The sequence below is a fragment of the Salinifilum aidingensis genome (assembly GCF_054782015.1).
This window is the reverse complement of record NZ_BAAGTH010000007.1, coordinates 1-57,244: the sequence shown is the minus strand read 5'-3', so window position 1 is coordinate 57,244 and position 57,244 is coordinate 1. Positions and strand designations below refer to the sequence as shown.

Annotated in this window: 51 protein-coding genes (1 of these 51 cut by a window edge); 23 read left to right on the top strand and 28 right to left on the bottom strand. The window is 71.6% G+C overall.

Going from position 1 to position 57,244, the window contains the following annotated elements; all coding sequences use genetic code 11:
* Both ACYVJE_RS11185 and ACYVJE_RS11180 read right to left on the bottom strand, forming a co-directional pair.
* Positions 1–8, bottom strand: the beginning of a protein-coding gene (locus ACYVJE_RS11185; RefSeq protein ID WP_459158986.1) for a polyadenylate-specific 3'-exoribonuclease AS. The gene continues 502 nt to the left of window position 1, outside the view; only the first 8 of its 510 coding nucleotides appear in the window; it begins with the start codon at positions 6–8; its stop codon lies beyond the left edge, outside the window.
* A 295-nt stretch (positions 9–303) separates the two neighbouring features.
* Entirely contained in the window at positions 304–1,032 is a 729-nt protein-coding gene (locus ACYVJE_RS11180) for a lysophospholipid acyltransferase family protein (protein ID WP_461144393.1), read from the bottom strand.
* A gap of 160 nt (positions 1,033–1,192) precedes the next feature.
* Here ACYVJE_RS11180 and ACYVJE_RS11175 point away from each other — a divergent pair, with 160 nt between their 5' ends.
* Together ACYVJE_RS11175 and ACYVJE_RS11170 are read left to right on the top strand one after the other, a co-directional pair.
* Positions 1,193–1,984 (top strand): alpha/beta hydrolase, encoded by a 792-nt coding sequence (locus tag ACYVJE_RS11175; RefSeq protein ID WP_461144392.1) that lies wholly within the window; start codon positions 1,193–1,195, stop codon positions 1,982–1,984.
* Complete coding sequence (locus tag ACYVJE_RS11170) at positions 1,981–2,472, top strand: DUF308 domain-containing protein (RefSeq protein WP_461144391.1); 492 nt, start codon at positions 1,981–1,983, stop codon at positions 2,470–2,472. The genes ACYVJE_RS11175 and ACYVJE_RS11170 overlap by 4 nt, the downstream gene beginning before the upstream one ends.
* Positions 2,473–2,537: 65 nt before the next feature.
* On the opposite strand, the gene ACYVJE_RS11165 is transcribed toward ACYVJE_RS11170, so the two are convergent.
* From ACYVJE_RS11165 to ACYVJE_RS11145, 5 genes are all read right to left on the bottom strand, one after another.
* Entirely contained in the window at positions 2,538–3,512 is a 975-nt protein-coding gene (locus ACYVJE_RS11165) for an ROK family protein (protein ID WP_461144390.1), read from the bottom strand.
* A complete protein-coding gene (locus ACYVJE_RS11160) occupies positions 3,493–4,041 on the bottom strand; it encodes a hypothetical protein (protein ID WP_461144389.1) in 549 nt (182 codons plus the stop codon). The genes ACYVJE_RS11165 and ACYVJE_RS11160 overlap by 20 nt, the downstream gene beginning before the upstream one ends.
* A gap of 4 nt (positions 4,042–4,045) precedes the next feature.
* Positions 4,046–5,275 carry an ArsA family ATPase gene (locus tag ACYVJE_RS11155; protein WP_461144388.1) on the bottom strand — a complete coding sequence of 410 codons (1,230 nt, stop codon included), beginning with the start codon at positions 5,273–5,275 and terminating at the stop codon, positions 4,046–4,048.
* 52 nt (positions 5,276–5,327) lie between these two features.
* Complete coding sequence (locus ACYVJE_RS11150) at positions 5,328–5,768, bottom strand: SRPBCC family protein (RefSeq protein WP_461144387.1); 441 nt, start codon at positions 5,766–5,768, stop codon at positions 5,328–5,330.
* Positions 5,769–5,868: 100 nt separating this feature from the next.
* Positions 5,869–6,657, bottom strand: coding sequence for a metallophosphoesterase family protein (locus ACYVJE_RS11145; protein ID WP_461144386.1), 789 nt, complete (start codon positions 6,655–6,657; stop codon positions 5,869–5,871).
* Positions 6,658–7,014: 357 nt separating this feature from the next.
* Between ACYVJE_RS11145 and ACYVJE_RS11140 the strand changes: the two genes are divergently transcribed.
* Complete coding sequence (locus tag ACYVJE_RS11140) at positions 7,015–8,817, top strand: AMP-dependent synthetase/ligase (protein ID WP_459158977.1); 1,803 nt, start codon at positions 7,015–7,017, stop codon at positions 8,815–8,817.
* A gap of 152 nt (positions 8,818–8,969) precedes the next feature.
* Here ACYVJE_RS11140 and ACYVJE_RS11135 read toward each other — a convergent pair whose 3' ends face one another.
* Positions 8,970–9,941: a C40 family peptidase gene (locus ACYVJE_RS11135; RefSeq protein ID WP_461144385.1), complete on the bottom strand. Its 972-nt coding sequence runs from the start codon at positions 9,939–9,941 to the stop codon at positions 8,970–8,972.
* A gap of 480 nt (positions 9,942–10,421) precedes the next feature.
* Positions 10,422–11,834 (bottom strand): NYN domain-containing protein, encoded by a 1,413-nt coding sequence (locus ACYVJE_RS11130; protein ID WP_461144384.1) that lies wholly within the window; start codon positions 11,832–11,834, stop codon positions 10,422–10,424.
* A 131-nt stretch (positions 11,835–11,965) separates the two neighbouring features.
* Here ACYVJE_RS11130 and ACYVJE_RS11125 point away from each other — a divergent pair, with 131 nt between their 5' ends.
* On the top strand, positions 11,966–13,690 hold the full coding sequence (locus tag ACYVJE_RS11125) for a DEDD exonuclease domain-containing protein (protein ID WP_461144383.1): 1,725 nt from the start codon (positions 11,966–11,968) through the stop codon (positions 13,688–13,690).
* Between the two features lie 22 nt (positions 13,691–13,712).
* Here the strand turns inward: ACYVJE_RS11125 and ACYVJE_RS11120 are convergent, their stop codons facing one another.
* The 5 genes from ACYVJE_RS11120 to ctaE all read right to left on the bottom strand — a co-directional run bounded on the left by ACYVJE_RS11120 (position 13,713) and on the right by ctaE (position 18,581).
* Positions 13,713–14,138, bottom strand: a complete 426-nt coding sequence (locus ACYVJE_RS11120) for a PPOX class F420-dependent oxidoreductase (RefSeq protein WP_461144382.1) — start codon at positions 14,136–14,138, stop codon at positions 13,713–13,715.
* 178 nt (positions 14,139–14,316) lie between these two features.
* On the bottom strand, positions 14,317–15,990 hold the full coding sequence (qcrB, locus tag ACYVJE_RS11115) for a cytochrome bc1 complex cytochrome b subunit (RefSeq protein ID WP_461144381.1): 1,674 nt from the start codon (positions 15,988–15,990) through the stop codon (positions 14,317–14,319).
* Entirely contained in the window at positions 15,987–17,114 is a 1,128-nt protein-coding gene (gene qcrA / locus ACYVJE_RS11110) for a cytochrome bc1 complex Rieske iron-sulfur subunit (RefSeq protein ID WP_461144380.1), read from the bottom strand. Before qcrA ends, qcrB begins: the two co-directional genes overlap by 4 nt.
* Positions 17,111–17,917: a cytochrome bc1 complex diheme cytochrome c subunit gene (gene qcrC / locus ACYVJE_RS11105; protein WP_459158970.1), complete on the bottom strand. Its 807-nt coding sequence runs from the start codon at positions 17,915–17,917 to the stop codon at positions 17,111–17,113. Before qcrC ends, qcrA begins: the two co-directional genes overlap by 4 nt.
* A 52-nt stretch (positions 17,918–17,969) precedes the next feature.
* Entirely contained in the window at positions 17,970–18,581 is a 612-nt protein-coding gene (gene ctaE / locus ACYVJE_RS11100; protein ID WP_459158969.1) for an aa3-type cytochrome oxidase subunit III, read from the bottom strand.
* 373 nt (positions 18,582–18,954) lie between these two features.
* Between ctaE and ACYVJE_RS11095 the strand changes: the two genes are divergently transcribed.
* A complete protein-coding gene (locus ACYVJE_RS11095) occupies positions 18,955–19,359 on the top strand; it encodes a hypothetical protein (protein WP_461144379.1) in 405 nt (134 codons plus the stop codon).
* Between the two features lie 261 nt (positions 19,360–19,620).
* A complete protein-coding gene (gene trpD, locus ACYVJE_RS11090; protein WP_461144498.1) occupies positions 19,621–20,682 on the top strand; it encodes an anthranilate phosphoribosyltransferase in 1,062 nt (353 codons plus the stop codon).
* A 134-nt stretch (positions 20,683–20,816) separates the two neighbouring features.
* Here the strand turns inward: trpD and ACYVJE_RS11085 are convergent, their stop codons facing one another.
* From ACYVJE_RS11085 to ctaC, 3 genes are all read right to left on the bottom strand, one after another.
* Positions 20,817–21,101 (bottom strand): Lrp/AsnC family transcriptional regulator, encoded by a 285-nt coding sequence (locus tag ACYVJE_RS11085; RefSeq protein ID WP_459158966.1) that lies wholly within the window; start codon positions 21,099–21,101, stop codon positions 20,817–20,819.
* A 160-nt stretch (positions 21,102–21,261) separates the two neighbouring features.
* Positions 21,262–21,660: a cytochrome c oxidase subunit 4 gene (locus ACYVJE_RS11080; protein ID WP_459158965.1), complete on the bottom strand. Its 399-nt coding sequence runs from the start codon at positions 21,658–21,660 to the stop codon at positions 21,262–21,264.
* Between the two features lie 51 nt (positions 21,661–21,711).
* The gene (gene ctaC / locus ACYVJE_RS11075; protein ID WP_459158964.1) at positions 21,712–22,632 is read right to left on the bottom strand and encodes an aa3-type cytochrome oxidase subunit II; all 921 of its coding nucleotides are present in this window, start codon (positions 22,630–22,632) and stop codon (positions 21,712–21,714) included.
* A gap of 471 nt (positions 22,633–23,103) precedes the next feature.
* Here ctaC and asnB point away from each other — a divergent pair, with 471 nt between their 5' ends.
* The 4 genes from asnB (at position 23,104) to ACYVJE_RS11055 (ending at position 27,236) form a co-directional block, all read left to right on the top strand.
* Entirely contained in the window at positions 23,104–25,032 is a 1,929-nt protein-coding gene (asnB, locus tag ACYVJE_RS11070; protein WP_459158963.1) for an asparagine synthase (glutamine-hydrolyzing), read from the top strand.
* 145 nt (positions 25,033–25,177) lie between these two features.
* Complete coding sequence (gene mmuM, locus ACYVJE_RS11065) at positions 25,178–26,080, top strand: homocysteine S-methyltransferase (protein WP_461144378.1); 903 nt, start codon at positions 25,178–25,180, stop codon at positions 26,078–26,080.
* A gap of 47 nt (positions 26,081–26,127) precedes the next feature.
* A complete protein-coding gene (locus tag ACYVJE_RS11060) occupies positions 26,128–26,868 on the top strand; it encodes a class I SAM-dependent methyltransferase (RefSeq protein ID WP_461144377.1) in 741 nt (246 codons plus the stop codon).
* A 152-nt stretch (positions 26,869–27,020) separates the two neighbouring features.
* Positions 27,021–27,236 carry an RNA-binding S4 domain-containing protein gene (locus ACYVJE_RS11055; RefSeq protein WP_461144376.1) on the top strand — a complete coding sequence of 72 codons (216 nt, stop codon included), beginning with the start codon at positions 27,021–27,023 and terminating at the stop codon, positions 27,234–27,236.
* A gap of 131 nt (positions 27,237–27,367) precedes the next feature.
* On the opposite strand, the gene ACYVJE_RS11050 is transcribed toward ACYVJE_RS11055, so the two are convergent.
* On the bottom strand, positions 27,368–27,727 hold the full coding sequence (locus ACYVJE_RS11050) for a HesB/IscA family protein (protein ID WP_459158959.1): 360 nt from the start codon (positions 27,725–27,727) through the stop codon (positions 27,368–27,370).
* Between the two features lie 322 nt (positions 27,728–28,049).
* On the opposite strand from ACYVJE_RS11050, the gene ACYVJE_RS11045 reads away from it, so the two are divergent.
* The 4 genes from ACYVJE_RS11045 (at position 28,050) to ACYVJE_RS11030 (ending at position 31,264) form a co-directional block, all read left to right on the top strand.
* Positions 28,050–28,700 carry a DUF3043 domain-containing protein gene (locus ACYVJE_RS11045; RefSeq protein ID WP_461144375.1) on the top strand — a complete coding sequence of 217 codons (651 nt, stop codon included), beginning with the start codon at positions 28,050–28,052 and terminating at the stop codon, positions 28,698–28,700.
* Positions 28,701–28,821: 121 nt separating this feature from the next.
* A complete protein-coding gene (gene cobU, locus ACYVJE_RS11040; RefSeq protein WP_459158957.1) occupies positions 28,822–29,367 on the top strand; it encodes a bifunctional adenosylcobinamide kinase/adenosylcobinamide-phosphate guanylyltransferase in 546 nt (181 codons plus the stop codon).
* Between the two features lie 35 nt (positions 29,368–29,402).
* The gene (gene cobT, locus ACYVJE_RS11035) at positions 29,403–30,518 is read left to right on the top strand and encodes a nicotinate-nucleotide--dimethylbenzimidazole phosphoribosyltransferase (RefSeq protein WP_459158956.1); all 1,116 of its coding nucleotides are present in this window, start codon (positions 29,403–29,405) and stop codon (positions 30,516–30,518) included.
* Positions 30,515–31,264: an adenosylcobinamide-GDP ribazoletransferase gene (locus ACYVJE_RS11030; protein ID WP_461144374.1), complete on the top strand. Its 750-nt coding sequence runs from the start codon at positions 30,515–30,517 to the stop codon at positions 31,262–31,264. The genes cobT and ACYVJE_RS11030 overlap by 4 nt, the downstream gene beginning before the upstream one ends.
* A 590-nt stretch (positions 31,265–31,854) precedes the next feature.
* Here the strand turns inward: ACYVJE_RS11030 and ACYVJE_RS11025 are convergent.
* From ACYVJE_RS11025 to ACYVJE_RS11015, 3 genes are all read right to left on the bottom strand, one after another.
* Positions 31,855–32,958 (bottom strand): branched-chain amino acid aminotransferase, encoded by a 1,104-nt coding sequence (locus ACYVJE_RS11025; protein ID WP_461144373.1) that lies wholly within the window; start codon positions 32,956–32,958, stop codon positions 31,855–31,857.
* A 136-nt stretch (positions 32,959–33,094) separates the two neighbouring features.
* Positions 33,095–33,763, bottom strand: coding sequence for a DUF402 domain-containing protein (locus ACYVJE_RS11020; RefSeq protein ID WP_461144372.1), 669 nt, complete (start codon positions 33,761–33,763; stop codon positions 33,095–33,097).
* Between the two features lie 5 nt (positions 33,764–33,768).
* Positions 33,769–34,941: an amino acid permease gene (locus ACYVJE_RS11015; RefSeq protein ID WP_461144371.1), complete on the bottom strand. Its 1,173-nt coding sequence runs from the start codon at positions 34,939–34,941 to the stop codon at positions 33,769–33,771.
* Positions 34,942–35,310: 369 nt separating this feature from the next.
* On the opposite strand from ACYVJE_RS11015, the gene ACYVJE_RS11010 reads away from it, so the two are divergent.
* A complete protein-coding gene (locus tag ACYVJE_RS11010; protein ID WP_461144370.1) occupies positions 35,311–36,798 on the top strand; it encodes a leucyl aminopeptidase in 1,488 nt (495 codons plus the stop codon).
* Positions 36,799–36,878: 80 nt separating this feature from the next.
* Here the strand turns inward: ACYVJE_RS11010 and ACYVJE_RS11005 are convergent, their stop codons facing one another.
* The gene (locus tag ACYVJE_RS11005) at positions 36,879–37,223 is read right to left on the bottom strand and encodes an oxidoreductase (RefSeq protein WP_459158950.1); all 345 of its coding nucleotides are present in this window, start codon (positions 37,221–37,223) and stop codon (positions 36,879–36,881) included.
* 389 nt (positions 37,224–37,612) lie between these two features.
* Here ACYVJE_RS11005 and lpdA point away from each other — a divergent pair, with 389 nt between their 5' ends.
* From lpdA to lipB, 4 genes are all read left to right on the top strand, one after another.
* On the top strand, positions 37,613–38,983 hold the full coding sequence (gene lpdA / locus ACYVJE_RS11000; protein ID WP_461144369.1) for a dihydrolipoyl dehydrogenase: 1,371 nt from the start codon (positions 37,613–37,615) through the stop codon (positions 38,981–38,983).
* A 54-nt stretch (positions 38,984–39,037) separates the two neighbouring features.
* Positions 39,038–40,879 (top strand): 2-oxoglutarate dehydrogenase, E2 component, dihydrolipoamide succinyltransferase, encoded by a 1,842-nt coding sequence (sucB, locus tag ACYVJE_RS10995; protein WP_461144368.1) that lies wholly within the window; start codon positions 39,038–39,040, stop codon positions 40,877–40,879.
* Between the two features lie 116 nt (positions 40,880–40,995).
* Entirely contained in the window at positions 40,996–41,907 is a 912-nt protein-coding gene (locus ACYVJE_RS10990) for a TIGR01777 family oxidoreductase (protein ID WP_461144367.1), read from the top strand.
* A gap of 58 nt (positions 41,908–41,965) precedes the next feature.
* The gene (gene lipB, locus ACYVJE_RS10985; RefSeq protein WP_461144366.1) at positions 41,966–42,712 is read left to right on the top strand and encodes a lipoyl(octanoyl) transferase LipB; all 747 of its coding nucleotides are present in this window, start codon (positions 41,966–41,968) and stop codon (positions 42,710–42,712) included.
* Positions 42,713–42,886: 174 nt separating this feature from the next.
* On the opposite strand, the gene ACYVJE_RS10980 is transcribed toward lipB, so the two are convergent.
* Positions 42,887–45,724, bottom strand: coding sequence for an FAD-binding and (Fe-S)-binding domain-containing protein (locus tag ACYVJE_RS10980; protein ID WP_461144365.1), 2,838 nt, complete (start codon positions 45,722–45,724; stop codon positions 42,887–42,889).
* A 37-nt stretch (positions 45,725–45,761) separates the two neighbouring features.
* Positions 45,762–46,706 carry an LLM class F420-dependent oxidoreductase gene (locus ACYVJE_RS10975; RefSeq protein WP_461144364.1) on the bottom strand — a complete coding sequence of 315 codons (945 nt, stop codon included), beginning with the start codon at positions 46,704–46,706 and terminating at the stop codon, positions 45,762–45,764.
* A gap of 127 nt (positions 46,707–46,833) precedes the next feature.
* Here ACYVJE_RS10975 and ACYVJE_RS10970 point away from each other — a divergent pair, with 127 nt between their 5' ends.
* From ACYVJE_RS10970 to ACYVJE_RS10960, 3 genes are all read left to right on the top strand, one after another.
* Positions 46,834–47,763 carry an oxidoreductase gene (locus tag ACYVJE_RS10970; protein WP_461144363.1) on the top strand — a complete coding sequence of 310 codons (930 nt, stop codon included), beginning with the start codon at positions 46,834–46,836 and terminating at the stop codon, positions 47,761–47,763.
* A 50-nt stretch (positions 47,764–47,813) separates the two neighbouring features.
* The gene (gene lipA / locus ACYVJE_RS10965) at positions 47,814–48,812 is read left to right on the top strand and encodes a lipoyl synthase (protein ID WP_459158942.1); all 999 of its coding nucleotides are present in this window, start codon (positions 47,814–47,816) and stop codon (positions 48,810–48,812) included.
* 189 nt (positions 48,813–49,001) lie between these two features.
* The gene (locus ACYVJE_RS10960) at positions 49,002–49,721 is read left to right on the top strand and encodes a DUF4191 domain-containing protein (RefSeq protein ID WP_461144362.1); all 720 of its coding nucleotides are present in this window, start codon (positions 49,002–49,004) and stop codon (positions 49,719–49,721) included.
* Between the two features lie 135 nt (positions 49,722–49,856).
* On the opposite strand, the gene ACYVJE_RS10955 is transcribed toward ACYVJE_RS10960, so the two are convergent.
* Positions 49,857–50,327, bottom strand: a complete 471-nt coding sequence (locus tag ACYVJE_RS10955) for an RDD family protein (RefSeq protein ID WP_459158940.1) — start codon at positions 50,325–50,327, stop codon at positions 49,857–49,859.
* A 361-nt stretch (positions 50,328–50,688) separates the two neighbouring features.
* Here ACYVJE_RS10955 and glnA point away from each other — a divergent pair, with 361 nt between their 5' ends.
* Positions 50,689–52,113, top strand: a complete 1,425-nt coding sequence (glnA, locus tag ACYVJE_RS10950; RefSeq protein WP_459158939.1) for a type I glutamate--ammonia ligase — start codon at positions 50,689–50,691, stop codon at positions 52,111–52,113.
* Positions 52,114–52,186: 73 nt separating this feature from the next.
* Here the strand turns inward: glnA and ACYVJE_RS10945 are convergent, their stop codons facing one another.
* From ACYVJE_RS10945 to ACYVJE_RS10935, 3 genes are all read right to left on the bottom strand, one after another.
* A complete protein-coding gene (locus ACYVJE_RS10945; RefSeq protein WP_461144361.1) occupies positions 52,187–53,125 on the bottom strand; it encodes an NADP-dependent oxidoreductase in 939 nt (312 codons plus the stop codon).
* Positions 53,126–53,187: 62 nt separating this feature from the next.
* Positions 53,188–56,211, bottom strand: coding sequence for a bifunctional [glutamine synthetase] adenylyltransferase/[glutamine synthetase]-adenylyl-L-tyrosine phosphorylase (locus ACYVJE_RS10940; RefSeq protein WP_461144360.1), 3,024 nt, complete (start codon positions 56,209–56,211; stop codon positions 53,188–53,190).
* Between the two features lie 52 nt (positions 56,212–56,263).
* Positions 56,264–57,013, bottom strand: coding sequence for a type 1 glutamine amidotransferase (locus tag ACYVJE_RS10935; RefSeq protein WP_461144359.1), 750 nt, complete (start codon positions 57,011–57,013; stop codon positions 56,264–56,266).
* Between the last annotated feature and the right edge of the window lie 231 nt (positions 57,014–57,244).

Below are 57,244 nucleotides of genomic sequence, written 5' to 3'. Positions count from 1 at the left end.
CTAGCCAACGCTGATGGCCTGCACTTTCTCTCCGCTCCTCCCGGGAGTCGCCGGTGCGGCAGCACCGCTGCGGTGCCCGTCCCGGTCCTTCATGGTGAACCAGGCGCTCGGCGGACTGCGCAGCGCGTCCCGTCCGGCGCTCCCGCGGGACCCGAACCGCAGCGGCACCGGGGCGCACGCCCGGCCCGCTCCACCGGAGGACCCGACCGCCAGCAGACCCGGGCCACCCGGCGGCCCGGACCACCGGACTCCGGAACAGCAGCAGCCCCGGACAGCAGCCCCCGGAGCGCGGCGGCGTGCCGCTCAGCCGGCCTTGCGCTCCGGTCCGCTCCAGCCGGCGACCTCGCGCCCGCTGGCGGCCATCTCGTCCTTGACCTTGGCGGCGTAGACGTCGACGTAGCGCTGCCCGGACAGCTCCATCAGCGCGTACATGAGCTCATCGGTGATCGCCCGCTCGACGAAGCGGTCGCCGGCCATCCCGGCGTAGCGGGAGAAGTCCAGCGGCTCTCCCACGTGCACCCGCACCTTGCGCGGGTGCCACATCCGCGACCCCGGCGGGTTCACCCGGTCCGTGCCGTCCATGGCGACCGGGACGACCGGCACGCCTGCTTCCAGCGCCATCCGGGCCACACCGGTCTTGCCCTTGTACAACCGGCCGTCCGGGGAGCGCGTGCCCTCCGGGTACACCCCGAGCAGGTACCCCTCGCGCAGCAGCCGCACCCCGGTGTCCAGGGCGGCGCGCGCGGCTGCCCCGCTGGTCCGGTCGATGGGGACCTGGCCGACACCGGCGAAGAAGAACTTCTGCAGCTTGCCCTTCAGACCGCTTCCCGTGAAGTACTCGCGCTTGGCCAGGAACGTCACGCGCCGCGGCATCATCAGCGGCATGAAGAACGAGTCGGCGACCGCGAGGTGGTTGCTGACGAGGATCGCACCCCCCTGGGAGGGCACGTTCTCCGCACCTTCGACCGAAGGGCGGAACACGGTTCTGAGCAACGGGCCCAGCAGGACGTGCTTCATCAACCAGTACAGCACCGTGCTGCCTTTCTAGCGCCGACGTACCCGGATCGTACCCGACGAAGCCCGCTGCACAGGAACGACGACGGGCCTCGGCCCGGAACCGACCGCTCCGCGCGTGACGGGACACGTGCGACCATTGCGGCGTGTCCGGCACGCCCGTGGAGGTGGTGATCCCGTGTCCGAGTCGATCCCCGGCGCGCACACCTTACTTCCCGGAGCCGATCCGTTCACATGGGACGGCGCGCGGGAGATCGGCGTCGTGCTCTGCCACGGCTTCACCAGCACGCCGCAGAGCATGCGGCCGTGGGGCGAGCACCTGCACGCCGCGGGGTACACCGTCACCTGCCCGCTGCTGCCGGGCCACGGCACGCGGTGGCAGGAGCTCAACCGCACGCGCTGGACGGACTGGTACGGCGCCGTGGAGGACGCGCTGCTGCAGTTGCGCACGCGGTGCTCCGCGGTCGCCGTCGCGGGGCAGTCGATGGGCGGTGCCCTCGCCCTCCGGCTGGCCCAGCAGCACCCCGACGTCGCCGGAGTGCTCCTGGTGAACCCGTCGGTGGCCACGTGGCAGCGGGGGAACCTGCTGCTCCCCGTCGTCTCGCGCGTCGTACCGGCGCTGCGGGGGATCAGCGGGGACATCGCGAAACCGGGCGCGCACGAGATCGCCTACGACCGGCTGCCGCTGCGGGCGGCGAACAGCCTGCGCGGCCTGTGGCGGCAGGTGCGCGCGGATCTGCCCACCGTCCACCAGCCGGTGGTCGTGTACCGCTCGACGATCGACCACGTCGTGGAGCCGGCCAACGCCCGGATTGTGCTGAACGGCGTGGGCAGTCAGGATCGCAGCGAAGCCGTGCTGCCGAACAGCCACCACGTCGCCACCCTGGACCACGACGCACCGACGGTGTTCAGCGGTAGCGTCGAATTCCTGCACCGCATCCACCGCGACCGCGCCGAGGAATCCTCATGAGCACGCGCCAGAACGATCCCGACGGACCGGAAGACATCGACGCGGCGTTCGCGGAGATCGTCGCCGGGCTGGAAGACGACCCCCAGTTCGACCGCTGGTCCTCCCCATCGTCCGGGGACGCGAGCGGTGGGGACGCGAGCGGTGCGGAGGACTCCACCGCGGGGTCCGCGGACGCGCCGCCGAGCGCGGAGACCGCGTCTCCCGGTAGCGGGCCGCGCGACTGGACTCCCGCCGAGGACCCGGAGGACGAGCACTTCGTCCCGCCGGAGCCGCCCCCGCTGAAAGCTCCCAGCGGCGGCGCGATCGGCGGGGTCGCCGTCATCGCCTTCGGGGTGCTGATGCTGCTCGTGCCCGGGCTGGCCGGACTGGCCTCGCCGGTCACGATGCCGCTGGGGCTGGTGCTCGTCAGCGCCGGGATCGGCTGGCTGCTGTTCCGGCTGCGCCGCGGCCCCTCCGATCACGACGATGACGACGGCGCGCGGGTGTGAGGGCCACCCGGCTGCAGGCGCGGGGCCCCGCCGGGAACGGTCACCGGGAAGGTCGTGAGGGGAGGTCACGAGCAGGCGCGGGTGGTGGCCGGCTCCCCCAACCGGGACGGCTCCCCCCACCGGGACGACGCGCGGGAGCGGGCGAGCGCGGCGGCGCCGATCAGCGCCGCCCGGTCGCCGCAGCGGGCCACCCGGACGTCCGCCAGCGGCCGGTGCCCCGCACCGGTGACCACGTCGGCGTAGTGCTGGCGGGCGGTCTCCAGGAACAGCGGCGCCGAGTCCGAGACCCCGCCGGTGATCACCACGACCTCGGGGTCGTACACGTCGGCGACGAGGGCGAGCCCCTCGCCGAGCCAGCGCCCCAGCTCGTCCGCGGCGCGGCGCGCGGCCGGGTCGCCCGCCTCCGCCGCGCGCGCGACGGACACTCCGGTGAGCTCCTCCCCGGAGGCACCGCCCGCCGCGGGCACGCCGAGTTCGACCGCGGTGTCCACCAGCGCCGTGCCGCTGCAGTACCGCTCCCAGCAGCCCTGCTTGCCGCACGAGCACGGGCGGCCGTTCGGCACGAGGCGCAGGTGCCCGAACTCCGGGGCCACCCCGTGGGCCCCCCGGAAGAGCTCGCCGTCGACGACCAGCGCGCCGCCGATGCCCGTGCCCAGCGCGATGAGCACGCTCACCCGGGAGTCCGTGGCGGCCCCGAAGCGCTGTTCCGCCACGGCGGCCGCGTTCGCGTCGTGCTCGAGAACCACCGGCAGGCCCAGCCGCTCGTGCAACTCGTCGGCCACCGCCACCTGCCGCCAGGGCAGGTGCGGGGCGAAGCGCACGACGCGCTGGTCCGCGCTCACGAAACCCGCCACGGCGAGCCCCACGGCGGAGACCGGGTGCTCCGCGGCGAGCGCCCCCACCGTCTCCGCGAGGCCGGTGGTGAGCCCCTCGTGGGTGTCCGCGGTGGGCACGCGCCGCGTCGCGTGGATCGCGCCGTCCGCGTCGACGACGCTCGCGCGCAGGCTCGTGCCTCCGATGTCAACGCCGATGGTCAGCAACGGAACTCGTCCCCCCTCCGGGTGCCGAGCCCTCCGCCGCGGTGACCGGCCCGTCGACCCGTCGCACGGTGATCCGCTCGGCCTTGCTCGTGGGTTCCGCACCGGCGGGGTCCGCCCGGTGCGCATCGGCGGCCTCGGCGGTGGCCGCCTCGGTCGCGCTCGTCGCGCCCGCGTGCTCCGGGAACCGGGCGGCCACCGCGGTCCGCAGCGCGCGCAGCGCCTCGACGAGCTGGATCAGCAGCTCCGGGTGCCGCTGCCGCACCAGTCCCGCGAGCGCGCACAGCGGGCACCAGCTGCACTCCCCGGGGCGGTCGTCCCCGCCGTCGCCCCCGCTGTCGCCCTGCGCCTCCCGGGTGCCGGTCCAGGCGCCGAGGTCCTCGAGCAGCGCGCGCAGCTCGGCGGACAGCTGCTCCCCGCCCACGGGGCCGCCGGAATGGGCGCGCCCTCCGGAGGCCGTGTCGTGATCGTGCGGGGACCCGGGATCGTGCGGGGTGCCGTGCGGGTTCCCTGTCTCCGGACCGTGCGTCATGTTCTCACCGCATCCACAGGTTCGGGTCGGGGTGGAAGTCCACGACCAGCCCGTCGTCGCCGGCCACGGCCGCGCCGACCGTGCACCGGCGCAGCACCGAGGGCAGCGCGATCAGGCGGCGCCGCCCGTCGATCGTCACCGCCAGTTCGTCCCCGATCCGCGCGAGCTCCACCTCGGCCCGCGCGGGCAGCGGCAGGGGCAGGCACAGCGCGTAGCGGGCGTCGAGCCCGGTCCCCGAGCGCTCGACGCGCATCCCCGGTGCGCTCGCCTCGACGTGCAGCGGGTCGCCCGCCCAGACGGAGTCGGCGGTGTAGAGCTGCTCGCCGAGCGCGCCGAGCGGGTCGGCACCCACCGGTCCGTCCGGGTGGTGCGGCACGGTCACCACGGGCACGTCGGTGCCGGCGCGCAGCTCGGCGACGACGCGCTCCTGCTCGCGGCGCCGCGCCCGCAGCCACGCCGCCGCTTCGCCGCGCGCGGAGCCCGGGTCGGGCACCACGCGGTTGACCAGCACCGCGTCCACGCGCAACCGGTGCAGCGCCAGCGCCGTGAGGGTGCGGCGGGTTTCGGCGGCGACGACGGGTTCGGCTGTGGCGACCACGCGCACGCCGGTGCCGGGCGCGGTGAGCATCCCGCGCAGCTCGGTGAGGCGCTCGGCGAGGCGGCCCACCGCGTCGGCCACCTCGTTCCAGCGCTGCACCTGGTCGCTGCCCGCGATGCCGGCGAGCACTCCGCGCACCGCCCGGCGGTGCTCGGGGAACAGGCGCGCCAAGTAGCCGTGCAGCGCTTCGGGCAGGCTGAGCAGGCGCAGCGTCTCGGCGGTCGGTCCGCAGTCGACGACGACCGCGTCCCACACGTCGCCCGCGGCGAACCGGTGCACTTCGGCGAGCGCGAGCAGGTCCTCCACACCGGGCAGCGCGCTCAGTTCGGCCGCCTCGATCTCGTCGACCCCGGCTCCCCGCAGCACGGTGCGCAGGTGGTGGCGCAGGTCCGCCCAGGACTCGTCCACCAGGCGGCGCCCGTCGATCTCCGCCGCCCAGACCGCGGCGCCGCTGCGCAGGGGAACTTCCGCGGGGTCCGCGGAGAGCTCGGTGCCGAGCGCGTCGCCGAGGGAGTGGGCCTGGTCGGTCGACACGACGAGGACTTTGCCGCCGTCGTCGGCCGCCTTCGCGGCGCTCGCGGCGGCCAGGGTGGTCTTGCCGACTCCCCCCTTGCCGGTGAACAGCAGGATTCGCAACGGCGGCCTTTCGTGGACGACTGCAGGATCACGCACGTCCCGGCCGGGACGGTCACGCGCCTTCGACGCGCCGCTTGAGCTCCTTCAGGGCCGTGTCCATGATCATCTTCTCGGCTTTGCGCTTGAACAGGCCGATCATGGGCACGGACAGGTCCACGGCGAGGCTGTAGGTCACCTCGGTGCGGTCGTCGTCGAGCGGTCGGAGCCGGTAGGTGCCGTGCTGCGCCTTCTGCACCTGGCCCTCGACGAGGGTCCAGCTCACCGACAGCCCGTCCGCGGCCCACTCGTAGGAGTTGACGTAGGTGTCGCGCACCACGCCCGCGTCCAGGACGAAGCGGACCTGCTCGGCGGCGCCGTCCCCGGTCCGGGACAGCACCTCGGTCTCCTTCACCGCCTCGGCCCACTCGGGATAGGCCGGGAAATCCGCGATGACCGCCATGATCCGCGACGCCGGTGCCTCGATCACGATGGACTGGGTGGACTGATCGACCATAGTCGCAGGCTACCGGGTCGCGTCGTGCCGCCGGTCCGCGCCCGAGGTGTGTCCTGCGGCCGGTTCGGAGCTCGCGCCGGGACCACCGCCCGGTCCCGGATCACCACTCGAGCACGTACGGCCGCTCGCTCTGCTTGAAGTGGCCGACGTTGACGCACTCGGTGCGGCCGACGCGCATGCGCTGCGCCAGCGGCTGGTGCACGTGGCCGAACAGCGACCACCGCGGACTGTCGCCGCGGATGCGGTCGACGAGCGCGGACGAGCCGACCTCCAGCCGGCGGGCGTAGACGTCGTAGGTGAGCTCCGGCAGCGCGGGCGGGACGTGGGTGCACAGCACGTCGGTCTCCGGCAACTGCGCCAGCGCCGCGTCGTACTCCTCCCGGGGGCGGATGTAGGGCACCCAGGCGGCGTGGCGCCGCAGCGTCGCCCCGGGCGGCAGCACGGTGCCACCCACGAACCCGAAGCGCAGCCCGCCGATCACGGCGCTGTCGCCGTCGAGCACGTGCACCCCCTCGCCCGCGAACTCGGGCCACAGGCGGGGCGCGTCCACGTTGCCCGGCGTGGCGTACGTGGGCGCCGGCAGCGCGGCGAACAGCTCGCCGTACTGCTCGCGGACCGCTTCGTCGACGACGCGGGCGGGGTCGGACAGGCTCTCCCACAGCGAGCGCGCGTAGGCGCCGAGCTCGGAGCCGCGCCGGTTGCGCCGCAGTTCGGCGAAGCGCGCCACCTTCTCCGGGCCGAAGATCCGGCCGAGGATCCCCCCGCGGTGGTCGTGGTAGTCCACGAAGTCGATGAGATCGCCGAGCACGACGAGGGCGTCCGCCCCGTCCCCGGCCCTCTTGAGCGCCTCGACGTTGCCGTGCACGTCGGACACGACGTGGACCCGCACCGCACAAACCCCTTCCGGACTCCTCGCGTACCGTGCGGTCCACCGTATCCGTCCCGGAGCCGTCGACCGAGCCAGCGACCCGGAACGGCGGCATCCGCGCAGTGATCGTCACGGTGCGAACAGGCGGGACTACCCTGAAGGCGGGTTCCGCGGCGGGCGGCGCCTCGACGACGGGACGGAACCCGCCCAACTCCCCGGGCCCAACTCGCCGGGGGCGCCAGTCCTCCGGGGGCGGTGTCACTCCGAGCGACATCGCTCGTTCGGTTGTTGACCAGTGGAGGCAAATCTGGGACTACCGCTGAGTAACTATCAGCGTTAGGTTTGTGCGCACGACGGCGTGTTTTCGGAGGTTTCGAGGTGCGAGAGTTCAACGCCCCCGCCACGGTCACAGTGGCCGATGACGAGAACCTCACCGGGATGGTGTGGGACAACGCGGAGCAGCACGGCGACAACGTGAGCTTCCGTCGCCAGGTCGACGGCACGTGGATCGACGTCACCGCCGCCGAGTTCGCCGAGCAGGTCCTCGCCGTCGCCAAGGGGTTCATCGCCGCCGGGCTGAACCCGGGGGACCGCATCGGGCTGATGGCCCGGACCCGGTACGAGTGGAGCCTGTTCGACTTCGCCATCTGGACCAGCGGGTGCGTCACCGTCCCCATCTACGAGACCTCGGCCGCCGACCAGGCCGAGTGGATCATGAGCGACTCGGGGGCGCGCGCGGTGGTCGTGGAAAGCCAGCAGCACCGCGCCGAACTCGCCAGCGTGTGGGACTCGCTGCCCGAGGCCGCCCACCTGTGGCAGATCGACCCCGGTGAGGGCGGCTCCGGCGCCGTCGCCGAGCTCACCGCCCTCGGCGCCGACATCGCCGACGAGGACGTGCACCAGCGCCGCCGCGCCGTGGCAGCGGACGACCCGGCCACGCTGATCTACACCTCCGGCACCACCGGCCGCCCCAAGGGGTGCGTGCTCACGCACCGCAACCTGCTGGCCGAGATCCGCGCGGACTCCACGGCGTTCCCGCAGCTGATGCAGCCGGGCAACTCGATGCTGATGTTCCTGCCCATGGCGCACGTGCTCGCCCGCGCGATCACGATCACCTGCGTGTACACGCGGATCACCCTCGGCCACACCGGCGACATCAAGAACCTCGTCGAGGACCTCGGATCCTTCCGCCCCACCTTCGTGCTGGCGGTTCCGCGGGTGTTCGAGAAGGTCTACAACTCCGCCAAGCAGAAGGCGCACTCCGAGGGCAAGGGGCGCGTGTTCGACACCGCCGAGGCCACCGCCGTCGAGTACAGCAAGGCCAAGGTGCAGGGGCGCATCGGCCTGGGCCTGCGCCTCAAGCACGCCGTCTTCGACAAGCTCGTCTACACCAAGCTCCGCGCGGCCCTCGGCGGCAACTGCATCGCCGCCGTCTCCGGCGGCGCTCCGCTCGGGGAGCGCCTCACCCACTTCTTCCACGGCGTCGGCGTTCCGGTGCTCGAGGGCTACGGGCTCACCGAGACCACGGCCGCGGCCACGGTCAACGTCGAAGACGCCTACCGCATCGGCAGCGTCGGCCGGCCGATCCCCGGCACGTCGGTGCGCATCGCCGAGGACGGCGAGGTCCTCATCAAGGGCGACATCGTCTTCGACCGCTACTGGAACAACTCCGCCGCCACCGCGGAGTCCCTCGAGGACGGCTGGTTCCACACCGGCGACCTCGGCAGCCTCGACGAGGACGGCTTCCTGCACATCACCGGCCGCAAGAAGGAGATCATCGTGACCGCGGGCGGCAAGAACGTCGCCCCCACCACGCTGGAGGACCGGATGCGGGCGCACCCGCTGATCAGCCAGTGCATGGTCGTCGGTGACCAGCGGCCGTTCATCGGCGCGCTCATCACGCTCGACCCCGAGTTCCTGCCCACCTGGCTGACCAACCACGGCCGCTCCGCGGACACGCCCGCCGAGCAGATCGCCGAGGACCCGGATCTGCGGGTCGAGGTGCAGAAGGCCGTCGACGACGCCAACCAGCTCGTCTCGCACGCCGAGCAGATCAAGCAGTTCCGCATCCTCCCGCAGGACTTCACCGAGTCCACCGGGGAGCTCACGCCCAGCTTGAAGGTCAAGCGCGGCAAGGTCGCCGAGAACCGCGCAACCGAGATCGAAGCCCTGTACTCCTGAGCTGCTGGGCTCCTGAGCTGCTGGGCTCCTGAGCTGCGCTGCGCGCGACTGCGGGCCGCCTCCTCGGAGGAGGCGGCCCGCAGTGCGTTCCGCGCCCCGCCCCACCGGAGTCGGCCCCGATCGGGACCGACCGACCGGTGTGCCGGGCGGGATCAGCCCGCGATGCGCCGCATCTCCGTCACCGGGCCGATGTCGTCGTAGTCGTCGACCTTGACCACGTCGCCCTGGGTGGGCGCGTGCACCGCCTTGCCGTTGCCGATGTACATGGACACGTGGCTGACCGGGCTGTAGTAGAAGATGAGGTCGCCCGGCTTGAGCTCGCTGGAGCTGACGCTCTCGCCGTCGGAGATCTGCGTCTTCGTCGAACCCCCGATGCTCACCCCGGCCTGCTCGTAGGCCCAGTAGGTCAGGCCCGAGCAGTCGAAGCTGTCCGGCCCCTTAGCGCCCCAGACGTAGGGCGAGCCCTGCTTGCCGAGCGCGGCGTTGACGGCCGTCACCGCCGCACCGGAGCCGGCGACCGCGCCCACGTCCGTGGAACCATCGGTGACCAGCGACTCCTGCTCCTGCTGGCTGAGCTCGTCGTAGCGCTGCTGGACCTCGGCGACGCGCTGCTCCATCTCGGCGCGCTTGCGCTCCATGTCCTGGGCGATCCGCGCGGCCTCGCGTTCGGCCTTCGCCGCGCGGTCCCGCGCCTGCTGCGAGCGCGTCTCGGCCTTCTCCGCGCGGTCGGTCGCCGCGGCGAGCCTGTGGATGACCTCGTTGTTGTCCTGGGCGAGCACGTCCAGAGTGGCGGCCCGGTCCAGGAAATCGTTCGGGGACTCGCTGGCCAGCAGCGCGGAGAGCTTGTTCAGCCGCGCACCCTGGTAGGACGCGCTCGTGAGCTCGTCGACCCTGCCGCGGAACCGCTGCTCCTCGGTCCGCGCCTGGTCGGCGACCCGCTCGGCCCGCACCGCCTCGGCACTGGCCCGGTCGAGCTCCTCCTTCTTCGCTCGGTGATCGTCCGCCGCCTTCTTCGCCTCTTCGGTGACCTGCTCGGTCTTGTGCGACAGCTCGCGGACTTCGCGGGCGGCGTCCGTCGCATTGTCGGGAAGGGGCGGATCCGCCAGCGCGGGCGCTGAACTCATCCCCACGGCGGTGACCACCGCCGTCGCTGCGAGAGCACCCCGCATGGAACGCTTCGATCGGTGCGACGCCACGTCGCGCACTGCTCCTTCGCTCTCCTCGAACCACTGCGCGGGCGCGGACGAGGGCACGTCCTCGCCCGACCGGATCGGCGCACCTGCCCGGGACCGTCCGGTCCGGCTCCCCGACCAGCCGGTTCAGCGGCGACGCGCGGGCCGTCCCAGGTGGACGACGATCGCCGCGCGGTCTCGCGCAAGGTTACGAAATGTGAACGTAGGCGTCCATACGTGGGGCGCAAAATGTGGGCACACCGGCACAGTTTCACAAAAAGAGCAGCTCTGAACACTGATCGTGGTGAAGCATCCGGGAAAACCGCTGATGCGGTGACAGTGCCGCGGCTTGCTCCCACCCGCCGCCACGCAGGGCGAGGAGCACGTCGCGCGCGCCACCCCACCCGGTGATCCCGCTGCGCGCGGGGCCGCTCAGATGCGCCCGATGTGCTCCAGCAGAGCCGTCGAGGACACCACGTAGGAGCGGTGCGCCACGACCGAGTCGACGATCTCGCGATCCGAGGTGGCCACCACCACCTGACGCCCCCACGGCTCCGCCGCGACGACCTCCCTGATCACGTCATCGGCCTGCACACCGGGGTCGCTGAACAGCACGCGCACCCCGCGCGGCGCGGCCGTCGGCACCGCGAGGACATCGGCCCCGTCGAAGACCGCCGTCACCTCCGCGCCCGTGCGCGCAGCGAGCGCCGCCAGCTGGTGCGTCAGCCGTTCGCGCTGATCGGCCAGCGGAAGCTCGGGGTAGCCCGTCTTGGTCACGTTGTAGCCGTCCACGACCAGGTGCACCTCGGGCAACCGCAGGATGCGGTCGAGCATCGGCCCTTCGGACAGCGCCATCGAACCGCCGGCGGTGCGGTGGGTGCGCTCCACCAGTTCCGCCGGGCGCGGCCCCGTGCCACCCGGCGCCAACTCCCGCCGCAGCCCCGCGGTCACACCGTCCAACGTGTCCAGCAGCAGAGCGAGCCGCATCTCGTCGCCCTGGCGCGCCTCCCGCGCGGACTGGCGCGCCACCTCGGTCTCGGCGGCGGCGTGCTCGGCGCGCCGGCGCTGCTCCTGCTCGCGCGAGCGCGCGCGTTCCACTTCGGCGTGCAGCCGCTCCTGCTCGTCCTGCTGCTCCTGCCGGAGCTGCTCGAGCTCCTGCCGCGCACGCGCCGCGTCGTCCTTCGCCTCCTTGAGCCGCACCCCCTGCTCGCGCAGGCGCTTGCGCATGCGCTGCGCCTCACCCCCGTCGTTCTTGGCCTGCTCGGCCTCCTGCCGCGCCCGATCGAGCTCGGCACGCAGCTCGTGGGCCTCCGTCTCCAGGCGTTCGCAGCGGCGGCGTTCGGTGTCCAGCTCGTGCCGCAGCCGCCCCTGCTCGGTGCGGAAGGAGACGAGCTCGACGCAGCGGTCCGCCGCCGGGGAATCGCGCAGCAGCCCCGCTGCCGCGGCCACGACCGGATCGGGGTCCTCGAGGCTCACCGCCTCCGGGCGGTTCCGGCGGCACCACTCCACCACGGCGGCGCGGAACACCGCGGAATCGCGCAGACCCGCCAGCAGCGCCTCCTCGCCGAGACGCGCGCGTTTGGCCGGGGCGAAGCGCATCACCGGCCGCAGCGGGACGGGCACGTCCGCCGGACGCATCGCGTCCAGGGCAGCGGCGGCGAGCTCGGCGAGCCGACGGCGGATCGGTGTGGGCGCCGCCGACCAGTCGACATCCGCACCTGCGGCCCGCCCCTCCGCGGAGGCGGACTCGTCCGGAGCGGGCGCCTCGTCCGCTGCACCTCCCTCCGGGCCGCCGTCCTCCGGGCCGCCCGCTGAACTGCTGCCCCGTGCGCTCGAGCCTTCCACCCCCACAGGCTAAACCGTCCCCGCGCACCTCATGAGGACCGCCACCAGCCCTTCCGCGGCCCCTGCCGCGCCCCGGGAACGTCCCTGCCGCGCCCCGGGAACGTCGGAGCCCCGCAGTACCGTGTCCACCGATGCCCACCCGTCCTCCCGCCCCGACCCAGCTGCGGCTCGACGACCCCGCTGACGCGGATACCCCGCTGCACGCGACCACGTTCGTCGTCGTCGACCTGGAAACGACCGGAGCCGACCGCGAGGACGACCGCATCACCGAGATCGGCGCGGTGAAGACCCGGGGCGGTCGCACCCTCGGCGAGTTCAGCACGCTCGTCGACCCGGAACGCCCGATCCCCCCTGCGGTCACCTCCATCACCGGCATCACCGACGCGCTCGTCGCGGACGCTCCGCGCATCGACACCGCGCTGCCCGCCTTCCTCGAGTTCTGCCGCGGCTGCGTGCTCGTCGCGCACAACGCACCGTTCGACGTCGGCTTCCTGAAAGCCCAGTGCGCGCGGCTGAACATCACCTGGCCGAAACCCGTGTCGATCTGCACCCTCCGGCTCTCCCGGCGCGCCCTCCTGCGCGAGGAGGCCCCGAACCACAAGCTGGCCACCCTGGCACGCGTGCTGCGCGCGGAGAACCAGCCGAGCCACCGCGCCCTCGACGACGCCCGCACCACCGTCGACGTGCTGCACGCCCTGCTCGAACGCGTCGGCACGCGCGGTGTGGGCACGCTGGAGGAGCTGCGCTCGTTCCTGCCCTCAGTCACCCCGCAGCAGCGGCGGCAGCGCACGCTCGCCGACGAGCTGCCGCACGCCCCCGGCGTGTACCTGTTCCGCGGCCCCAACGACGAGGTGCTCTACATCGGCACCGCGAGCGACCTGAAAAAACGCGTGCGGCAGTACTTCACCGCAGCCGAACGTCGCTCCCGCGTCCGGGAGATGGTCGGGCTCGCCCACCGCGTCGAACACGTCCGCTGCGCCCACCCGCTGGAAGCGGAAGTGCGCGAACTCCGGCTGCTGGCCGCGCACCAGCCCCGCTACAACCGCCGCTCGCGGTTCCCGGAGCGGGCCTGGTGGGTGGTGCTCACCGAGGAGCCGTTCCCGCGGTTGTCCGTGGTGCGCGAACCCCGCGCGGAGGCGCTCGGCCCGTTCTCCTCGCGCGGTCGCGCGCAGGAGGCCGCCGACACGCTGCACGACAGCACGATGCTGCGACGCTGCACCCAGCGCATCCCGCGCACCCCGACGGGCTCGCCGTGCGCGCTGCACGAGCTCGGCCGCTGCCGCGCTCCGTGCGCCGGGTTGCAGAGCACCGCTGACTACGGGGCCGACGTGGCGGCGGTGCGCGCACTCATGCGCGGTACCGGCGACGCGCCGCTGCACCGGCTGCACGACGAACTCCTCCGCCTCGGCCAGGAGCAGCGCTTCGAGGACGCCGCCGCGCACCGCGACCGGATGGCCGCGCTCATCCGCGCACTCGACCAGGGACACCGGCACGCGAACCTGTGCGCCGTCCCGGAACTCGTCGCCGCCCACCCCGACGGCACGGGCGGCTGGCAGCTCGCCGTCGTCCGCCACGGGCTGCTCGCCGCCGCCGGACACGCGCGGCGCGGTGTGCCGCCGATGCCCGTCGTCGATCAACTGCAGGCGGCGGCGCAGACCGTGCGGCCCGCAACCGGCCCGCTCCGCGGCGCCCCCGCCGACGAGGTGCGCATCGTCCACCGGTGGCTCATCGCGGACGGGACCCGGCTGGTGCGCTGCGCGGTGCCGTGGAGCGAACCGGTGCGCGCCGCGGGAACCTGGCGGCACTGGGCCGAACGGGCCGACGCCGGCCGCACGCCCTACGGCGCGGTCGACTGAGCGCTTCCGGAGCACGGCTTCCTCAGGCGACCATGTCGAACACAGCGTTGATCTTGCTCGGCGTCAACCGCACCACGAGCTCACCGGGAACCCCGTTGCGCCGCCCGAACTCCTCCGCGCGCTCGTCGCCGACGTAGCGGCGGGCGATCTCCGTCGCGGTGCGCAGCAGCTCCGCCGGGTCCTCCGACGTGCGCACCCGCCCCTGCACCTGCACGAACGCGTACGGCCACCGCGCGTCGTCCACGCACAGGGCCACGCGCGGATCCCGGGCGATCGACCTCCCCTTGGCCGTGTCCGCGCCGGTGTTGAACACGAGCTCGGAGCCGTCCACGAGGAACCACACCGGGGCGACGAGAGGACGTCCGTCGGAGGCGGTGAATCCGAGCATCCCCGTCCGGGTCCCGGCGCCGAGGAACTCCCGCACCTGCTCGTCCTGGAGAGAAGACATGGCACCACGGTAGGTCGGCGCTCGCGCGGACGGTCCCGCCGACACGCCCACCGCACCCGGACGAACCGCGCAGCACCGTCCGACCGCGCGCAGCGAGGCCCGGCCCCCTTCCGGGGACCGGGCCTCGTTGCTGACCGGCCTCGCTGCTGACCGGGCGGCCTCGCGCGTGCGAGGACCCTTACTCGTGCGAGCTCGACGAGCCCCGGGAGGTCACCTCGCGCTCGGTGCCTTCTGCGCGCTCGGCGCCTTCGGGCTGCTCGTGCTGCTCCGCGTGCGCGCGCTCCAGCGCTTCGGTCTCCTCCGGCGGGTCCGGCCGCAGCAGACTGCCCGGCCGCGGCTTGCCCGCGGCGCCGAGCTTGTTCATGCGCTTGGGCACCGGAGTGCCCTGGTACGGCAGCGGCTCGGGGTGACCGTGCTCGTCGGTCGGCCCCAGCGGCTGGTGCACCTCGATGAACTCGCCGTGCGGCAGCCGCTTGATGATGCCGGTCTCGATGCCGTGCTCGAGGACCTCGCGGTCGGACCGCTGCAGGCCCAGGCAGATCCGGTAGGTGACGTAGTAGGCGATCGGGGGCACGATGAGCACCCCGATGCGGCCGGCCCACGTCGTCGCGTTCAACGAGATGTCCAGCTGGAACGCGATGATGTCGTTGATACCGGACAGCAGCAGCAGGACGAAGAACGAGACCGCCATCGCGCCCAGGCTCGTCCGCACCGGAGCATCGCGCGGGCGCTGCAGCAGGTTGTGGTGCGCGTCGTCCTTGGTCAGCTTCCGCTCGAGGGCCGGGTAGGCCGCGGCGATCCCGAAGATCAGCCCCATGAACAGCGCGGTCGGGAAGAACGCCGCCGGGATGGTGAACGGACCGAGGTAGACCTCCCAGGCGGGCCACAACCGGCTCGAGCCCTCCGTCCAGAGGATGTACCAGTCGGGCTGGGAAGCGGCCGAGACCTGCGAGGCGAGGTAGGGCCCGAGGTTCCACACGCCGTTGATCTGGAAGACGCCGGCCATGATGGCGCAGACACCGGTCACGATCGCGAAGAAACCGCCGGCCTTGACCGCGAACACCGGCATGATCCGCACGCCGACCACGTTGCTCTCGGTGCGCCGCACGCCCGGGAACTGGGTGTGCTTCTGGTACCACACCAGCGCCAGGTGCACCGCGATCAGCAGCAGGATGATGCCGGGTAGCACGAACACGTGTATCAGGTAGAACCGCGGGACGAACTCGGTTCCGGGGAACTCCGAGCCGAAGAGGATCCAGTGCATCCAGGTACCGACCACCGGCACCGACATCGTGATGCCCGAGGCGATCCGGACACCGGTACCGGAGAGCAGGTCGTCCGGCAGCGAGTAGCCGGTGAAGCCCTCGAACATGCTGGTGATGAACAGCAGGATGCCGATGATCCAGTTCGTCTCGCGCGGGCGGCGGAACGCTCCGGTGAAGAAGATCCGGAACATGTGCACCACCATCGACGCGAGGAACAGCAGCGCCGCCCAGTGGTGCAGCTGCCGCGCGAAGAGCCCGCCGCGCACCTCGAAGGAGATGTCCAACGTGCTCTCGAACGCCCGGGACATCTCCACGCCGCGCAGGTTCGTGAACACGCCCTGGTACTCCACTTCGGCCATCGACGGGTCGAAGAAGAACGCCAGGTAGGTGCCCGTGATCAGCAGCAGGATGAAGGTGTAGAGGGCGATCTCGCCGAGCAGGAACGACCAGTGCGTCGGAAAGACCTTGTTGAGCTGCCTGCGCATACCGGGCGCGAGCTGGAACCGGCTGTCCAGCTCGTCGGAGGCCTGGGCGGCTTTCCGGTAGGCAGCGCTCTCCGGCTTCGTGGGCGTGGTGATCGAACTCATGAATTGCGCTCCCAATATGCCGGACCCACGGGCTCGGTGAAGTCGCCCCGCGCCACGAAGTACCCCTCCTCGTCGACCGTGATCGGCAACTGCGGCAGCGCGCGCGTCGCCGGTCCGAACACGGGCTTGGCGTAGGTGTGCACCACGTCGAACTGCGACTGGTGGCACGGGCACAGCAGGCGCCCGGACTGCTGCTCGAACAACGAGGTCGGGCAGCCCAGGTGGGTGCAGATCTTCGAGTAGGCGTAGTAGTCGCCGTAGTTGAAGTCCTCGTGGCCCTTGCGCTTGACCGGTGCCGACCCGGGGCGCAGCCGGATCAGCATGACCGGCGCGTCGCCCTTGTGCATCGCCTCGGCGAGCTCTTCCTCGTTGTGCCGCATCGACTCGCGGAACGGGAAGACCGTCTCGAAACCGCCCGCGTCGATGTCCTCGGGGCGGACCAGCGAGATCTCGTGCGAATCACCGGTGTCGCGCCGCAGGTAGGTCTTCTCGCCGTGCGGCGAGGCCCAGCCGGTGTGCTCCAGCGTGCCGGCCGCTTCCCCGCTCCACGGGTTGCGGACGAGACCGCCGAGGGCGTAGACGCCGGCGCCGATGCCGAAGGCGCCGACGCCGAAGCCGGCGGAGCGCTTGATCATCGACCGGCGGGCGATCCCGCTGCGGCTGCCGGCGTCGGCGAGCAGCGCCGCGGTGGTCTGCCGGTCCGTCTCGCTGGAAGCGTGGCCGTCGTGCCGCTGCTGCACCGCCGTCTCGTGCGGGATGAACTTCTTCTGGTACAGCACCACGCCGATGCCGACCGCCAGGATCGACAACCCGAGGAAGAAGCCGATCAGCGGGTTGTACATCGAGTAGATGAAGTGCCCGCGCTCGTCCTCCAGCGGATTGACGTACTCCCACGGCCAGAACAGGAACACCGCGATGAACGCCAGGGCGGACAGGCCCGCGATGGAGAACCACAGCGCGACCCACCGCTCGGCCCGCCGTTCGGCGCGGGTCCCCTGCACCGGCCAGGGGTCCGGGTAGTCCACGAGCTCGACGTCGTCGAGCGCCAAACCGAGCCGCACCTTCTCGTCGCGGCTCATCTCGGCCAGCTCGGCCTCGGTGTATTCCCTCTTCTGCTCACTCATGCCCTGGCTCCGATCCACAGGGTGATGCCGATCAGCGCGCCGAGGCCGACGACCCACGCCACGATCATCTCCGGGCCGGGGCCGTAGCCGCCGAGGCTGTTACCACCCGGGTTGTTCGGGCCGTTGGTGACCGACTTCACGTAGGCGATGATGTCCTGCTTCTCCTCCGGGGTCAGCTGCCGGTCGGAGAACTTCGGCATGTTCTGCGGACCGGTCTTCATCGCCTCGTAGATCTCGCGTTCGCTGGCCTCGTCGAGGCTCGGGGCGTACTTGCCTTCGGACATGGCGATGCCCCGGCCCGTGAAGTTGTGACACGACGCGCAGTTCAACCGGAACAGCTCGCCACCGCGGGCGGGGTCGTCACCGCGCAGGGCCTCGCCGCTCTCCTCCGGGGACTTCGGTCCGCCGCCGTGCCGCTGCACGTAGGCGGCGATGGCGTCGATCTCCTCCGGCGAGAACTTCGGCGGCTTGCGGCTGGCCTGCGCTTCCTGGCGCACCATCGGCATCCGGCCGGTGGCTACCTGGAAGTGCACGGCGGCCTCGCCGACCCCGACGAGGCTCGGGCCGCGGTCCTCGACACCTTCCAGGTTCGAGCCGTGGCACGTGATGCACGCGTTGTTGTAGAGCTGCTCCCCCTCGCGCACCAGAGCCGGCTCCGCCTGGGCATGGGCGGTCTCCGGCTCGGGAGTCACGACGGTGTAGAGCCCACCGGCGCCCACCAGGGCGATGCCCAACGCCAGTACACCGGAAAGCCGCCGCCGGAGCTTTGAGCCCGTGCGGTTCCGTTTCTTCTTGGTGGTCATGAGTGCGGCAACCCTTGCTGTCCGGTTCAGGTGGTTCGAGTACTTCCGCTGCCTACGGCACGAGGTAGATCACGGCGAACAGGCCGATCCACACGATGTCGACGAAGTGCCAGTAGTACGACACCACGATCGCGGAGATCGCCTGGGCCGGCGTGAACTTGCTGAGCTTCGTCCGGATGATCAGGAAGACGAACGCGAGCAAACCACCGATCACGTGGAGACCGTGGAAGCCGGTCGTCATGTAGAAGACCGTGCCGTAGGCCGACGAGGCGATCGTCGTGTGGTGCTCCGCGATCAGCGTGTAGTACTCACCGGCCTGGCCGAGCACGAAGATCGTTCCCATGATCAACGTGATCACGTACCAGCGGCGAAGGCCGTAGACGTCGCCGCGCTCCGCCGCGAACACACCCCACTGGCAGGTCAGCGACGACGCCACCAGGATGATCGTGAACGGGAGGGCGTAGGCGAGGTTCAGTTCCGCGGGCGGTGGGGGCCACTCGCCCTCGTTCTGCGCCTTCACCGTGAAGAACATGGCGAAGAGCCCAGCGAAGAACATCAACTCGCTCGCCAGCCACACGATGGTTCCGACGCTGACCATGTTCGGCCGGTTCAGCGAGTGCACGCGTTGACTGATTGAGGGCGCTGCCGTTGTCACGCGACGCATTATGTCTTGCACGTTTTCCGCGCGCGCTCTCGGGTCCACCCAGTGGCCGCAGCGTGATCGGGCAGCACCGTCGAAGTGACGCACGGTGCACACGGCCGCGCACGAACCCCTTGCCTGCGCAACACCGGGCGCCATGACGATCACCGCACGTGACGGCGGCGGGGGCGCGCACCACCGCCGCGGACATCCGGGGGCTCCGACCGGGTGCGCGCCCCGCCGCTGCGCCGGCCGATCCCGCCCGGGGTGTGATCTTTTGCGGATGTGATCTGCGCCGCCGCTATGATCTGGACAACCGGTCGGCTACTGTCGGTACGCAGCCGGCCACTCCCGACCCGCGTGGTGCCGAGCAGAGCGTCGAGCAGAGGAGCGCCCGATGAGCACCCCGACCACCGTTGTCGTGTTCAGCCACCGCCCCGAGGTCCGCGAGGCGATCATCTCGGCGATCGGCCGCCGCCCCGCTCCCGACCTGGCGCGCCTGACCTACGTGGAGGCCTCGGGCGTGGCCGACGTGGTCGCCGAGGCCGACGCCGGGCGGGCGGACCTGCTCGTCCTCGACGGGGAGGCGCAGCCCACCGGCGGCATGGGGGTGGCGCGCCAGTTGAAGAACGAGCTGACCCGCTGCCCCCCGGTGCTGGTCACGGTGCGGCGCAGGGACGACCGCTGGCTGGCCACGTGGTCGCAGGCGGACGCCGTGCTGGTGCACCCGCTCGACCCGCTGTCGGCGGCGGAGACGGTCGCCGACGTGCTCCGCGGGCACACCGCCGCGGCCCGCACCTGACGGCTCCGCGGCGAGCAGGACGGGGCTCCGTCCGCGGGCAGCACACCGCGGCAGCTGCAGGATCGGGCTCCGCCCGGACGCTGCGCCCCTACCGCTGCCAGCCCGCGGGCAGCCGCGATCGGCCACTCGCCCGCCCCGGCCGGGGCGTGTTCCCGCAGGTCCGCGGGCGCGAGCGCGCCCGCCGGGCAGCAGTGCTCCCGCCGCGTTCCGGTACCGTTCGGGTATACGCGACCCCGGAAGGAAGCGACGGCTGTGGCGACGATGGCGGGAAGTTGGGCGGAGCTGCTGAACAGCCTGGTCTCGGGCCGTGATCTGTCCGTCGAGGACACCGCCTGGGCGATGGACCTGATCATGTCCGGGGAGGCCTCACCGGAGCGGATCGCCGCCTTCGCCGTCGCGCTGCGCGCCAAGGGGGAGACGGCAGCGGAGATCCGCGGGATGGCCGATGCGATGCTCGACCACGCCCGCCCCCTGCCGATCGAGCGGGAAGCGGTCGACATCGTCGGCACCGGCGGCGACCGCAGCGGCAGCGTGAACATCTCCACCATGGCCGCGCTCGTCGCCTCCGCGACGGGAACACCGGTGGTCAAGCACGGCAACCGCGCCGCCTCCTCCAGCTGCGGCACCGCCGACGTGCTGGAAGAGCTCGGGGTGGACATCGAGCTGCCGCCGGAGGCCGTCCGGCGGTGCATCGACGAGCTGGGGATCGGCTTCTGCTTCGCACCCGTGTTCCACCCGGCGATGAAGCACGCGGCCGGCCCCCGCCGGGAGCTCGGCATCCCGACCGCGTTCAACGCGCTCGGACCGCTGACCAATCCCGCACGTCCCTCCGCCGGGCTGATCGGGTGCGCGGACGTTCGGCTCGCTCCCGTGCTGGCGGACGTGTTCGCCGCGCGGAACAACTCGGTGCTGCTCGTGCGCGGCGACGACGGCATGGACGAGATCACCACCACCGCCCCCAGCACGATCTGGGTGGTCCGCGACGCCGCCGTGCGGCAGCACCGCCTCGACCCGCGCGAGCTGGACGTGCCGCTGACCGGATCGGAGCAGCTCCGCGGTGGTACCCCCGCGGTGAACGCGGAATCGGTCCGCGCGCTCCTCGCCGGCCGCACGGGCCCCGTGCGCGACGCGGTGCTGCTCAACGCCGCCGGGGCCGTGGTGGCCCGCGAAGGCCCGGGCGAGGACCTGCACGCCCAGCTGCGCGCGGCCCTGGAACGAGCAGCAGCCGCGGTCGACTCGGGAGCCGCGGGGGAACTGCTGGAGCGCTGGGTGGCGCGCACGGCGCAGCTGCGCGCGGAGCAGGGGCAGCGCAGCTCGCCCTGACCGCCCCCGACGCTTCCGAGCCGCCCCCCGCACGCGCGGGAAGGGCCCGACCCGGGCGTGGCGGGACCTGCACTCACCTGGCGCGACCAGGCCGGCGCCCCGCTACGACCCGCCCCGGCAGCGGTGCGGAGCGCTCACCCCTCCTCCATGCCGAGGGAGAACGTCGCCTCGGTGTCGCGGCGGGAGTACGAGCGGAACGCGATGTGCGTCGTCGTGTACCGCACGCCCGGGACCTTGTTGATCCGCCCGGGGACGATCTCGGCCAGGTCCTCGTGCTGCGGGACCCGCAGGAGCGCGATGAGGTCCACGTCCCCCGCGCAGGAGTAGACCTCGTTGACCGCGTCCAGGTCCGCGATGGCCTCCGCGGCCTCGCTCACCTGGTCCGCTGCCGTGTGAATCAGCACGATCGCGGTGATCATGGCAACCCTCCTGTCTCGTCCGCCGCACGGGGCTCTCGTCCGCCGCGCGAGCGTGTCACCTCGTGCGGCGGTGCGGGTGGTCCGCACCCATGGTCCGCGTCCCATACGAACGCGCGGTCCCGAACCCCCGGTTCGGGACCGCGCGCCATCGGAGCAGACGTCAGTCGTGGCTCGGGCCGGCGTGGTACTCGAAGACGAGCCCCGCGACCGTGATCAGCACGAACGCCGTGGCGAACACGATCATCCACACGTGGAAGAACGCGATGGCCACACCGACGAACGCGCAGGACAGACCCAGCGCGAAGGGCCAGTAGCTGCCCGGGCTGAAAAAGCCCAGCTCGCCGGAGCCGTCGCTGATCTCGGCTTCGGGGTCGTCCTCGGGACGCGCCGCGATGCGCCGGGCGACGAACTGGAAGTAGGTCCCGATGAGCAGCGCCAAGCAGCCCACCAGGATCAACGCCACGGTCCCGACCGGTTCCCTCGACCAGAAGCCGTAGACGATCGCCGACAGGAAGAAGAAAGCCGTGATGTAGTTGAAGATCTTCGCTTCGACCTTCATGGAGTCCTCGCTCTCACGCCGTCCGCCCTACCGGGCGCCCTCGATAGCCGTTCAGCTCGCCGCGCCGGAAGCGCTCGCCTCGTTGAACGGGACACCGGTGGTCGCCTGCGGACTGCACAGCTCACCGCAGTTCATCTCATCCAGCGCTTCCGCAGCGGTGTAGGGCTCGTCGGTCTGCGGGTTGACCCGGGTCCGCAGCTGCATGTACTGGTCGAACTTGTCCGGCGACAGCGCGCGGACCTCGAAGTTCATCATCGCGTGGTACGTGCCGCACAGCTCGGCACAGCGACCGACGAAGGCGCCTTCCCGGTCGATGGTGTTCTGGAAGACGTTGTCCTGGTTGTTCTTCTCCGGGTGCGGGAAGGTGTCCCGCTTGAAGTGGAACTCCGGAACGAAGAACGAGTGGATGACGTCGGTGGACCGCAGGCGGTACTCGATGTTCTGGCCCGTCGGCAGCACCAGCAGCGGGATCTCGTCACTGCTGCCCACGGTGCGCACCGGCTCGCCGTTCGGGGTCCGGTAGCCCGGGTACTCGAACTCCCAGTTCCACTGGAAGCTGGTCACGTTCACCGTCTGGTCCGGTTCCTGCTCCTCGGCCAGGACGTAGTTCTGGTTGACCGCGGTGAAGTAGAACAGCACCACGATGGCCACGAACGGGAGCGCGGTGTAGATCATCTCCAGCGGGACGTTGTACTGGAACTGGCGCGGCAGCTCCTCGTCCGTGCTCTTCTTCCGGTGGAAGGCCACCGACCAGAAGATCAATCCCCAGACGATCACGCCCACCGCGAGTGCCGCGATCACCGACCAGGTCCACAACTGGCGCATCGCCTCGGCCTGCGGGGTGACTGCCTGGGGCCAACCGAACCGCAGGACCTCGTCGGTCGTGCAGCCCGTTGCCGCGACACCTACCAGGCCGATCAGCCCAGCGACCTTGACCAGCCGTGGCACTCGGGTCCCCTCCTTCAGGCCCACTGCGCGACGCCTCCTCAGTGTGAAACTCACCGGTGCAGCCGTGACCGCCCCGCTCGGGCGGGCCGATCGCCGCCGGAATTCTGCGCCAGAGCGTAGCCCAGGTGTAGTCGCCATACTGCTTCGGGGGCCGCCACGCGCGGACGCTTTTCGTCTCCGAAGTCCCCGACGTCGGATCCCCTTCGGGGGATTCTGCGGCGCTGCCCAGCGCCCTTGGGCGCGCACGCCCGCGCCGGCGCGGGAGGCGCCTGCGCGCGGGCGCATGGAGGAAACGCGCGCGCACCGCGCTGATCGAGACCGAGATCACTCCTGCGGGTGAGCGCTTCCCGCGCACGGGGACCCCGTCGGTCGGCCCGCCGGTTCCGGAGCGGGCATACTGGCGTGCAGGACGCGCGCCGGGTGGGGGTTCGGCGCACACCCGTCCCGACTCGAGCAAGCTGAACGACACCGCCGACACGAGAGGTGCGCAGACGCGTGTGCGGCCTACTTGGACTGATCTGCCCCAGCGAGCAACACGCTCGGAGCGCGACCGACGCCGTGGCCAGGGCCCTGCCCTGCCAGCGCCACCGGGGACCCGACGAGAGCGACACGTGGCAGGGCGGCGAAGCCGTCTTCGGGTTCAACCGGTTGTCGATCATCGACCTGGAACACTCCCACCAGCCCCTGCACTGGGGCCCGCCGGAGAACCCCGGCCGCTACACGATCCTGTTCAACGGTGAGATCTACAACTACCTCGAGCTGCGGTCCGAGCTCGGCGAGCAGCACGGCGCGCAGTTCAACACCGACGGCGACACCGAGGTCGTCGTGGCCGGCTACCACTACCTCGGCTCCGCGGCGCTGGAGCGCCTGCGCGGGATGTTCGCCTTCCTGATCTGGGACAACGAGCGCCGCGAGATCTTCGGCGCACGGGACCCGTTCGGGATCAAGCCGCTGTTCTACGCCGCCGGTCCGGGCGGGGCGGCCTTCGCCAGCGAGAAGAAGAGCCTGCTGACGCTGACCGGCGCGCTGGGGCTCGACCAGAGCGTGGACCACCGCGCGTTCCAGCACTACCTGCTGCTGCAGTACGTGCCCGAACCGGAGTCGCTGCACCGCTCCGTCCGCCGCATCGAGTCGGGCACCTCCTTCACCGTCACCCCTGGTGGCGAGGTGCGCACGGAGCGCTACTTCCACCCGGCGTTCCAGGCGCGCACCATCAACAGCGAGGTCGAGGAGCGCCGGCTGCACGACGAGATCGTCGACGTGATGCGCGATTCCGTGTCCAAGCACATGCGCGCGGACGTGACCGTCGGCGCCTTCCTCTCCGGCGGGATCGATTCCACCGCGATCGCCGCGCTGGCCAAGGAGCACAACCCGAACCTCGTCACGTTCACCACCGGGTTCGAGCGGCAGGGATACTCCGAAGTGGACGTCGCCGCCGAGTCCGCCGCGGCGATCGGGGTCAAGCACGTGGTGCGCACGGTCTCGGCCGAGGAGATGATGCGCACGCTGCCGCTGATCGTGTGGTACCTGGACGACCCGGTCGCCGATCCGGCGCTGGTGCCGCTGTGGTTCATCGCGAACGAGGCGCGCCAGCACGTGAAGGTCGTGCTCTCCGGGGAGGGCGCGGACGAGCTCTTCGGCGGTTACTCGATCTACCGGGAACCGCTGTCGCTGGCCCCGTTCGAGCGGGTGCCGGGAACGTTGCGCAAGGCGATGGGCAAGGTCTCCACGGCCATTCCGGAGGGCGTGCGCGGCAAGGACCTGCTGCGGCGCGGATCGCTGAACCTGGAGGACCGCTACTACGGCAACGCGCGGATCTTCCGCGACGACCAGCTGCGCGGGCTGATGCGCGCCTTCGACCCGGGGGTGGCCCACCAGGACGTCACCCGCGAGCCCTACCGGCGTTCGGAGGGCTGGGACCCGGTGACCCGCATGCAGCACGTCGACCTGTTCACCTGGCTGCGCGGCGACATCCTGGTCAAGGCCGACAAGATCACCATGTCGAACTCGTTGGAGCTGCGCGTTCCGTTCCTGGACAACGAGGTGTTCCGCGTCGCGCGCACCATCCCGCTGGAGCAGAAGGTCACCAACGAGACGACGAAGTACGCGCTGCGGCAGGCACTGAGCAAGGTCGTCCCGTCGCACGTGCTCAACCGGCGCAAGCTCGGCTTCCCGGTGCCGATCCGGCACTGGCTCAAGGACGAGATGCACGACTGGGCCCGCGACATCGTCCAGCAGTCGCAGACCGACCACCTGCTCGACCGCACGGCCGTGCTGAGCCTGCTGGAGGAGCACCGGTCCGGCGTTCTCGACCACAGCCGCCGGTTGTGGGCGCTGCTGGTGTTCATGATCTGGCACGGGATCTTCGTGGAGGGGCGGATCCGCCCGGCGATCCCGGAGCCGCAGTACCCGGTCCGCCTCTGAGGCGCACCACTCCGGCAGCACCGCCCGGCCCCGCAGCACCCGACCCCGCAGCACCTGAGGCGGTTCGGGACAGCACCGGAGGCGGTGCTGCCGGAGCGTTCCGAACAACTGCTCCGGTCGGGGGTCGTGCGGTACGTTCACGCAGGTGAACGCCGTTTCGCTGGACTCCGACCCCGTCGTGCTCGACGGCGGGTTGGCCACGGAGCTGGAAACCCGGGGGCACGATCTGCGCGATCCCCTCTGGTCGGCGCGGCTGCTGGCCGACGCCCCCGATGAGATCCACGCCGCCCACCGGGCCTTCTTCGCGGCCGGTGCGCGGGTCGCCACCACCGCCAGTTACCAGGCGAGCTTCGACGGCTTCGCCGAGCGGGGCGTGGACCGCCGCCAGACGCGTGCCCTGCTGCACCGCAGCGTCGAGCTGGCCGCGAAGGCGGCGGAGGCGGTGGCCGAGCCGTGCTGGGTGGCCGCCTCGGTCGGTCCGTACGGCGCCGTCCTCGCCGACGGATCCGAGTACCGGGGCCGCTACGGACTGACCGTGCGCCAGCTCCGGGACTTCCACCGCCCCCGGGTGGAAGCGCTCGCGGAAGCCGGACCGGATCTGCTCGCGCTGGAGACCGTTCCCGACGTGGACGAGGCCGAGGCGCTGCTCGACGCGGTCGCCGACATCGGCCTGCCGGTGTGGTTGTCCTTCAGCATCGCGGGCGAGCACACGCGGGCCGGTCAGCCGCTGCACGACGCCTTCTCCGTGGCACGGGGCAACGACACCGTGCTGGCCGCGGGGGTGAACTGCTCGAGCCCTGCCGACGTGACCGGTGCCGTGGCCCTGGCGCACCGAGTCAGCGGCAAACCCGTCATCGCCTATCCCAACAGCGGCGAGGGCTGGGACGCGATGCGCGGGCAGTGGACCGGCCCCGCGCGGTGGGACCCCTCGACGGCCCGGGACTGGTACGCGGAGGGCGCCCGCCTCATCGGTGGCTGCTGCCGGGTCGGCACCGCCGAGATCGCCGCGCTCAGCCGGGTGCTGCACCCCGGCACGAGCGGCGCGTGAGGTGATCCACACTGAGTGGGCCGAGGACGCGACCCGCGGAGGTCCCCATGACCGAGTCCGAGTTCACCGCCTCCGAGGTGTTCGACGCCGACTACCTCTACTTCTACGAACCGGAGCTGTCGGCGCAGCGCAGCGACCGTGAAGCGGCACTGGTGGAACGGCTGCTGCACATCGACCGCGGCACTCGGGTGCTCGACCTGGCCTGCGGGCACGGGCGCTTGGCGAACCGGATCGCGGAGCGCGGCGCGCACGTGACGGGAGTGGACACCGCGGAGGAGTTCCTCGACCTGGCCCGCGGGGACGCGGCCGAGCGCGGTGTCACCACCGCCTACGTCCGGGGCGACATGCGCAGCCTGCCCTTCCAGCAGGGGTTCGACGCCGTGCTCAGCTGGTTCACCTCGTTCGGCTACTTCTCCGACGAGGAGAACCGCCGCGTCCTCGACGAAGTGGCCCGGGTGCTGCGCCCCGGCGGGCGCTTCGCGCTGGAGCTGATGAACCCGCTCGGCATGATGGGTGCGTTCAGCACGTCCGTGGTGCGCGAGCGCGACGGGGACCTGCTCGTCGACCGGCCGCGGCTCGACCCGCTGACGCAGCAGATCCGCACCGAGAGGACCGTCGTCCGCGACGGCCGGGCGCGGCGCACCGCGTTCACCGTGCGCCTGCTCGGCTTCCCCGAGCTGCGGGACTGGCTGACGGGCGCCGGCTTCCGCGAGGTCCACGGCTGCGGCCCGGACGGTGCAGCGCTGACGGAGCACCACGCGCGCATGGTCGTCGTCGCCGTCCGCTGACCGCGGTTCCAGCCGGCGGGGCCGCGTCAGCACCCGCCCGGGGCTGCAGCTCCCACCGGGCCGGTCCTCGTCCGATCGGCGCTGCGGTGACCGCGCGCACGGACCGCTCACCCGCGTCCGCGGGACGTCCGCGCCTGAGGAGAATGGATCCCATGCGGGAGATTCCCATTCGCGACGAGGAGATCCGGTTGGGTCAGCTGCTCAAGCTCGCCGGGCTGGTCGAGCACGGCGGCGAGGCGAAGGTGGTGATCGGTGACGGGCTCGTCGCGGTCAACGGGGAGACGGAGACCCGGCGCGGCCGCCCGCTGCGGATCGGCGACGAGGTCACCGTGCACGCCGAGACGGTGCGAGTCGCCGCGGGCTCCTGAGGAGGGCCCGGCACGTCGGACCACCGGCACGTCGGACCACAGGTACGCCCAGGGCCACGAGGTACCAGGCCCCGAGATGCGTCGAGGGCCGGTGACCGGCACCGGCCCTCGTGCTCAGGGAACCGACCTCGTCAGTGGAACGAGTCACCGCAGGCGCAGGAACCGCCCGCGTTGGGGTTGTCGATCGTGAAGCCCTGCTTCTCGATGCTGTCCACGAAGTCGATCACCGCACCCTGCAGGTACGGGGTGCTCATCCGGTCGACGACGACGCCGAGGCCGGCGAAGTCCACGCGCGCGTCTCCGTCCAGCGAGCGCTCGTCGAAGAACAGCTGGTACCGCAGGCCGGCACAACCACCGGGCTGGACCGCGATGCGCAGGTGCATGTCGTCGCGACCCTCTTGCTCCAACAGCGCCTTGGCCTTCTGGGCGGCCGAGTCGGTCAGCGTAACCCCGTGCGCCGGCGCCTCCGTCATGGTGTCCTGGGCGGTCATGGACTCTCCCTAGCGGTCTCGTTCAATCCGAATCCGGCGGCTGCTGCAACCATATCGCCGATCCGGATATTCCCGGGCCCATGGTGACACAGATGCCCGGGCCGCGGCTGCGGTGAACCTGCTGAATCACCCGCAGCAGACCGGCCGCGGCATCAGCACCGGCCGGCGATCGCCCGCTGCGCCCCAGCCGGGCGGGCAGTCGGGAAGCTGGGCGGGCAGCGCGGAACGCGTCCCACGCTACCACCACCGGCCCGATGCCCTGGGGACTTGCTGCTGCCCGAGCTGCTGACGAAGGGGCGGACCGGTCGAATACCCTGGTGGTGTGAGGTTCCTCCGCCGTAACAACACTGCGCAGACCACGCCCGCCACCACCGCGAACGGGCATTCCGACGCCGAGGCTGCCCAGTCCGCCCCGGAGGGCAGCGGCGGGCACACCCCGAAGAAGGGCCGCCCGACGCCGAAGCGTCGCGACTCCCAGGGGCGACGCGGCCCCGTGTCCCCGCCGCCGAAGAACCAGCGGGAAGCGATCAAACGCTCCCGCGGAACGAAGCAGGAGCGCAAAAAGGCAGCGGCCGAACGCCGGGAACGCATGATGCAGGGCGACGACCGCTACCTCATGCCGCGGGACAAGGGCCCGGTCCGGGCGTACGTGCGCGACATCGTGGACACGCGGCGGCACCTCATGGGCCTGTTCATGCCCCTGGTGCTCGTGGTGTTCGCCATCACCCTCACCCAGAACGTGCTGATCCAGCAGTACGCCACCCTGCTGTGCCTGATCCTGCTGCTGACGATGGTCGTCGAGGGCACGCTGCTCGCGCGGCACGTGAACAAGCGCGTGCGCGCGAAGTACCCCGACTCGAAGGACCGCCCGTTCTCCCTGGGCTGGTACGCGTTCACGCGGGCGATGCAGATCCGGAAGCTGCGCGTGCCGCGGCCGCGGCTCACCCCGAAGGACGCCCACCAGCTCCGGTGAGCCCGCGGTAGCGCTCCTCCGACCCGGTGCGGCGAACCGGATCACACCGCGGGCCCGGGTGCTGCGCTCCCGCCTCCCGGCCCGGGTAGCGTTGCGGGGCACTCGAGACAGGAGGTCTGTGGTGGCGGAACACGCCTTGGTCCTGGGCGGTGCCCGCTCGGGCAAGTCCGCGCACGCCGAGGGCCTGGTCTCCGCCGCCGACCGGGTGGACTACGTCGCGACAGCGCGCCAGGACCCCGCGGACGGCGAGTGGACAGCGCGCATCGAGCAGCACCGCGCCCGCCGCCCGGAGCACTGGCGCACCGTGGAGGCGCCCGACTCCGACGCCCTCGCCCGGGCCCTGCGCACGAGCGCTGCCGACCGGACCGTGCTCGTCGACGACATGGCGACGTGGTTGACCGGGGTGCTGGACGACACCGGGGCGTGGGACCGGGAGGACGCGGCTCTGCGCCGGGTCGAGCGGCACCGCGCTGCGGTGCTCGAAGCGGCCCGGGCGAGCCCGTCGAACCTGGTGTTCGTCTCCGCCGAGGTCGGCCTCGGAGTCGTGCCCGGAACACGTGCGGGCAGGCTGTTCCGCGACGAGCTCGGCGCGTCCAACGCGCAGCTGGCCGAGCTGTGCGCGCGAGTCGAGCTGCTCGTGGCCGGAGTTCCGCTGCGGCTGCGCTGACCACTTCCCCGCACCCGACCCCGGGAGGTATGCCGGTGTCCCCCGAACCCACCGGCGGCGTTGCGCCGCCCGCCTCGTTCCCCGCCGTTCCCGAGCCCGATGAGCAGGCGCGCCGCCAGGCCGTGGCCCGCCAGGAGCAGCTGACGAAACCGGCTGGTGCCCTCGGCCGGCTGGAGGAGCTCGGCGTGTGGGTCAGCGCACGGCAGGGCGTGTGCCCGCCGCGTCCGTTCTCCCGGCCGCGCGTCGTCGTGTTCGCCGGGGACCACGGCGTGTCCACCGGCGGGGTCTCCGCCTACCCGCGGGACGTCACCGCCCAGATGGTGCACAACATCCTCGCCGGCGGCGCGGCGGTCAACGTGCTCGCGGCGAACGCGGGGGCGAGCGTGCGCGTGGTGGACATGGCGGTGGACGCCGAGACCCCCGCGGCGATCAGCACGCACAAGGTCCGGCGCGGCTCGGGGGAGATCGACCGCGCGGACGCGCTGACCCCCGAGGAGGCCGAAGCGGCCGTGCGGGCGGGGCGCGCGATCGCCGACGAGGAGGTCGACTCCGGTGCGGACCTCCTCGTCGGAGGGGACATGGGCATCGGCAACACGACTCCCGCCTCGGTGCTGATCGCCGCGCTGACCGGCCGCGAACCGGTGGCGGTCGTGGGCCGCGGCACCGGCATCGACGACCGGGCGTGGATGCGCAAGACGGCGACGATCCGGGACGCGTTGCGGCGGGCCCGACCGGTGCTCACCGATCCCCTCGCCCTGCTGCGCACCTCCGCCGGGGCGGACATCGCCGGGCTCGCCGGCTTCCTCGCGCAGGCGGCCGTGCGCCGCACCCCGGTGGTGCTCGACGGCTTCGTCCTCGGAGCAGCGGCGCTCGTCGCCGAGGAGTTCGCGCCGGGCGCGCACCGGTGGTGGCTGGCCGGGCACCGCTCGGCCGAGCCGGGGTCGGCCGCGGTGCTTGAGCACCTCGACCTCGAGCCGCTCGTGGACGCGCGGATGCGGCTCGGCGAGGGCTCCGGGGCCGTCACGGCGCTGCCGGTGCTCACCGCCGCCGTCCGGGTGCTGCGCGAGATGGCGACCTTCGCCGAGGCCGGGGTCGGCGGCCCCGGCGCTGCGGAGGCCTCGGGGCCGAGCCCGCAGGACCAGCAGCTGTGACGTCCGCGGGTGACGGGTTCCGGCTGTCGGTCTCCTGGCTGAGCGTCCTGCCGCTCGGCACCGATCGCGTGGACGCGCGCACCACGCGTCAGGCCATCTCCTTCGCCCCCGTGGTGGGTGGGCTGCTGGGCGGGATCACCGCGCTCGCCCTGGCGGTGCTCGGCCTGCTGGGGGCCCCGGGGCTGCTCGCGGGGTTGCTCGGCGTGGCCCTGCTGGCACTGCTGACGCGGGGCATGCACCTCGACGGGCTCGCCGACGCGGTGGACGGGCTCGGCTGCTACGGGCCGCCGGAACGCGCGCTGGACGTGATGCGCGACGGCAGCACCGGCCCGTTCGCGGTGGTGGCGCTGGTGCTGACCGCGGGGATCCAGGCGGTGTCCCTGGCCGCGCTGGCCGGTGCCGGGCAGTGGCTGTTCATCGTCGTCGCCTGCGCGGTCGGGCGCGCCGGGTTCACGCTGTGCTGCCGGCGGGGTGTGCCGGCGGCCCGCCAGGAGGGCATGGGGGCGCTGGTCGCGGGCACGCAGCCGAACTGGGCCGTCGCCGCCTGGTGGGTCGTGCTGACGGGGATCGGCGCGCTGGGCGGATCCCTGTCCGGTGCGCTCGCCGTGGTCCTCGCGGGCGCGGCCCTGTGGGCGTTCGCGCACCACGTGCGCACCCGCTTCGGCGGGATCACAGGGGACATCCTCGGTGCCGCCAGCGAACTGGGCGTCACGATCGCGCTGGCAGTCGGCTCGCTCCCCCTCTGAGGTGAACCCCGGCCGAAGCGGCGAACGCTCGGCCGCTCCCCCGGCACGGCTGGGGCTCGATGACCTGTACCGAAGCGGCAGGCCCGCCCGAGGCGAGGACCACCTGATGCAGTCGAACACGAGTTTCACACGATGAGATGGCGAGACGCGTTTCCGGTGGCACGCTCCCGAACGCCCGCGGCATGGTGGGCACATGCGTTCGACGAGGAACCTCCGCACGAAGCCGCCTCAACCGTCCACAACGCACGCGGATGCCCCGGCGGCGTCGCGCCGTCCCGCGGTCGCGCGCTCGTGCTCCGACTCGCGGCGCACCTCCCGGCCTCCCGGCAGGTGGTGCGGTTCCGTCCACTCGACTCGCTCCGATGAGGACGGAGGCCTGCGACAGCGACCGCCACCCGTGCGCTGATGCGCGGTGCAGCGCAGCACGTGCTCGCCCCTCCACACGCCCACGGATCCTTGACAAGTCCACAGTGGATAAACCGCCTTCCCGGCGGAGGCGTCGCACTGCGGTGCCTCGGACCGGTGGGCAGGACCGCACCGCTCCCCTCCCCGGATCCGGTCCTGCCCACCTGCCACCGATCAGGCGGTGATCAGGCCAGCCGGGTCATCCATCCGTGCGCGTCCGCGGTCGCCCCGTGCTGGATCCCGGTCAGGTGCTCCCGCAGCTTCATGGAGATCTCACCCGGGCTGCCGTCGCCGATCGTGAACGCCCCGTCGCGGTGCTTGACGTGCCCGACGGGCGTGATCACGGCGGCGGTCCCGCAGGCGAACACCTCGCTCAGTTCGCCGCTGTTGGCCTTCTTCTCCCACTCGTCCGTGGTGATGCGGCGCTCCTCCACCGGCATTCCCAGGTCCCTGCCCAACTGCAGCAGGGACTCGCGCGTGATGCCGGGCAGCAGGCTCCCGCTCAGCTCCGGTGTCACGAGACGCGCCTCGGAGCCCGAACCGAACACGAAGAACAGGTTCATGCCGCCCATTTCCTCGACCACCCGCCGTTCGGCAGCGTCGAGCCAGACGACCTGGTCGCAGCCCTGCTCGACGGCGTCCTGCTGCGCCGCGAACGACGCGGCGTAGTTCCCGGCGAACTTCGCGGCGCCCGTTCCGCCCGGTGCGGCGCGCACGTACTCGTGGCTGAGCCACACGGTGACCGGCTTGACGCCACCGGCGAAGTACGAGCCCGCCGGGGACGCCAGCAGCACGTAGAGGTAGCTGTTCGACGGGCGGTTGACGCCGAGGCTGACCTCCGTGGAGATCATGAACGGCCGCAGGTAGAGAGCGCTCTCCCCCTCCTCGGGAACCCACTCGCCGTCCACGGCGAGCAACTCCTGCAGCGAGGCGAGGAACAGTTCCTCCGGCATCTCCGGCATCGCCAGGCGTCGCGCCGAGGACTGGAAACGGCGAGCGTTGGCCTCCGGACGGAACGCCGCGACGGAGCGGTCGGGCTGCCGGTAGGCCTTCAGCCCCTCGAAAATCGCCTGGCCGTAGTGCAGGACCGTCGTCGCCGGATCAAAGGTCAGCGACCCGTACGGCTCGACGCGCGCGTCGTGCCATCCCTTCTCCTGGGACCAGCGGATCGTCACCATGTGGTCGGTGAAGAACTGCCCGAATCCCGGATTCTCGAGTACCTCCGAGCGCCGCTCCGGCGAGGTCGGTTGATCGTTCTGAATCCGGGTAAAAGGCAGTGCTCCACTCATGTGCGTACCGTATCGCGCCCGCTCGTCGCCTGAAAAGCGCAGGCCCGGGGCACACGGGCAGGACTGCGCGCTGTGCGCACCGCCGGTGCGCGGTGGCCACGTCCCGGTTCGACCCCGGAGCGCTCCCCTCCCGCGCTCAGGACAGCAGTTCAGCGGGGAGTTCGGCGAGCGGCCAGTCGGGATCGGGGCACTCCGTGCAGTACGTGCCGTCGAACGGGAACTGGCCGGCCTCGGCCAGAGCGATCATCCGGTCGGCTTCGAGGCGGAGCCGATCGAGGTGCGCCCGCCCGAGCCGCCCGGCCGCCAGCGCGGGCGCGAGCTCGTCCTCGTCCTTCCACCGCCAGCTGCGGTCCGGGAAGACCTCGACGTCGAGCACACCGTCGGTCCGATCGACCCCGGCCGCGTCGCGCCCGAGCGGCACCTCGAGGTTGACGTACCAGTTGCGGAAGGATCCGTCCGCGTCGAAGAACCACCACACCGAGGCCCACCGGTGGCTGTAGACGAGCCGCAGCGTCGACGTGCCGGACCACGTCGAGCGCGCGGGAACGCGGGACACGCGGAACCGTTCGTCCACGGGAAGCTGCCGCGGGGTGCGCCCGTCGGGCGAGGTGGTGATGCGGATCGGGGTGCCGGCCACGACCCAGCAGAGCATCCGGTCACCGTCGTCGTCGAGCACGCGCGCCGGGTGCACGGTTCCGAGCGAGCCGTCCAGACGGCGGAACCGGTAGAAGATCTGGTTGCCGTAGTGCCAGGTGACGGTCGCCGCCGTTGCGGCGGTTCCGGCCGGGTGAGCGTTGTCGAGCATGGACCTCAACTCCAGCGGCGTGTGTAGACTCCGGCAACGATCGGCCCCGCCGCCGCGGTCCCCGCCGTCGCCAGCAGCGCGTGCACCGGCATGCTCATGAACAGGACCACCGACAGCCCCATCCCCGCGCAGGTGGTGCGGGCCGCCCACACGCGCGGCGCCGTGCGGTCGTGCAGGCTCAAGCGTGCACTGGCGTTCGTCAGGGCGCAGTGCACGAGCAGGCAGCACGCCGCGAACACCATCGCGCTCACGGGTTCCAGGAGTGCTGCGAGGCACGCCGCGAGCACCCCGCCGGAGAGGTCGAGCAGGTAGGGCCTTCCCGACCCCCCGGTGCGGCCCAGCACACCGGGCAGATCGCGCTCCTCGAGCACCGCCCGCGCGGTACCGCGCACCCCGTCCAGGGCCGCGAGCAACGCGGGCAGGAGTCCCACCGCGGCCAGCGAGCTGACCAGCGGGACGAGATCGGACGCGGCGGCTGCGGTGAGCACGTCGCGCAGCGGATTCTCCGAGAGGGCCAACCGAGCCGACCCGAGCTGGTGCACGCACGCGGCGAGGAAAAGCACGAGCGCGCCCGTCGTCCCCAGCAGCGACAGGGCGGCGACACGACCCCCGACGCCGCCCCCGCCGGCTGCATCCGGCGTGGACGCTCTTCCGCCTGCGAAGAACGCGAAGCAGAGCACCCCGGCTGCTCCGGTGACCCCGAGAGCTCCGGCGGAGCTCGGCGTGGCCGCAGGCGCCTCCGGCGGTGCGATCGCGAATCCGGTGGCCGCTACCAGCACGGGAGTCGCGAGGGTCACCGCGAGCCAGGCCCACGCCACCCCGCCGCGAATGCGCGCTCCGGCCACTGTGGCGACGACGCTTCCGAGGATCACCATCGGCGCCATCGCCGCGGGTGCGGCCGGGAACAGCAGCTCGGCGACGAGCCGACCGAGCACAGCCGTGGCCGCGATCTGCCCCACCAGCGAGGTGCTCGCGCTGATGCGCCCGGGTACCACGCCCAGGCGGGCACGGGTGCAGGCGTAGGACGGTGCCGGCGAGCGGTAGATCGCCCCCTGGTGCGTCGCGGCCACCGCCGTGCAGGCTGCGGTGGCCACCGCGAGCAGCACGCTCAGCGGCAACCACCTCCCCGCCGCCGCCATCGCGGGCGCGGGAGCGAGCAGCACCCCGGCCCCGAGCATCGCGCCGAGCGTGCACGGAAGGGCCCGCGTGGTGCTCGACCGGCCACGGGGAGTCTCAACGGCGCCGGCACAAGGGGACACGCGACCACCCTCGCAGAGCACATCGGGTCTGACAGCCATCCGTCGGTTGATTCTGCACCCGCTGCGCGGCCCCGCGCCGCAGCCGCTCGTTCAGCCTACCGAGCGCCCCTCGGACGGTGGGCCGGCGCGACCGGCGAGGCCGCCGCCCGCACTCGTTCTACAGTGCGGGTGGACACCCGATGCCTCGATGGCGGGAACGCGGCTCACCGCAGCGCTGCGCCTGCGCGGGACCGCGCTCCCCCGACACGCGGGCCGGGAACAGCGCATCTCGTGATCCGGAGGAGCCACGTGAACAACCCGAACCTCACCCTGAGCGACGCACCGCTGGGCAAGCTGGCCGCCGACGTGATCGTGTTCGGCCTCGTCAACGGCGCGGACGGCCCGGAACCGGCGCCCGGAAGCGAGTCCGTCGCGGACTGCTTCCCGGGCTCGCTGGCCGATGTGCTCAGCACCATGGGAGCCACCGGCAACGCGGAGGAGGTCACCCGCCTGCCCGCCAGCTCCCGCTGCCAGGCCGACGTGCTGCTCGGAGTGGGGCTCGGCAAGCCCGGCGAGGACGGTGTGAGCACCGAGACCGTGCGACGCGCCTCCGGTGCCGCCGCACGCGCGCTGGCGGGCACGGAACGCGCGGCCACCACCCTGTCCGCCCTGGACCTGTCGGCGGCGGTGCAGGGAACCGTGATGGGGGCCTACTCGTACCGGGAGTACAAGTCGACCTCCGACGAGGCGCCGGTCGGCTCCGTGGAGTTCGTCGTGCCGGACGTCCAGGAGCAGGAGCGGTCCACGCTCAAGGGCGCCGGCGCGATCGCCGAAGCGGTCAACCTCGCGCGGGACCTGGTCAACACGCCGCCGAACGACCTCTACCCGGCCGCGTTCGCTGAACGCACCGGCGATCTCGCCAAGAGCGCCGGGCTCGAGGTGGACGTGCTGGACGAAGACGACCTCCGCAAGCACGGTTACGGAGGCGTGCTCGGGGTCGGCGCGGGTTCCGTCCGCCCGCCGCGCGTGGTGCGGCTGCGGTACTCGGGGCCGAAGGCCACCTCGAAGGTCGCGCTCATCGGCAAGGGGGTCACGTTCGACACGGGCGGGATCTCGCTCAAGCCCGGCCCCGGCATGCCCGACATGACCTCCGACATGGCGGGCGCGGCGGCCGTGGTCGCGACGATGGTCCTCGCGGCCAAGCTGCACTACCCGCTGGAGATCACCGCCACGGTCCCGATGGCGGAGAACATGCCCTCCGGCAGCGCTTACCGTCCGGGCGATGTGCTGCGCATGTACAACGGCACAACGGTCGAGGTGCTCAACACCGACGCCGAGGGACGCCTGATCCTCGCCGACGCGATCAGCCGTGCCTGCGAGGACAGTCCCGACTACCTCGTGGAGACCTCCACCCTCACCGGGGCCCAGGTGGTCTCGCTGGGCAACCGAACTCCGGGGATCATGGGCAGCGAGGAGTTCCGGGACCGGGTGGCCCAGAAGTCGCGTGCCGTCGGGGAGAACGGTTGGCCGATGCCGTTGCCGGAGGAGCTGCGCGGAGAGCTGGACTCGAAGCTGGCGGACATGACGAACGTGACGGGGCAGCGCTGGGGCGGCATGCTCGTGGCCGGTCACTTCCTCGAGGAGTTCGTGGCCGACGGGGTCTCGTGGGCGCACATCGACGTGGCGGGCCCGGCCTACAACACGAACTCGGTGTGGGGCTACACCCCGAAGGGCGGGACGGGTGTGCCGGTGCGCACGCTGGCCGCCGTGCTCGCCGACATCGCCGAGCGGGGCTGAGCCCGGCGGCGGGTCGCTGTCCGGAGCGTGCACCGCGGTCCCGGCGGGAACCACCTGCGCCGGGGCCGCGGGGCGACGGATCAGTTCCCGGACTGCATCCCGCGTTTGCGCAGGATGCGCTGCCGCGCCTGGTAGTCGCGCATCCGCTGGGGATATCCGACCTTGGTCACTTCGTAGCAGGGCACACCGATCTTGCGGGTAAGTTTGAACCCCGCGCCGGGCCCGTCGACACGCCGACGCGTCCACTCTCCGTCATGGGCTATCAGCATGAGGGTCGTCTCGGTGACCGCGGTGCGCGGCTCGAGGTAGCCCTCGACGCCGTGCCGCTGTCCGGCCCAGGCAACGAGGTGGTCAACGTCCTGCGAGTCCGCCGACCGAACTCCCCTGGACCGGCGTTTCCTCCGCAGGCGATCGAACAGACCCACGCTTACCTCCTGCCCGCACTGCCCTGCCCGCACCGGGCGCGCGTCCGCGTACCCACCGCCACGGAACAGGACACCGCCTCCGCACCGCCAACTGCTGTGCGGCTCGCCACTCCGAGGTGGATGTTCCGGAACAATCCACCGGTCCCGTACGTTGATGATGCCATCGGCGATAGGGCGCTCGAACGGGGTTGTACCCGGGTTTGACCAGATCACCCGATGGCCCGGCCATTGCAGGCGACCGCTGGGCATGAGCACCGAGCCCACATCGCACGTCGTTCCGCCGTGGTGACAAGATGTCGTATGGGCCGGTGACCTTCAGGGTCCGGTGGTTGACCCGTGGTCCGCCGGACACCAACAGCGAGTCAACGATGCCTGTCGAGGAGAGCAAAGTGACCGACACGTCCGCCGATCTGGTCATTCTCGGCGGCGGTTCGGGGGGCTACGCCTGCGCGTTCCGCGCGGCCGAGCTCGGCCTGTCCGTCGTCCTCATTGAAAAGGACAAGCTCGGTGGGACTTGTTTGCACCGCGGGTGCATCCCCACCAAAGCACTGCTGCACGCCGCGGAGATCGCGGATTCGTCCCGCGAAGCCGATCAGTTCGGCGTCAAGGCCTCCCTCGAGGGCATCGACATGGCCGGTGTCAACTCCTACAAGGACGGGGTCGTCGGAGGCCTCCACAAGGGCCTGCACGGGTTGGCGAAGGCGCACAACCTGACCTACGTCGAGGGTGAAGGCCGTCTGGTGGACAGCCACACCGTCGAGGTCGGCGGCGAGCGCTACACCGGCAAGAACATCGTTCTCGCCACCGGTTCCTACTCCAAGACGCTGCCGGGCCTGGAGCTGGACGGACGCATCATCGCCAGCGAGCAGGCGCTGAACCTCGACCACGTCCCGAACAAGGTCGTTGTGCTGGGCGGTGGCGTGATCGGCGTGGAGTTCGCCAGCGTCTGGCGTTCCTTCGGCGCCGAGGTCACCGTGGTCGAGGCGCTGCCGAACCTGGTGCCGAACGAGGACGAGTTCCTCTCCAAGCGCCTGGAGCGTTCTTTCCGCAAACGGGGCATCAAGTTCAAGACCGGCGTGAAGTTCACCGGCGCCGAGCAGACCTCCGACGGCGTCACCGTCAGCCTGGAAAACGGTGAGCAGCACGAGGCCGATCTCATGCTCGTGGCGGTCGGCCGCGGGCCGAGCACCACCGGGGTCGGCTTCGAGGAGGCAGGCATCCAGATGGAGCGCGGGTTCGTTCGCACCGACGAACGACTGCGCACGAACGTCTCCGGGGTGTACGCCGTGGGCGACATCGTTCCGGGGCTGCAGCTGGCGCACCGCGGTTTCCAGCAGGGCGTGTTCATCGCCGAGGACATCGCCGGACTCACCCCGCCCGCGATCGACGAGGCCGGGATCCCGCGCGTGACGTACTGCCGGCCCGAGGTCGCCTCGGTGGGCCTGACCGAAGCCGAGGCCAAGGAGAAGCACGGCTCGGTGGAAGCGTTCACCTACGACCTGGCCGGCAACGGCAAGAGCCAGATCCTCAAGACGACGGGTGCGGCCAAGGTGGTGCGGGTCACCGACGGACCGGTGGTCGGCCTGCACCTCATCGGCGACCGCGTGGGCGAACTGATCGGCGAGGGCCAGCTCATCTACAACTGGGAAGCGCTCCCGGAGGACGTTGCTCCGCTGGTGCACGCGCACCCCACCCAGTCCGAAGCTCTGGGGGAGGCGCATCTCGCCCTGGCCGGCAAGCCGCTGCACGTGCACGGCTGACCTCGGCACCGGATTCAGCCCGCACCCCGCCACACCACGAGGAGTCAACAGACGATGGCCTTCTCAATCCAGATGCCCGCGCTCGGTGAGAGCGTCGCCGAGGGCACGATCACGCGGTGGCTCAAGCAGGTCGGCGACACCGTCGAAGTCGACGAACCGCTGCTCGAGGTCTCGACGGACAAGGTCGACACCGAGGTTCCCTCCCCCGCGGCTGGTGTGCTCCAGCAGATCATCGCCCAGGAGGACGACACCGTCGAGGTCGGCGCGGAACTCGCAGTCCTCGCGGACAGCTCGGAAACCGCCGGAGCACAGGCCGAGGCTCCTGCCCAGCAGGAGCAGCCGGCAGCCGAACCGCAGCCCGCCGCCCAGGAACAGCCCCAGCAGCAGGAGCAGCCGGCGGCGCCGGCCCCGGCACCCGCCACGGCCGAAAGCGGTGCGGCCGAAGGCGGTGGGGCCGGAGGTACCGACGTGACCATGCCGGCGCTCGGTGAGAGCGTCGCCGAGGGCACGATCACGCGGTGGCTCAAGCAGGTCGGCGACACCGTCGAAGTCGACGAACCGCTGCTCGAGGTCTCGACGGACAAGGTCGACACCGAGGTTCCCTCTCCCGTCGGCGGCACGATCCTGGAGATCGTGGCCGGTGAGGACGACACCGTCGAGGTCGGCTCGAAGCTCGCGGTGGTCGGCACGGGGGCACCCGCGCCGAGCGCTCCGGCCGCTCCGGAACAGCCGTCGCAGCCGGAGCAGCCGCCCGCCCAACCTGAACCTGCAGCACCTGTCCAGCAACAACAGGCACCGCAGGAGCAGCAACCGGCTCCGCAGGAGCAGCAGCCTGCCCCAGCTCAGCCGGCTCCGACTCCGCCGGCCCCGGCTCCCGCGGAGTCCTCCGCAGCGCCGGCCACCCCTGCGGCCCCCGCTCAGCAGGAGGCCGCTGCGGCCGCGCCCGCCGGCAGCACCCCGTACGTCACACCGCTGGTTCGCAAGCTCGCCAACGAGCACGGCATCGACCTGTCCGCGATCAGCGGCAGCGGTGTTGGCGGCCGCATCCGCAAGCAGGACGTGCAGGCCGCGATCGATGCGAAGCAGCAAGCTCCAGCCGCGGCTGCTCCGGCGAGCACTACATCCGCCCCCGCCGCGCCGAGCGCCGCCGAGCCGTCACCGGAGGACCAGGCGCTGCGCGGCACCACGCAGAACATGTCCCGCCTGCGGCAGCTGCTGGCGCGACGCATGGTCGAGTCGCTGCAGACGGCGGCGCAGTTGACCACGGTGATCGAGGTGGACGTCACCCGGATCGCTTCGCTGCGCGAGCGGGCGAAGGACGGTTTCGCCGCCGCCGAAGGGGTGAAGCTCAGCTTCCTGCCGTTCTTCGAGAAGGCCACGGTCGAGGCGCTCAAGCTGCACCCGAAGCTCAACGCCTCGATCGACGAGGAGAACAAGCAGATCACCTACCACGGTGCGGAGCACCTGTCGGTGGCGGTGGACACGGACCGTGGTCTGGTCTCCCCCGTGATCCACGACGCCGGTGACCTCAACCTCGGTGGCCTCGCGCGCAAGACCGCCGACCTGGCGGAGCGGACCCGGAACAACAAGATCAAACCGGACGAGCTGGCCGGGGGGACGTTCACCATCACGAACACCGGCAGCCGCGGCGCGCTGTTCGACACGCCCATCCTCAACCCTCCGCAGGTGGGCATGCTCGGCACCGGTTCCGTGGTCAAGCGTCCGGTCGTCGTCTCCGACGAGACCGGCGGGGACACCATCGCGATCCGCTCCATGGCCTACCTGGCGCTGTCCTACGACCACCGCCTGGTCGACGGTGCGGACGCGGCCCGCTTCCTCAACACGGTGAAGCACCGCTTGGAGGAGGGGGCGTTCGAGGCCGACCTCGGTCTGTGAGCGGCACTCCCTTCCCAGCCACCGCTTCCGGTGCTCAGCCCGCGGCCCGCGGAACGACCGATTCCGCGGGCCGCTCGCTATCGCACGAACGGACGCAGTACGGGACGATTCGAAGCATGCGCGTGGTTGTCGCCGGATCCTCCGGACTGATCGGGACGCGTCTGGTCCCCGCCCTGCGGAGCGGTGGGCACGACGTCCTCCGCCTCGTCCGCCGCACCGCCCACGCCCCGGACGAGCGGGAGTGGGACCCGAACAGGGGCGACGTTCCCTCGGATGCGCTGGACGAGGCGGATGCGGTGGTGAACCTCTGCGGCGCCGGCATCGCAGAACGCCGCTGGAACGCGGCCCGCAAGCGCACCCTGCTGCACTCCCGGCTGCGCCCCACGACGGTGCTGGCCCGCGCGGTGTCGCGCCACGGCGTCCCCGTCCTGGTCAACGCCTCGGCGGTGGGGTTCTACGGCGACACGGGCGCACACCCGGTCACGGAGACGAGCCCGGCCGGGACGGGCTTCATCCCCGACCTCTGCCAGCGGTGGGAGCGGGCGGCCGGGGAAGCCGAGGCCCGCGTGGTCGTGCTGCGCACCGGCCTCGTCCTCGCCGCGGGCGGTGGCCTGCTCGGAAGGCTGCGCCCGCTGTTCGCCTGCGGGCTCGGCGCCCGCTTGGGGGCGGGGACGCAGTTCATGCCGTGGATCTCCCTCGAGGACGAGGTCGCGGCGATCCGGTTCGTGCTGGAGCGACCTGAGATCTCCGGCCCGGTCAACCTGACGGGCCCTGCACCGGTCACCAACGCCGAGTTCACCCGGAACCTCGCCGAGCACATGCACCGGCCCGCCCCGTGGGTGATTCCCGGTTTCGCCCTGCGGGCCGCGCTGGGGGAGCTCTCCGGTGAGCTGCTCGGCGGGCAGCGGGCCTTGCCCACCGAGTTGGAAGGCCGCGGGTTCACCTTCACGCACCCCACGCTCTCCGCCGCGCTGGCCGCGGCACTGGGGGCGCGTTCCACCGCTCAGGCACCGGACTCGGACGGCTAGGTGCTCTGCTTCGCGAGGCCGGCCTGCCGCGTTGCGGTGCGGGCGTAAGCTGACGCCCGTGAGCAACACGGCGAAAACCTGTCGCGCCTCGCAGGAGCCCGTCGAGGTGCGCGAACTCGGCATGATCGACTACCAGTCCGCGTGGGACCTCCAGCGCGAGCTGGTGCGGGGACGCGGGGACGGCGAAACACCGGACACGCTACTACTGCTGGAACACCCCTCGGTGTACACGGCGGGCAAGCGCACCGGGCCCGAGGACCGCCCGGACGACGGCACCCCGGTGATCGACGTCGATCGTGGCGGGAAGATCACCTGGCACGGACCGGGGCAACTGGTGGGCTATCCGATCATCGCGCTGACCGATCCGATCGATGTGGTCGACTACGTCCGCCGCCTGGAGCAGGCGCTGATCTCGGTGTGCGATCAGTACGACCTGCCCTCCGGGCGAGTGGAGGGTCGCAGCGGTGTGTGGCTGCCCGCGGACGGCGCGCGGCCGGAGCGCAAGATCGCGGCGATCGGCATCCGGGTCCAGCAGGGCGTGACGATGCACGGCATCGAACTGAACTGCAACGCGGACCTGAGCGAGTTCGACCGGATCGTCCCGTGCGGCATCAAGGACGCGGGCGTGACGTCCCTGTCCGCGGAGGTCGGCCGCGAGGTGACCACCGAGGAGATCGCTCCGCTGGCGCAGCAGGCCATGCTGGACGCGTTCGACGGCATGTTGCCGGTCACCGACCGGGACATCCAGCGGGTCGAGCCGAGCGCAGCCGGCGTGACCCTGAACCTCGATCCACGTCTGCAGTGACGCGCCCACGGCATCGGTGCGTCCTCTCCCCTGGCCGGCGGTGAGCGGCCGGCGTACTACCTGCGCCGGCTGCCCGCCCACCGCAGGCGCGGGTGCCGACCCGGTGCGGGCACGCCCATCGCCACCCGCGTCGATGGGGCGCCCGCAAGGCGGTGGCCGAGCGGTGGGGCGGGTTCACTGCCGCGGAAGGGCGCGCTGCAGCACCTCGGCGAGGTGCATCCCGCGCCGCTGCGTTCCCTGCGCGATCTGCGTCCGGCAGGAGAACCCGTCGGCGAGCACGAGGTCGCCCGCACCGGCAGCGCGGACCTTGGGGTACAGCTCGAGCTCGGCGCAGCCCTGGGACACCTCCCAGTGCCCCCGCTCGAAACCGAAGTTGCCCGCCAGTCCGCAGCAGCCGGCGGACACGACGTCCGGATCGATGCCGAGCGCGCTGAGCACCTCCCGATCCGGCCCGTGCGATCCCTTGGCCTCCTGGTGGCAGTGCACCTGGCAGATCGCGTCCGCGTCGATCCGTCCGAACGGCCACGGACCGTCGTGCTCGGCAACGAGCTCGGCGAGGGTCACGGTGTGCTCGGCCAGCTTCCGCGCCCGGGGGTCGTGCGGGAGCAGCTCCTCGGCTTCGGCGCGGAGCGTGATCGTGCAGGAGGGTTCCAGTCCCACCACCGGCCGGCCGACGGCCAGGTGCGGCGCGAGCGCATCCAGCGATCGTTTCAGCACGCGGCGCGCGACGTCGAGCTGTCCGGTGGAGTGCCAGGTCAGCCCGCAGCAGACCTCCCGCTGCGGAAGCACGACGCGGTGGCCGAGCGCCTCGAGCACTTCCACCGCTGCTCGTCCCACGTGCGGTTCGTGGAAGTTGGTGAACGTGTCGGGCCACAGCACGACGCTGCTGCGGCCCCGGGAACCGCGGCGCCGGAGCCACCGCGTGAGCGGCTGCGGGGCGAAGCGGATCATCTCGCGGCGCGATTCGATGCCGCCGAGCTCCTTCACGCGGTTCGCGACCTGCGGTCGGGACAGCAGCGCGTTGACCAGCCGCGCCGCCCCGGGAACAGCGGTGACCAGCCGCGACCACAGCGGGAGCCAGCCCATGGAGTAGTGCGCCCGCGGGCGCAGGCGCCCGGCGTAGTGGTGGTGCAGGAACTCGGCCTTGTACGTGGCCATGTCCACGTTCACCGGGCAGTCGTTGGCGCAGGCCTTGCACGACAGGCACAGGTCGAGGGCTTCGCGGACCTCCTCCGAGCGCCACCCGTCCTGGATGGTTTCGCCGCGGAGCATCTCGGCGAGCACGCGCGCCCGCCCGCGGGTGGAGTGCACCTCGTCGCGGGTGACCTTGTACGAGGGGCACATGCTGCCGCCGCGCATCGACCGGCACGCACCCACACCGACGCAGCGGTGCACCGCCTCGGGGAACGAGCCGTTGTCGGCCGACAGCGCGTGCACCGGGGTGAGGTCGAAGGTGCGGTCACCGGGGCCGGGACGCACGTCCGCGTCCAGCGGCGCCGGGTCGACGAGCACTCCCGGGTTGAGCAGTCCTGCGGGGTCGAACTGGTGCTTGAACCCGGCGAAGCACGTGAGCATGGCCGGGGAGTACATGGTGCTGAGCAGTTCGGACCGGGCGCGGCCGTCCCCGTGCTCACCGGAGACCGATCCGCCGTAACCGACGAGCACCTCTGCGGCCTCGTTGAGGAAGGAGCGGTAGCGCGCCAGTCCCTCGGCGGTGCCCAGTTCGAAGTCGACGCGCAGGTGCAGGCACCCCTCCCCGAAGTGCCCGTAGGGCACTCCGCGCAACCCGTGCTCGCCGAGGAGTCGGTACAGGTCGTGCAGGTACTCGGCCAGGTGCTCCGGCGGCACGGCCGAGTCCTCCCAGCCGGGCCAGGCCGCTCCCCCGTCCGGCAGCCGGGTCACGATACCCGCACCCGCCTCGCGGATGTGCCACAGCGCGCGCATCGCCGCCGGGTCGGTGACCACGGTGCTGGTCACCGACCCAGAATGCCCGCGCGCTCGCCGCTGCAGTTGCCGGGCGCGCTGGTGGGCCTCGTCGCGGGTGGCACCTCCGGTTTCGCAGTACAGCCAGGCACCGCCGTCCGGGAGCTCCGCGCCGGCTCCGGCTTTGCCCGGCCGGGTGCGCAGCGCGGCGAGCAGGTCCGCTGCCATGCCTTCGACGGTGCGGGCTCCCGCAGCGGCCAGCTCCGGGGCGGCGGCAGCCGCGGCGTAGACGTCGGGGAAGCCGAGCACGAGCAGGGCACGCGCGGCGGGTACGTCCACGAGCTGCACGGTGGCTTCGGTGAGCAGGCCGCAGGTGCCTTCGCTGCCGACGAGGGCTTTGGCCACGTCGCCGCCGTTCTCCTCGAGCAGGTGGCCCAGTCCGTATCCGGAGACCTGGCGGTTGAACCGGCCCAGTTCGGTGCGCAGCAGCGCGCGGTTGCTGTCGCGGAGCGCGCGCAGGCCTTGGTCGGTGCGCTCGTCACCGGTGCTGCTGCCGCGCACGTCGAGCTGCGAACCATCGGGGCGCAGCATGGTCAGCGCGAGCGTGTTGTCGGCGGTGGTGCCGGTGAGCACCGAGCGCGCACCGCAGGCGTTGTTGCCGATCATGCCGCCGAGGGTGCAGCGCGAGTGGGTCGACGGGTCGGGGCCGAAGGCCAAGCCGTGCCGGCCGGCGGCGGCCTGCAGGTCGTCGAGCACGACTCCCGGTTGCACTCGGGCTGTGCGGGCCTCCGGGTCGATGCCGAGGATCCGGTCGCTGTTGCGGGAGAAGTCGACGACGATACCGGGACCGAGCGCATTGCCCGCGATGGAAGTCCCCCCGCCGCGCGCGGTGACGGGGATCCCGCCCTCGGTCGCCAGGCGCAGCGCCGCCCGGGCGTCCTCGCCGTCGCGCGGGTGCACGACGGCGAGGGGGACCTGCCGGTAGACGGACGCGTCCGAGGTGTACGCCGCACGCGTGGTCAGGTCCGTGCTCACCAGGCCCGGCAGCGCGGTGGTCAGCTCCTCCTGCAGCGCCGCGGTCGTTGCCATGCTCGCCGGTTCCCCTCCTCGGATCGCAGCTGGGCGCTCACAGCTGAGGCGCCACCCGCTCGGCCACCAGGTCGAGGTGGTCGAGATCGGTCAGGTCGAGCACCTGCAGGTACAGGCGGGAGAGGCCGGTGCGTTCGCGCCAGGTGCCGATGCGGTCGACGACTTCGTCCGGGGTGCCGCACAGCCCGTTCTGCCGCAGCTCGTCCACGTCGCGCCCGATCGCGTCGGCGCGCCGCGCGATCTCCTCCTCGTCCTGCCCCACGCACAGCACGAGGGCCGCGGAGCGGGTGATCTCGTTCGGATCGCGTCCGAGTTCGGCGCACGCGGCGGCCACCCGCGCGTACTGCGCGGCGGCGGTGTCCACGTCCACGAACGGCAGGTTGAACTCGTCGGCGTGGCGCGCGGCCAGCAGCGGGGTGCGCTTCTTGCCGGTCCCTCCGATGAGCACGGGGGGCCGGGGACGCTGCACCGGTTTCGGCAACGCCGGCGATTCGGAGATCTGGTAGTAGTCGCCGGTGTACGAGTACGGTCGGTCCGGGTCGGCTTCCCAGAGACCGGTGATGATCTCGAGCTGCTCGGCGTAGCGGTCGAACCGCTCCTGCAAGCTCGGGAAGGGGATGCCGTAGGCCGCGTGCTCCTGCTCGTACCACCCGCTGCCGAGGCCGAGCTCGACGCGGCCCCCGGACATCTGGTCGACCTGAGCCGCGGAGATCGCCAACGGTCCGGGCAGGCGGAACGTCGCGGCGGTCATGAGCGTGCCCAGGCGGATGCGTTCGGTTTCGCGGGCGATCCCAGCGAGCGTCAACCAGGCGTCCGTGGGTCCGGGCAGACCGCTGACGTCACCCATCTTCAGGTAGTGGTCGGAGCGGAAGAACGCTCCGTAACCAGCTGCTTCGGCGGTTTTCGCGACCCGCAGCAAGTCGTCGTAGGTCGCGCCTTGCTGCGGCTCGGTGAAGATCCTGAGTTCGACGTTGCCATGCACGGCTCACGAGACTACGTCCGTGTGCGGCGCGCTCGCGATCCGCTCGTGCGGGGCGCGTCGTCCCGGTTCGGGGCCGGGAGGTGCTGTCCCTACCGGCACGCTCCCTACTCTCGGTAGGCTCCGGAGGATGGCGCACTGGACGGAACTCAGCATGCCCGCTCAGCACGGGCGCACCGTGCTCATCACCGGCGCGAACTCCGGGCTCGGCCTGCACAGCGCTCGTGTCCTCGCCAGCGCCGGAGCGCGAGTGCTCATGGCGTGTCGGGACCGCGAACGCGGGCGAAGCGCCCGGGACCAGGTCGCGTGCACCGCGTCCGTGGAGCCCGAACTCGTCGAACTCGACCTCGCCGACCTCACCAACGTGCGCGAGGCCGCCGCCGAGGTGCGGGAACGCACCGGGGACGGTGTGGACGTGCTGCTCAACAACGCCGGGGTGATGGCCACACCCCGGCGGAGCACCGGGGACGGTTTCGAGCTGCAGCTGGGGACGAACCACCTCGGGCACGCGCTGTTGACGTGGCTGCTGCTGCCCGCGTTGCGCCGGAACGCCCGAGTGGTCACCGTGTCGAGCCTGGCGCACCACCGCGGCGGACTCGACCTGAGCGACCCGAACTTCGAGCGGCGCTCCTACTCGCCGGTGCGTGCCTACGGGCAGTCGAAGCTGGCGAACCTGCTGTTCATGCTGGAGCTGTCCCGCCGGGCCGAGCTCGCGGGCCGCGGGCTCACCAGCGCCGCCGCGCATCCGGGGATGAGCGCCACCGAACTCGTGGCGAACACGGCGCGCATGCGCAGACTGCCCGGCCGACTGGACCGCGCGATCGACGCGGGCGCGCGCGTGCTCACCCAGCCGGTGGAACTGGGCGTACTGCCCCAGCTGTTCGCCGCGACCGCCCCGAACGTGCAGGGCGGCGACTTCTTCGGCCCGAGCGGGCTCGCGGAGCTCCGCGGGTACCCGAGCCGGGTCCGGATGAGCCGCCGGGGCCGGGACCCGCGGACCGCGCAGCGGCTGTGGGAGCTGACCGCGGAGCTGGTGCAGCACGATCCCGAGGTTCGGTGACGGCTCTCACGGTTTCACGCGGGCGGGGGCGAACGCGTAGCCTGTGCACCGTGAGTGTGGCGCCAGAGGGGCGGAAGCTGCTGCGGCTCGAGGTCCGCAACAGCCAGACGCCTATCGAGAAGAAGCCGTCGTGGATCAAGACGCGCGCGCGGATGGGCCCGGAGTACAAGGAGCTCAAGAGCCTCGTCCAGCGCGAAGGGCTGAACACCGTCTGCGAGGAAGCGGGCTGCCCGAACATCTTCGAGTGCTGGGAGGATCGGGAAGCGACGTTCCTCATCGGCGGGGATCAGTGCACGCGCCGCTGCGACTTCTGCCAGATCGACACCGGAAAACCGGCTGAGCTCGATGTCGAGGAGCCGCGCCGCGTGGCCGAGTCGGTGCAGGCCATGGGGTTGCGCTACTCGACTGTGACGGGTGTGGCGCGGGACGACCTGCCGGACGGCGGCGCCTGGTTGTACGCGGAAACCGTGCGCCGCATCCACGAGTTGAACCCCGGCACCGGGGTGGAGCTGCTCATCCCGGACTTCAACGCGGAGCCGGACCAGCTCGCCGAGGTCTTCGGATCGCGCCCGGAGGTGCTCGCGCACAACGTGGAGACGGTGCCGCGGGTGTTCAAGCGCATGCGCCCGGCGTTCACCTACGACCGGTCGCTGCACGTGATCACCCAGGCCCGGGAGGCCGGCCTGGTCACCAAGTCGAACCTCATCCTGGGGATGGGTGAAACCCCGGACGAGGTCGGTCCGGCGTTGCGCGATCTCCACGACGCCGGGTGCGACATCATCACGATCACCCAGTACCTGCGGCCGAGCCAGCGCCACCACCCGGTGGACCGGTGGGTGAAGCCGGAGGAGTTCGTCGAGCACACCAAGACCGCCGAGGAGATCGGCTTCCCCGGTGTCATGGCCGGGCCACTGGTGCGGTCCAGTTACCGCGCCGGGCGGCTGTACGCGAAGGCCACGGTGCACCGCGGCATGCCGCTGCCGGAGAACCTGCAGCACCTGGCTCAGGCCGGGTCGGCTGCTCAGGAAGCCTCGCAGCTGGTTCAGTGATCCCCCGTTCCACCACGGGGACTCCGTTCCGCCGCGGACGGGCGCGCTCGGGTCGCTGCGGCGTGCCGCGGGCGCGTCCGCCCGGGCCGCCCCTCGCACCCGCCCGCGGCACGCGGGCAGGTGCACCCCGTGGAATCCACCGGAACTCCCGCCTGCCCGTTTCCGGACCGCATCCGTATCCTGGGGTGTATGGCCAAGCAGGAGAAGGCCGCGAAGGACGCGGCCAAGAAGAAGCGCGGGTCGGGCCGGTTCAGCCAGATCATCCAGGCGTTCAACATGCAGCGCCGGGAGGACAAGCTCCTCGTCCCGCTGATGCTGGCGGTGCTCGTCGGCGTCACCGTCGTGGTCTTCCTGCTGGGCATGATCTGGGGACTGCACTGGGTCTTCCTGCCCATGGGTGTTGCCCTGGGGATTCTCGGCGCCGTCGTCCTCTTCGGGCGCCGAGTGCAGGCCAGCGTGTACCGCAAGGCCGAGGGTCAGCGCGGCGCCGCGGCCTGGGCGTTGGACAACCTCCGCGGCCAGTGGGTGGTCACGCAGGCGGTCGCGGGGACTTCCCAGTTGGACGCGGTGCACCGGGTGCTCGGCCGTCCCGGCGTGGTGCTGGTCGGTGAAGGCACGCCGCACCGGGTCAGGACGCTGATGAACCAGGAGAAGAAGCGCGTCTCCCGCGTGGTCGGCGACACCCCCATCTACGAGATCGTCGTGGGCGACGAGGAGGACCAGATTCCGCTGCGGAAGCTGCAGCAGCGGATGATGAAGTTGCCGCGCAACATCAACAAGGGACAGGTCGACCAGCTGGAGAACCGCCTTTCGGCGTTGGCCAGCCGTTCCAACGGCGGTCCGAAGGGTCCGATGCCGCAGGGCTCGCGGATGAAGAGCGTGCAGCGCGCCGCCCGCCGGGCGAAGTGAGCGCAGGCCGGCCGTCGCGGACGTCGCTCCCGCCGGAAGCACCTTCGGGCGGCCGGCCTGCTTCACCAGCTCGCCCCCGCGACGACTCCCCTCGCGGTTTTCCGAGCCTCTCCGGACCTTCCGGGGCGCTCCGGATCAGCGTTGCAGCACCACGGTGCCGGACAGGCGGTCGTGCCAGGAGCGGTTGTCGTAGTTCCAGATCACCGCGGGAACGATGAGCGCGGTGAGCGCGCAGCGCAACACCGCCCGCAGCGGCCCCACGACGCGGGATCCGTCCACGCGGGCGACCCAGATGCGCAGCACCGTCATTCCCGGTGTCGCCCCGGCGAAGCTCACCGGGACAACGGTGATCAACGCCCAGGCGAGCAGGCTCCAGTCCCGCGGCAGGTCCGGCGCGGTGAAGAGTCCGGCGATCAACGCCGCGAACACGATGTCCAGCAGGAAGGCGAGCGCGCGCCGCCCCGTTCCTGCTGCGGCCCCCGTCCCGCTTTCCGGGAGGCCGAGACGCTGCCCGCGCCATTCGGGCCGTTCGCTCGCTCCCCGCTCACGCGCGTGGGTCAACGCCGCGCGGGGGCCGTCCAGCCATGAACCGAGGATTTCGCGCACGTCACCAGCATACGTGCCCACCGGCGTCGTCCCGGTTCCACCTCGTTCCGCGTATGCTGGGCGAGGAGCCTCCGTTGCGGCCAGCTGCACTGCAGCCCCACCAGCCGGCAACATCCCGCCCCTGGAGTTCCGGAACCCCTCGGAGACGTGTTAACGAGCGTGAAACACACGGGTGACGAGTGGGCAACAGCGCCGCACTAGGCTCGTGGTCGAGCCGGCGGACCAGGCCGCGCCACCCCCCGATGGGCGTGCCCGTGCTCCTGGACAATCCTGCCGCTTCGCAGCGCACGCACGGAGTCAGCGGCAGCGGTGTCCGGTGCTGGCGTCGGTGAGCTGAACGATTCAGAAGGAGCCACCGAAGGTGTTCAAGAATCCAGACGAGGTCCTGCGCTACATCGCAGAGGAGAACGTGCGCTTCATCGACGTCCGCTTCTGCGACCTGCCGGGCGTGATGCAGCACTTCACCATCCCCGCCGACACGTTCGACCAGGACACCTTCACCGAGGGCCTGGCTTTCGACGGTTCTTCGGTCCGCGGCTTCCAGTCGATCCACGAGTCGGACATGCTGCTGCTGCCCGACCCCGTCACCGCACGCATCGACCCGTTCCGCGTGGAGAAGACCCTCATCCTGAACTTCTTCGTCCACGACCCGTTCACGCGCGAGCCCTACAGCCGCGATCCGCGCAACATCGCCCGGAAGGCCGAGCAGTACCTGGGCGAGTCGGGCATCGCTGACACCGCCTTCTTCGGCGCCGAGGCCGAGTTCTACATCTTCGACTCGGTCCGCTTCGGCGAGGACGCGAACAAGAGCTTCGTCGAGGTCGACTCCGTGGAGGGCTGGTGGAACACCGGCCGCGAGGAGAACGGCGCGAACCTCGGTTACAAGAACCGCTACAAGGGCGGCTACTTCCCCGTCCCGCCGTACGATCACTACGCCGACCTGCGCGACGAGATGAGCCGGCGGCTCATGGACGCGGGCTTCAGCATCGAGCGCGCCCACCACGAGGTCGGCACCGGCGGCCAGGCGGAGATCAACTACAAGTTCAACACGATGCTGCACGCCGCTGACGACGTGCAGCTGTTCAAGTACATCGTGAAGAACACCGCCTGGCAGAACGGCAAGAGCGTCACCTTCATGCCGAAGCCGCTGCTCGGCGACAACGGCTCCGGCATGCACAGCCACATGTCGCTGTGGAAGGACGGCTCGCCGCTGTTCCACGACGAGGCCGGCTACGGCGGCCTGTCGGACACCGCCCGGCACTACATCGGCGGCGTCCTGCACCACGCGCCGTCCGTGCTGGCGTTCACCAACCCGACGGTGAACTCGTACCACCGGCTCGTCCCCGGCTTCGAAGCCCCGGTGAACCTCGTGTACTCGCAGCGCAACCGCTCCGCCTGCATGCGCATCCCGATCACCGGCACGAACCCGAAGGCCAAGCGGGTCGAGTTCCGCTGCCCGGACCCCTCCGGCAACCCGTACCTGGGTTTCGCAGCCATGCTGATGGCCGGTCTCGACGGGATCCGGAACAAGATCGAACCGGACGAGCCGATCGACAAGGACCTCTACGAGCTCCCGCCGGAGGAGGCCAAGAACGTTCCGCAGGTGCCGAGCAGCCTCGACAGCGCGGTGAACAGCCTGGAGGAGAACCACGAATTCCTGCTCGAGGGTGGTGTGTTCACCGAGGACCTGATCGAGAACTGGATCACGTTCAAGCGCGAGAACGAGATCGACCCGATCCGGCTGCGCCCGCACCCGTACGAGTTCGCCATGTACTACGACGTGTGATGTTCCTCGGGCGATGAGCCCTCCCGGTGGCGGACCCCCGGTGCTCGCCGCGGAGCACCGGGGGTCCGCCACCTCAGGACACGTCCAGCACGAGCTTGCCGCGCACGTGGCCGTCCTCGAGGATGCGGTGCGCCTCGGCGGCCTGCGTCAGCGGGCAGGTCTGCTGCACCTCGACGCGCAGCCGACCGTTCGCCGCCAGTTCGGCCAGCCACGCCAGCTGTTCCGCGTCCGGCCGCACGAACACGTACTGGCCGCCCAGCTGCAGCACGTTGTCCGGCTCGTCGGCCGCGGACGCGAACCGGTGCGGCTCGTGGAGCATCCGCGGCGCGTCCGCCAACGCCTGCCCGCCGACCACGTCGACCACGGCGTCCACCTTGCCGTCATCGCCGGCGAATTCGGCCACGCGTTCCGGCAGCCGCTCGCCGTAGGTGATCGGCTCGGCGCCGAGCTCGGCCAGGAAGTCGTGGTTGGTCTCCGACGCGGTGCCGATGACGCGGGCCGCTCCGAGCTCCTTGGCCAGCTGCACCGCGAAGTGGCCGACACCGCCGGCGGCGGCGTGCACGAGCACGGTGTCGCCCTTCCCCGCACCGCAGGCCTGCAGCAGTTGCAGCGCGGTCAACCCGGCCAGCGGGAGCGCCCCGGCGCGGGTGAAGTCGAGGCCTGCGGGTTTGTGCGCGACCCCGCGCAGCGGGGCGCTCACGAGCTCGGCGTAGGCACCGTTCTGCACGTGGTCCTCGCGAACGTAGCCGAGCACCTCGTCACCCGCGCGGAACTCCGTCACCGCCGGGCCGACCGCGCGAACCACACCGGAGACGTCCCAGCCGGGGATCAGCGGCATGTGGTGCGGGATCATGCCGCTGAGGTAGCCCCGGCGGATCTTCCAGTCCACCGGGTTCACCCCAGCCCCGCGCACTTCCACGAGCACCACGTCCGGACCGACCAGCGGTTCCGGCACATCCCGGCTCGCCAGCACGTCCGGTTCGCCGAATTCTGTCAACGCAATCGCCTGCATACCCGCATTCAAACATCGGGAAGTGCTGCGCGCGCGGCTCAGCTGCTGCGGTGCCGCACCGATCACGACTCGTAGAAGACCCGCTCCACCACGGCCCGGGCGCGCCGCGTCACGCGCAGGTAGTCGTCGACCACGGTGCCCAGGTCTGTTCCGGCCGAGTACCCGAGCGCGACGGCAACCATGGACAGCTCCCGCCCCTGCCCCTGCTTCGGGAGCTGGTCACCGGGTTTGCCCCGCACCAGGGTCACCGCGTTGCGCACCCGCATCGCCCACGACCACGCGTCCACCAAGCGCTCGGCGTCCGTTTCGGACAGCACTCCCGCCTCGGCCGCGGAGCGCAATCCCGCCACGGTGGAGGGTGTTTGCAGTTCGGTGTGGCGGTGCGCGTGCTGCAGCTGCAACAGCTGCAGGGTCCATTCCACATCGGCCAGTCCCCCGCGGCCGAGCTTGGTGTGCATCGCCGGGTCCGCACCACGCGGCAGGCGTTCCGCGTCGACCCTGGCCTTGATCCGGCGGATCTCGCGGGCTTTCGCCGCATCCAACCCGCCTTCCGGGTAGCGGATCGGATCGATCATCGCGCGGAAACGTTCACCGAGTTCACCGTCGCCCGCGATGGGACGGGCGCGCAGCAGCGCCTGTGCCTCCCACACGTGGGCCCACCGCTCGTAGTAGCTGCGGTAGGACTCCACCGTGCGCACCAGCGCTCCCTGCTTGCCCTCGGGGCGCAGGTCGATGTCCACCTCCAGCGCCGGGTCCTGACTGGGAGCTCCGAGCAGCGAGCGGACCCGCTCCACGACCGCGGTCGCGTACCGCACGGCAACGTTCTCGGACGCACCACCGCTCGGTTCGCAGACGAACATCACGTCGGCATCGGAACCGTAGCCCAGCTCCGCACCGCCGAGCCGGCCCATGCCGATGACGGCGATGCGTGCCGGGCGTTCCCCGGTGCGTTCCGCAACGGAGTCGGCAGCCACGGTCAGCGCGGCCTCCAGCACCGCCACCCAGATCGACGACAGCGCCGTGCGGACCGATCCCGGCGGCATGAGACCGAGCAGGTCACCGCAGGCGATGCGCAGCAGCTCGTGGCGGCGCAGTGAGCGCGCAGCCGTCACGGCCCTCTCCGGTTCCTGGTACCGGCCGACCGTGGCGTGCAGCGACTCCGCGATCTCGGCGGGGTCCCGTTCGGTGAAACCCCGGGTGTCGACCAGCAGGCGCAGGACCTCCGGGGCCCGCACGAGCAGTTCCGGCACGAACCGGGAGGTGCCGAGCAGGTAGGCCAGCCGCTGCCCCACCACGCCCTCGTCCCGCAGCAGGCGCAGGTACCACGGGGTTTCGGCCAGGGCCTCGGACACTTTCCGGTATTCGAGCAGCGCACCGTCCGGGTCCGGGGTGCGGGCGAACAGGTCCAGCAGCATCGGCAGCAACGTGCCCTGGATGCTGGCGCGCCGCGACACCCCCGTGGTGAGCGCGGCGATGTGCCGCAGCGCCCCTTCCGGGGAGGTGTAGCCGAGCGCCGCGAGCCGCTCGCTCGCGGCGCCGGTGGCCAAGCGCAGCGCTTCCGTCGGCACTTGGGCGACCGATTCCAGCAGCGGCCGGTAGAAGATCTTCTCGTGCAGGCGGCGAACCCGCGTGCGGTGCCTGCGGAACTCGGTGACGAGGTCCTCGCTGGCGGTGCTGCGGCGTCCGGACCGCATCCCCGCGGAACGGGCGAGCACGTCGAGCGCGGCTTCGTCGTCGAACGGCGGGAAGACGTGGGTGCGACGCAGCCGGCGCAGCTGCAGCCGGTGTTCGACCACCCGCAGGAACCGGTACGACTCGACGAGATCAGCGACGTCCGCCCGCGCCACGTAGCCGCCCTCCCCGAGCGCGCGCAGCGCGTTCAACGTGGACTTGTCACGCAGCGACTCGTCGGTGCGCCCGTGCACCAGCTGCAGCAGTTGCACGGCGAACTCGACGTCGCGCAGGCCACCGCGACCGACTTTCAGCTCGCGGTCGGCGACGTCCTCGGGAACGTGGTCTTCGACGCGGCGCCGCATCGAACGCACATCGCTGACGAACCCTTCGCGCTCCGCGCTGGTCCACACGAACGGCAGCACCGCGTCCGCGTACTCCTGGCCGAGCTGTTCGTCACCAGCCACTGGCCGCGCTTTCAGCAGTGCTTGGAACTCCCAGGTGCGGGCCCAGCGGCGGTAGTAGGCGACGTGGCCGTCCAGACTCCGCACGAGCGCGCCGTTCTTGCCCTCCGGGCGCAACGCGGCGTCGACTTCGAAGCACGCGGCGCCGACCACGCGCATCAGCGTGGTGGCCATCCGCGTCGCTCCGGCCACGTCGGATTCGCTCCCGGCGACGAAGACCACGTCCACATCGCTGACGTAGTTGAGCTCCCGGCCGCCGCACTTGCCCATCGCTATGACGGCCAGGCGCGGTGTCTCCGCGCCTTCGGGGGCGGCCGACCACCACTCGGTTTCGGCCACTGCCCACGCGGCGCGCAGCGCGGCGACGGCGGCGTCGGACAGCAGGGTGACGACGTCCTCGTACTCCACGACCGGCAGCTCCGGTTCAGCCGTGTGGGCGAGGTCCCAGCTCGCGATGTCCAGCAGCACCGCGCGGTACGCCCCGCGCAGCGCGCTGATCGCCTGCTCCGCCGCCAACGTGGCGTTCCCGGCGGTTCCCCGGCGCACCGCGGCGAGCAGTTCGGCCGTGTAAGTCGCCGTGAGCTCGTCCGACGTTTCCCAGGCGCGCAGGCGCCGCCAGTCCTTGGGGTGGGCGACCATGTGGTCGCCGAAGGCGGAGGAGGTGCCGAGCACTCCGATCAGGCGCCCGCGCAGGCACGCACTGTCCGCGAGTTCCGCGGCCAGATCAGCCCATTCCCCCTCGGAGGTGTCGCGCAGGCGATCGAGGGCGTGCAGCGCCAGGTCGGGGTCGGGAGCTCGGGAGAGCGCCGCGACGATGGGTTCGGCCTCACCAGGACCCGTGTCGGTCCACCACCCCGCCGCTCTGAGCCGTTCTTCGGCCCAGTCGGTGTTGCTGAACCCGTACCGGGCGGACGAGACGATGGCAGGACGGCCCGAACCACTGGAGACCATGCCCGAACGGTAATCCTCAGCGGAGCTGAAAACCCATGCGCATCGCTGCGACTCACACGACGGGCAGCAAGCGGTGCTCGCTGCGTTCCTCAGGAGGCAGTGAGGCGATGTGGGCGAAGCGTTCCGCCACAGGGCGCCAGGTTTCGGCGGCGTCCTCGTGGAACCGGTCGAGGACTTCGCGGCTGAGTGGTTGTCCTCGAGTTTCGGCCAGTTCGGGGGAGTTGCCGAGCCACCTCAGGACCGTGTCGGTGGTGGTCCCGATGTGGAACTGCAGGCCGTACGCGAACGGTCCGATGCGGAACAGTTGGTGGTCGCACCCGGGCGAGGAAGCGAGCAGCACAGCACTCGGCGGGAGCGTCGCCACCTCCTCGGTGTGGAAGCACAGCACGTCCGGAGTGAGCGGTACGGAGCCGAACAGCGGATCGTCCGCGGCCGAGTCGCGCTTCGCGATCAGCCCGGGGCCGATCTGCGGTCCGTGCGGGACGGTGCGGGTTCTGCCGCCGGTGACGCTGGCGAGGAGGTGTGCGCCCAGGCCCAGCGCCAGCACCGGTGCCTGCTGCGTCACCGCGCTGCTGAGCAGCGCCCGCACGTGGGGGAGCCACGGATGCTCGTCATCGTCGTAGGAACCCATCGAACCGTCGAGCACGACCAGCGCGTCGTGGTCACCGAGCTCCGCAGGAATCGGCGCGGACTCGCAGGTGAGCGTGTCGACCACGGCACCCGCTTCGACCAACCAGTCACCCAGCACTTCGGGCGGATTGTCGGGTCCGGGTTGCACGGCCAGTATGCGCGGACTTCCCATGACCCCGAGCGTACGTCGGAGCACGGTTCGCGCCCAGCGACCACCCGACCACTCGGGCCGGCACACGCGGGAAGGGTCCCGCCAGGCACGCGGGGAGATGGGCGACCCCGCCCCCGCACCGCCGGCACAAGTCGGAGGCGAAGGGGGCGGAGGGGGAGAAGGAGGAACAACAACACCCCCCCCCCCACCCCAACAACACAAAGATCCGACTACCACTCACCCGGCACTTCG

Excerpts from the sequence above, each read along its gene's own strand:
- ACYVJE_RS11170 (WP_461144391.1), top strand. The coding sequence starts at position 1,981 with ATGAGCACGCGCCAGAACGATCCCGACGGACCGGAAGACATCGACGCG.
- ACYVJE_RS11160 (WP_461144389.1), bottom strand. The coding sequence starts at position 4,041 with ATGACGCACGGTCCGGAGACAGGGAACCCGCACGGCACCCCGCACGAT.
- ACYVJE_RS11150 (WP_461144387.1), bottom strand. The coding sequence starts at position 5,768 with ATGGTCGATCAGTCCACCCAGTCCATCGTGATCGAGGCACCGGCGTCG.
- ACYVJE_RS11135 (WP_461144385.1), bottom strand. The coding sequence starts at position 9,941 with ATGAGTTCAGCGCCCGCGCTGGCGGATCCGCCCCTTCCCGACAATGCG.
- ACYVJE_RS11125 (WP_461144383.1), top strand. The coding sequence starts at position 11,966 with ATGCCCACCCGTCCTCCCGCCCCGACCCAGCTGCGGCTCGACGACCCC.
- ACYVJE_RS11120 (WP_461144382.1), bottom strand. The coding sequence starts at position 14,138 with ATGTCTTCTCTCCAGGACGAGCAGGTGCGGGAGTTCCTCGGCGCCGGG.
- qcrB (WP_461144381.1), bottom strand. The coding sequence starts at position 15,990 with ATGAGTTCGATCACCACGCCCACGAAGCCGGAGAGCGCTGCCTACCGG.
- qcrA (WP_461144380.1), bottom strand. The coding sequence starts at position 17,114 with ATGAGTGAGCAGAAGAGGGAATACACCGAGGCCGAGCTGGCCGAGATG.
- qcrC (WP_459158970.1), bottom strand. The coding sequence starts at position 17,917 with ATGACCACCAAGAAGAAACGGAACCGCACGGGCTCAAAGCTCCGGCGG.
- ctaE (WP_459158969.1), bottom strand. The coding sequence starts at position 18,581 with ATGCGTCGCGTGACAACGGCAGCGCCCTCAATCAGTCAACGCGTGCAC.
- ACYVJE_RS11095 (WP_461144379.1), top strand. The coding sequence starts at position 18,955 with ATGAGCACCCCGACCACCGTTGTCGTGTTCAGCCACCGCCCCGAGGTC.
- trpD (WP_461144498.1), top strand. The coding sequence starts at position 19,621 with ATGGCGGGAAGTTGGGCGGAGCTGCTGAACAGCCTGGTCTCGGGCCGT.
- ACYVJE_RS11085 (WP_459158966.1), bottom strand. The coding sequence starts at position 21,101 with ATGATCACCGCGATCGTGCTGATTCACACGGCAGCGGACCAGGTGAGC.
- ACYVJE_RS11080 (WP_459158965.1), bottom strand. The coding sequence starts at position 21,660 with ATGAAGGTCGAAGCGAAGATCTTCAACTACATCACGGCTTTCTTCTTC.
- ACYVJE_RS11060 (WP_461144377.1), top strand. The coding sequence starts at position 26,128 with ATGACCGAGTCCGAGTTCACCGCCTCCGAGGTGTTCGACGCCGACTAC.
- ACYVJE_RS11055 (WP_461144376.1), top strand. The coding sequence starts at position 27,021 with ATGCGGGAGATTCCCATTCGCGACGAGGAGATCCGGTTGGGTCAGCTG.
- ACYVJE_RS11050 (WP_459158959.1), bottom strand. The coding sequence starts at position 27,727 with ATGACCGCCCAGGACACCATGACGGAGGCGCCGGCGCACGGGGTTACG.
- ACYVJE_RS11025 (WP_461144373.1), bottom strand. The coding sequence starts at position 32,958 with ATGAGTGGAGCACTGCCTTTTACCCGGATTCAGAACGATCAACCGACC.
- ACYVJE_RS11020 (WP_461144372.1), bottom strand. The coding sequence starts at position 33,763 with ATGCTCGACAACGCTCACCCGGCCGGAACCGCCGCAACGGCGGCGACC.
- ACYVJE_RS11015 (WP_461144371.1), bottom strand. The coding sequence starts at position 34,941 with ATGCTCGGGGCCGGGGTGCTGCTCGCTCCCGCGCCCGCGATGGCGGCG.
- sucB (WP_461144368.1), top strand. The coding sequence starts at position 39,038 with ATGGCCTTCTCAATCCAGATGCCCGCGCTCGGTGAGAGCGTCGCCGAG.
- ACYVJE_RS10990 (WP_461144367.1), top strand. The coding sequence starts at position 40,996 with ATGCGCGTGGTTGTCGCCGGATCCTCCGGACTGATCGGGACGCGTCTG.
- ACYVJE_RS10980 (WP_461144365.1), bottom strand. The coding sequence starts at position 45,724 with ATGGCAACGACCGCGGCGCTGCAGGAGGAGCTGACCACCGCGCTGCCG.
- ACYVJE_RS10970 (WP_461144363.1), top strand. The coding sequence starts at position 46,834 with ATGGCGCACTGGACGGAACTCAGCATGCCCGCTCAGCACGGGCGCACC.
- ACYVJE_RS10960 (WP_461144362.1), top strand. The coding sequence starts at position 49,002 with ATGGCCAAGCAGGAGAAGGCCGCGAAGGACGCGGCCAAGAAGAAGCGC.
- ACYVJE_RS10945 (WP_461144361.1), bottom strand. The coding sequence starts at position 53,125 with ATGCAGGCGATTGCGTTGACAGAATTCGGCGAACCGGACGTGCTGGCG.
- ACYVJE_RS10940 (WP_461144360.1), bottom strand. The coding sequence starts at position 56,211 with ATGGTCTCCAGTGGTTCGGGCCGTCCTGCCATCGTCTCGTCCGCCCGG.
- ACYVJE_RS10935 (WP_461144359.1), bottom strand. The coding sequence starts at position 57,013 with ATGGGAAGTCCGCGCATACTGGCCGTGCAACCCGGACCCGACAATCCG.